Below are 57,671 nucleotides of genomic sequence, written 5' to 3'. Positions count from 1 at the left end.
TTGCAACTGGGTCTTCGCGCTCATTGGACGTCCTGCAGGTTCTTGGCTTCTTCGGATGATTTCAGCTGCCAGGGAACGCTCGCCACCATGACGCCTGGTTCAAAGTGCAGCCGGGTCTTGATGCGGAGGGCTGTCTGGTTGTGGACCAGTTGTTCCCACCATTTGCCCACCACGTATTCGGGGATGTACACAACGATCAGGTCCCGTGGCGAGTCCCGCCGCATCTGCTTGACGTACTCCATGATGGGCGTGACAGTCTCGCGGTAGGGGCTCGCCAGTACCGTCAGCGGCACGGGAATCTCCAGCTTTTCCCAGTCAGCCACGGTCTGTGCGGTCTCCTCGGTATCGATGTCCACCGTCACCGCATCGAGCCGGGAGGGCCGGGACGCCCTGGCGTAGGCCAGTGCCCGCAACACGGGCTTGCGGACATGGGACACCAGCAGGACAGCGTGCACCCGGGTGGGAAGGGCCCGCGGGGAGGAATCCTCATCCACTGCCAGTTCCCTGGCCACATTGTCGTAGTGGGCCCTGATGCTCCACATGATCAGGAACAGGATGACCATGGCGAGCAGGGCGATCCAGGCGCCCTGTTCGAACTTGGTCACCAGGACGATGACGAGGACCGTGGCGGTCATGCCGAAGCCAATACTGTTGATGATCCGTGACTTGAACATCCGGCGGCGGACGGCTTTGTCCCTGGCCAGCTTGAGCTGGCGTCCCCAGTGCCGGATCATTCCCAGCTGGCTGGCCGTGAAGGAGATGAACACGCCCACGATGTAAAGCTGGATGAGCTTGGTGACGTCCGCGTTGAACGCCAGGATGAGCACCAGCGCACCCGCGGCGAGGGCCAGGACACCGTTGCTGAAGGCCAGCCGGTCACCCCTGGTCCGCAGCTGGCGGGGAAGGTATCCGTCCTGGGCGAGGATCGAGCCGAGCACGGGGAAGCCGTTGAAGGCCGTGTTGGCCGCGAAGACAAGGATGACGCCTGTTGCGGCCACCACGATATAGAACGGTATGGATCCCGGTCCGAAGATGGTGTGGGCGATCTGGCTGATGGCCGGTGTCTGGATATACCCCTCGGGGAGTGGGCTGCCATTGAGCAGGAACTCCGTGGCGGGGTCTAGGACGATGTGTACCTTGGTGGCATTGGCCAGGTACATGATGCCCGCCAGCATGGTGGCGCCGATAACGCCCAGCAGCAGCAGGGTGGTGGCCGCGTTCTTGCTTTTCGGGGGCCGGAAGTTGGGCACGCCGTTACTGATGGCTTCGACGCCGGTCAGCGCCGCGGCGCCTGATGAGAACGCGCGCAGCAGCAGGAAGGCCCCGGCGAGCCCTACCAACCCTTCGTCGAACCCGGGGGCGGGGACGATCGTGAACGCGGCGGAGGGCGCCTCCCCCAGCTGTCCGGTGGCCGCCTGGAAGATGCCCACGGCCGTCATGCCCAGGATGGAAACCATGAAGAGGTAGGTGGGAAGGGCAAACATCGTGCCTGCCTCTTTCACTCCGCGCAGGTTCACCAGTGCGAGGACGGCGACGCCGACGGCGGCAATGGCCGCATGGTTGCCGTGCAGGGACGGGACGGCGGTGGTGAGGTACGTGGCGGCCGAGGAGATGGAGACTGCAACAGTCAGGACGTAGTCCACCAGCAGCGCTGAAGCAACGGTGAGGCCGGCGTACTTGCCAAGGTTTTCGCCGGCAATCTCGTAGTCGCCGCCGCCCGAGGGGTAGGCGTGGACGTTTTGCCGGTACGAAGCCACAACGGTGAGCAGGACCACCATGACCGCCAGGCCCACCCAGGGCGAGAACGCCACGGCGCTGACGCCCGCCAGCGCCAAGGTGAGCAGGATCTCGTCGGGTGCGTACGCCACGGACGAGAGGGCGTCGGAGGCGAAGACGGGAAGTGCGATCCGCTTGGGAAGCAGCGTGTGGGCCAGCCGGTCATTTCGGAATGGCCGGCCCACCAGCACACGCTTGGCGGCGTTCAATATTGTCAGCACCCCACAAAGCTAGTCTGATTCCCGGACTATGTCATGACGGGCGCCGGACGGCTGCAGCCCGGATGCTGGCGGTAGAGTTCTAGCAGCAGGACCTTGACAGGATTACAGAGGAGAAACACCGTGGCGCATTTCGTGATCATGGGATGTGGCCGGGTGGGGGCGACGCTGGCGCACACGCTGGAGGACGCCGGGCATTCTGTGGCCATCATCGACCAGGACGACCGCGCCTTCCGCCGGCTCCGGCAAGGGTTCACCGGCCGCAAGGTCACCGGCGTCGGCTTCGACCGTGACACCATGAAGCAGGCTGGGGTCTCTGAGGCGTACGCATTCGCGGCGGTGTCCAGCGGTGACAACTCCAACATCCTCGCCACCCGCGTGGCCCGGGAAACGTTCCACGTCCCCCATGTGGTGGCCCGGATCTACGATCCCGGCCGTGCGGAGATCTACCAGCGCCTGGGCATTCCCACTGTGGCGGCGGTCCGGTGGAGCGCGGACCAGGTGCTCCGGCGCATCCTGCCCGAACAGCACCTCGCCGGTGATTTCCGCGAACCCTCGGGCCGCCTGGTACTGGCCGAACTCGACCTCGACCCCGGATGGATCGGGCAACCGGTCAGCAGCATCGAAAAAGCCGCGGACATCCGGATCGCCTACCTCACCCGCTTCGGTGAGGGAATCCTGCCGGCCGCGGGCACCGCGTACCAGGACGGTGACACCGTGCACGCCATGCTCCAGGTGGACCGCAGCTCGCGGGTCGCCCAGATCCTGGCCAAAGCCCCTGCCAAGGAGTCCCAGTGAAAGTCGTGATCGTTGGCGCGGGAAGCGTCGGATCGTCCATCGCCAGGGAACTGCTGGCGCACAAACACGAGATCCTCCTGATCGACCTCAAACCGGAAGTGATCGGACGGAGCGGCCTCCGTGGGGCGCACTGGCTGGTGGGCGACGCCTGCGAACTGAGCACCCTCCAGGGAGCCAGGGTTGAAGACGCGGACGTCGTGGTGTCCGCCACCGGTGACGACAAGGTAAACCTGGTGGTCTCACTGCTGGCCAAGACCGAGTTTGGGGTGGGCCGCACAGTGGGGCGGGTCAACAACCCCAAGAATGACTGGATGTTCAACGATTCCTGGGGAGTGGACGTTGCGGTCAACACCCCGCAGCTCATGACCGCCCTGGTGGAGGAAGCCGTGGAGATCGGCGACCTTGTCCGGCTCCTCACGCTCCAGACCGGGGTGTCCTCACTGGTGGAGTTCACCGTTCCGCACGATTCCCACGTTATCGGCAGCACCGTGGGCGAGATCCGGTGGCCGGAGGACTCCACGCTGGTGGCCATCCTTCGGGACCACGCCCCCATCACGCCCAGCCGCGATGACGTGATCGACGGCGGGGACGAGCTGTTCTTCGTGACAACTATCGCCGCGGAGGACGACCTGCGCGCACTGCTCTCTCCAGACTCCTCGGAACCGCCGCAGCCCCGGCCCGCCGACGACGCCGGCCACCTGGAGCAGCAGGGCCCGGAGGACGACGGCTTCGACGGCTAGTTTCCGGCAGCCTTGGTGTGCTCCGGCCCGGACCCTGCCGGGGCCGGGCGGGTGACGAGCCAGGCGATCCAGACACCGAGGATGTAGAGCGGCGCACCCATGATGAGCCGGGTGGTGGCCAGGGCGGCCAGCCCGTCCGGACCCATGAGGTAAAGCGGAACCTGCACCACGAGCCGGAGGGCAAGGACTGCGACGATGATCCAGGTGCCCAGCTGGTACGCCTTGACCCGCGCCGGGTCCTTGCGCCAGTCGAGGCCCTCGTTCCGGATGAATCCGAAGAGCAGGCCCGCTACCGGCCACTTAAGGAAGATGGAGAGCACCATCGCCAGGATGTAACCGGCATTGGTGAAGAAGCCGGGCAGGTAGAAGTCCTCCGCTTTACCGGTGGTGTTGGCGAGCCAGGCGGAAATGCCCACGCCCACCACACCGGCGAGTGCCTGCGTCAGCGGCTTGCGCTGGACCAGCCGGACTACTGTGAAGACTGCTGCGGACGCAAGTGCCGCCACGAGGGACAACGTGAGTTCCCGGGTAACGGTGAACGCCACCAGGAAGACCAGCCCGGGGGCGATGCTCTCGGCAATGCCCTGGACCCCGCCGGCGCTTCGGAGGACGTCCACCCGGCCGTCGTGGGTGCGGTGCAGTCCGGCCTTGGCAGCATATTCCGCTGCAAGGCCCGCCATGGGAGACGGCTCCTGGCCAGGGGCCGGCTTGCCTGCGTGGCCTGGAGAATCCGGGCCCTGCGATCCGGCGGACGGGTCGGGCTGGGGCGAGGTCATTCGTCCTCCTGGCGGGACAGTATTTCGTAGCGTGGGTTGAACATGGTGGGCAGTCCGTTGTTCAGGGACAGCATTCCTTCCAGCCGGATCTGCGCGCCGGCTTCTATGCCCGGCACGCGCCGGCGTCCCAGCCACACAACCCGGAGCCTCCCGCGCCGTCCACCGGCCCGGGCGGCAAGCCTTCCCGGTTCGGCGTCGGACACCATGGCGCTGAAGGCGGCAGCCTGGTCCGCCGGGAGGAAAGTCACCGATTCGACGCGCCCCTGGCAGGTGACCCGGCCCTTGTCAGGAAGCTGGCTGATGGGAAGCGCGCCGCCGTGGCTTCGGGGCTCGCCCTCCGGTGCAGAATCAGCCAATCTGTGTGGTTTCCGGACCACGTTCCGGTTCCTGCAGCGAGGAGGCCGCCGGCGGGGTGGCGGAAGGCGGCGGGGTGGCGGCTGCGTCCTTGGGCAGGCGGAGCTGCAGCAGGTCCCGGGGCGGCATGGGACTGCCGCCGCGGATCACCACAACCTGCCTGAAAAGGGCTTCGAGCGGCTCGGCAGCCGATCGTTCCAGGGCTGCCGGACCGCCCAGCACGCCGCGGAGGAACCAGCGGGGGCCGTCGACGCCCACAAAGCGCGCCACCCGGTAGCCCTGGCTGCCGTCGGGCAGTCCGGCCGGGAGTTTCGCTACGAGTTCCGTCCCGAAGCCGCCGTCGACTTCCTCGACCTGGCCGCCCTGCGCCCCGACGGACTGGCCGATCTGCTCCCGGATTTCATCCCACAGCCCTTCGGTCTTGGGGGCGGCGAATGCCTGCAGCTGCAGGCTCGATCCGTTGAGGTCCAAGGTAACGGCCACTACGCGCTGGGTGGCTTCTTCCACCTCGAGCCGCAGCTGCAGGCCCTCGCTGGGTGCGATCAGCAGCGCGCCAAGGTCCACGTAGCCGTCGCGGCTGCTGATCTCGGATTCATCAAACGGTCCGTTGGCGCGGACGCCGGAGCCGGCCTCCACGTCCTCGGGGGACTCCGCGGTGGTCAGGGAACCATCCGGTGCGGATGCTTCTTCCTTCTTGGCTTTCCTGCCGAGCCCAAAGACCATGAGGGTGTCTCCTTAGTTATGAATTGTGCCGGTCCGGGCCTCAGGGGGTCCCGCCGTCGTGCTTTGCCGCTGCCGGCAGCAAGCTGCCGGAACGGAAAATGTTTTGCCTCAGGCCCCAGGCCGCTTGAAACCGCCGGTCGATCCGAATCCCCCGGTACCGCGCACGGATCCGCTCAAGTCGTTGACGGGGATGAACTGCGCGTATTCCACGCGCTGGATGACCATCTGGGCAATTCTATCGCCGCGGTGCAGCTCAATGGCCTCGGTGGTGTCGGTGTTCAGGAGCGTGACTGCTATTTCCCCACGGTACCCGGCGTCCACAGTTCCAGGGGCGTTGACGATGGTCAGCCCGTGTTTGGTGGCCAGCCCTGAGCGTGGGTGGATAAGGGCCACGAACCCTTCAGGCAGGGCGATTGCCACTCCGGTGGGCACGAGCTTGCGCTCCCCCGGCTGCAGGACAACGTCTTCCCTGGCGCGAAGGTCAGCGCCGGCGTCGCCCGGGTGCGCGTAGGACGGCGCTTCCAGGCCAGGGTCCAGCATCTTCAGCTGGACCTGCAGGGTAGGGGCTGAGGCAAGGGGCGCATCCCCGGCAGGGTGAGCCGCGGGAAAGGTGTCTACTGCTGCGGATTGATCAGTCACAGTCACTCACTCTAACCCGCGCCCGCGGATGGAGCCTAGGCCGCGTCCGACTGCCGACGGCGTGCAGTCGGCGCCGCCGGGATGAAATAGCCACGGAAAGGTGGAAAGCTTGGTCCATGCCCGAATCCAGCTCAGCCGCGCCCGTTCCCAGCACACCCTCCGCAGAGGCTGCCGTGATCTATCGCGAGAAGTTGTGGCCGAACGCGTGGATCTGGATCATCGCCGCAGGCGTTTCCGGCGCGGGAATCCTGGTATTCGCTCCCATCAGCGCGGCCGCCGGGTACACGGCTGCAGTGGTGCTCTTTGCCATCATCGCCGTACTCCTGGTCGTTTCCACCCCGAGCATCGTTGTTACCCACAAAACACTCACGGTGGGGCGGGCCACCATCGAGCGCCGCTACGTGGGCGCCGCCCAGCCGTTCCGCGGCCAGGAAGCGACGGCGGAACGCGGCACACGGCTGAACGGGCTGGCCTACCTCTGCATCCGGGGCTGGATCGATCCGGTGGTCAAGGTCGAGATCACGGATCCCTCAGACCCGACGCCGTACTGGCTGGCCTCCACCCGCCGCCCGGATGAGCTGACCGCAGCCCTCACGCGGCAGTAGCCTTTGGCGCCTCCATTCGGACGGATGTCCCGGAATATCGCGGCGCGCCCTGTCCCTTGAGCCAAAACACGGCCCCCGGATGGCAAAGTTTCGAGTGATAGTAATGCCAGGGTGGAGGATTTGTATGCAGGATCTACGGCTTGTAGGCGTACACGACGACGGGACTCACCTCCTGTTGAGCGGGGCCGGCGGCGAGATGTTCCAGCTGCCGATCGATGAAGCGCTGAGGACGGCAAGCAGGTCTGCGGTTAAGCCGCGGGTCGAGCGGCCTGCCATTCCCATGTCCCCGCGGGACATCCAGGCCCGGATCAGGGCAGGGGCCACGGCGGCGGACGTTGCCGAGGCTTCCGGGTTGCCGCTGGCCAAGGTTGAACGGTACGAGGGCCCGGTCCTTGCGGAACGGGAATACGTTGCCCAGCAGGCCCGCAAGGTGGAAGTGGCAGCCCCCTCGCCCGGACACGACATCTACCGCTCGGCATTTGGCGACAACCCGGCGACGCTGAACGACATGGTGGCCCACCGTCTTTCTGCGCATGGCATCGACCCCGCTTCCGTGGAGTGGGATTCCTGGCGCCGCCAGGACGGAACCTGGACCGTGTCTGCCATGTTCGAGACGAAGAACGGCGGCGCTCCGGGCATCGGCGAGGAGCCGCCGGCGCTGTGGACGTTCAACCCCGCCCGGAAGGCCCTGCACAATGCCACCCGCTGGGCACAGCAGCTCAGTGAGCTGGAGCCTTTGGACGGTCCGGTTCCGGCCCGCAGGTTGTCCGCCGTTTCGGACCGGCCCTTCGATTTTGAGACTGATGCCGACTCCGCTCCCGGGAACCAGGGCGGCACCCCCGGCCAGGCAGCCGCCAAGGACAAGGAATCCGACGGCCTCCTGGACATGCTGCGCTCGCGCCGGGGCCAGCGGCTTGGAGTGGATGAGGATTCCGACGACGCCCTGGCGCTGCTCCTGACGAACGGTGTGCCTGCCGCCCACCCCCGGCCCTCTGAGGTGACCCCCGAAGCGGAAGAACAGGCCGCTGGCACCGAGCCGGACCGCACCGACGCTCCTGCCGCCCAGGGCGATTCCTTCGTCCGGCGGCGGGATGCCCGGCCGTCCATGCTGTCCAGGCTCAGCCTCCTGCCTCCGCAGCACGAGCCCGCCGACGAAAACCTGCGGCTGCATAACGGTGTCAGCACCGATACCCGGGAGATCACCATTGTGGCCTCACCGCAGCGGGCCACCGGCCCGGCGGATGCGGCGCACGGCAACGGCAACGGCAACGGCACGTCGGGTGGTGCGGGACTGGACGAGTTGTTGGGCGGCACCCCGAAGCGCCCGGCCCGGAACGATGATTCCTCCCCCACCACCGGGCAGCTGCCTGAGGCTGGGGCTCCCGAGCGGCAGCCGGCCAGGCCTAAGCGCTCCAGCGTTCCGTCCTGGGACGAAATCGTCTTCGGTACCCGCGGAGACTGACTCCCCGGGACAGCGCCGGGGGCAGCCCGGAACCGGGCCTTAGGCGTCGGCGCCGTTACCGCCGGTGCCGCGCCAGAGGCAGGCGTCCACCTCGAACGGCAGCAGCTGGTCCTGTTCGGCCATAAGGTTGGCGCCGTGCGCCGTAACGCGGCGCATGAAGTGGCGGCGACACAGTGTCTCGTATCCCACAACGGGGATGTAACCTGCCGCCGTGGCAGCCGGTCCGTCAACTGCCATGTCCACGTCCCCCACCACAACCTGCGCACCCTCGGTAACCATCACGCCGTCCACCGTGCGCGCATTGTGCGTTGCCCGGCGGCCGCACCAGCACAGGGCCTCCACCTGCAGGACCTGCACCCGGTCCGCGAGTTCGATCAGGCGCTGGGAGCCGGGGAACAGCCGGGTCCGGAAGTCAGCGGTGATGCCAAAGGCAAAGACGTCCACATCGATTTCGTCCACGACCTTCGCCAGCTGCTCCACCTGCTCAGGCGTGTAGAACTGCGCTTCATCGCAGATCAGGTAGTCCACGCGCTGGCCCTGGGTGCGCCGCCGCATGACTTCCTCCCAGAAGTCCGTCCCGTCCACCACTTCCACGGCGTCAGTTTCCAGTCCAAGGCGGCTGGAGATACGGGACTCCCCTGCGCGGTCGTTGCGGCTGAAGCGGACGCCGCCCCGGCCCCGGACCCGGTGGTTGTGGTCCATTTGCAGCGCGAGCGTGGACTTTCCGCAGTCCATGGTGCCGGAGAAGAAAACGAGCTCAGCCACGGCGGCCGCTCCTGCCCTCAGCGGTGAAACACAGCAGCGGAACCTCCCGCTCAGCCTTGGTCAGCGATCCGTGCTGGCCCACGACTTCCATTGCGGCGGGCCGGACACGCCTCGTGTCGTAGAGGGCCAGCTCGTCCCGGGCCGCGATCATCACGTCTCCAATCCGCCCCTCGACAGCGGGCCGGACCGGACCGAAAAGGCCCCCGGCGATGGCCTCGCCCCTGGTGAAAGCCCAGATGCGGTTGCCGAAGCGGGCGCGCCAGGCCGCGAGGAGCCGGTCCCTGGCACCGGGATCGGCCGCGTTTTCCAGGTACAGATGCACCATCCGAGGTTCGCCCGCGGTGTGCCGGACTCCTTCCACCAGCTGCGGATCCGCCGAGAAGTCGATGCGCTGCTGCTCGGGCACGTCGAGCATGCCGTGGTCCGCCGTCAGCAGGATGCTGGTGCCCGCCGGCAGGGACGCATTCAGCCGCTTCATCACGGCGTCCAGCTCCTCCAGCTGGTGTTCCCACTCCTGCGACTGGCAGCCGTACCGGTGCCCGGCCTTATCCAGCTCGTTGAGGTAGAAGTACATCAGGCCGGGACCCGGCGCGGCCAGGGCCTCGGCGGCGGCAGCGGTCCGCGCGTGGGACGTGGTGGCGGGCAGGAACGTGCCTCCGCGGAGGGCGGCGCGGGTCATGGGCGAGTCCCCGAACTGGGGAAGGCTGACGGTGGTCACTGCGGCCTGGTCGGCGGCGCGCTCCAAAACTGTGGGGAACGGCTGCCAGGCCAGGGGGTCAACGCCAGGGTCCCAGTTGCCAAGGAGGTTGACCACCTTGTCCTGTTCCGGATCCAGCACGTCGTAGCCCACCATGCCGTGCTGGCCCGGGGGCAGTCCGGTGCCGAAACTGGCCAGGGCGGCGGCGGTGGTGGAGGGGAACGCCGAGTCAAGCCATACGGGCACAGCGCCCTGGCCGGCCTGGATGACGGACCGAAGGAACGGCGTGTGGGCCGATTTCTGCTTCAGGAGGTTCCGGCCAAGACCGTCTGCGACGACGACGCACACGCGGGACGCGGCGGGAAGGCCAAGGGTGTTGGTGAACCCGTCCAGGCCAAGGCTGGCTGCGGCGCTGGACAGCACGTCCGCCACGGACCGCCGTCCATAGGCGGGAGCGGGCGGCAGGTCAGGCGCCTGTCCTGGCTGGTTGGCGGAGGCGCCGGCAGGGACAGCCGCGTCGCTGGAAGGGGCTGGTGTGAGGCTGCCGGCAGGTGGGACGTTGCTGCTTGTTCGTCGTTCGTCCGGCATCTCAGCGCTGCTGGTGCCCGCGGCTGAGCCGGTTGCCGAACACGCCGGAACGCGGCCGGGCCGGGAGTGACTGGATGTGCGGCGCCGGAGCAGCGGAGCCCGTGTTAACGGCGCGCAGTGCGCGGGCAAAAAGCTTGGCGTCCTGGACAGCTTGCAGTCCGTCCGCTTCAGCGCTGATCCGCAGGACGATGTCTTCCTGGGCAATGGTGCCGGTGTACCCGTGGTCCGCCTCGCACTGAGGATCCCCGCAGCTGGCTGGGCCCATGTCCAGCCGCTGGCCGCCGGACCATGCTATGGACAGCGTCACTTCGCGGACCGGGTCTGAGGGCTTGTAGTCCTGCGGCTGGGCGTACATGTAGCTGAGGACCACGGAGCGGATCTGCGCCACGGGCACGGACTCGGTGGAGATCTGGGCCACGATCTGTTCTCCGGCCTCATCCAACTGCTGGTCGTCCACGTGGGTGATGACCAGCATGTCAGCGGTCAGCACCAGCACGGTGATGTGGCGGCGCACCTCGGCGCGGTCGAAGTGGGTTTCCAGGTGCACCAGGTGGGCGACGCACTCGCGGCCGTCCAGTGCGTCGTCCACCACGTCAGCCACCAGGCGGGGGTAGAAACCCGCTTTCTGGAGCGCACCGTCCAGGCTTTGGCCCTCGGCGCTGTGGCTGTGTGAGCTGTGGCGGACTGCCTGGTTTTCATTGCCGGGCGTTTCGGGCGCCGACGCGGGAGGCTGTGAGCTCATTACCCCATTTTCACAGATCGGCCCTCCACATTGCTAACCGCGTCAGCCCAGCATGGCCCGGCGGGCGCTGTCGGTGCGCTGGGCTGCGTTGCCGATCCGGACATCCGCGGCCAGGATCACCGCCCCGGACACGCCGCACAGCACCGGGTTGAATTCCACCAGCGCAATCTCAGGATGGCTGTCCTTGAGCCAGGCGAGCCTGCCGGCCAGGTCCTCAAGGGCGGCTACGTCCACTGCCGGCAGGCCCTGGTAGCCGAACAGCTTCCGGGCTGCCCGCGGCCCGCGGATGAAGTCGTGCACGTCTGCGGCGGACAGCGGCGGCACCCGGTGCGCCCAGTCGTCCAGCAGGTTGACCGCATCCCCGGCCAGGCCGAAAGAGATGACCGGCCCAAGGAGCGGGTCCTCAATGGCCCGGAAGGTACAGGCCTGCCCCACCGGCGCCATGCTCTGCACTTCCAGCGCCGGGTCACCGTAGCGGGACAGGGTCCGCCGCATCTGCAGCACGTTCAGGCGCAACGACTCGGCGTCCTGGATGTCCAGGCGGACTCCCCCGAGGTCCAGTCGGTGGCGCAGCGAGGGGTCGGTGGTTTTCAGCGCCACCGGCCAGCCCAGCATGTCCGCCGCTTCAACGGCCTGGTCCGGCGTATCGAAGCCAACGGAAGGCAGCACCGAGATGCCGTAGTGGCCCAGCAGGGAGCGCGTGGCCGCCGGGTCCAGCTGCTTGAGCTGCTCCCCTTTCACGTCACGGAGGAGGCCCTCCAGTTCAGCCCGCGCGCGCTGCGGATCGCAGCCTTCGGGCTCAACGAAGTGCCCGTGGTCGCGCGAGACCCACTCGGAGTACCGCACTACGGCCGCGAGCGCGGCCACAGCAGCGCCTGGGTTGGAGAAACAGGGAACGGTTTGCTCCGCGGACCCCACCATGCCCTCCACATAGATGGAGGGATCCAGGATTCCGGTGAAAGCGGCCACCACCGGCTTTCCGGACTTCACCGAACATTCGGCAAGCACTTCTGCAAGGTTGTCCACCGTGAGCCCGCGGGCCGGAAGCAGCGCGGCAACGGCCCCATGGACGGCATCGGACTCCAGGGCGGCGAGCAGGGACGAACGCAGGGCGGGAAGGGCGACTGACTGGCCGGCGTCGAGGTCCACTCCTGTCACCAGCCGGGCGACGCTGAGCCCATGCGACGAGGCGCTGTCTGCCACCACCTTCCCCAGGGCCTGGGAGTTGCTGAAGATGGCCAGCCCGGGCCCGGCGGGCAGCGGCTGGTTGGACACCACCTGCGCCACGTCCACAAGCTGCTCTATGGTCTCCACCCGGATGACGCCGGACTGGCGGAGCATCGCGTCAAGCGCTCCCGCAGGCGCCTGGGTGGTGCGCACGGCGTGGCCGGGCGGGAGCCGCAGCCCCATGGCATCGGACTTGGCCACAATGACCGGCTTGATGCGCGCCAGCCGCCGTGCCAGCCGGGAAAATTTACGCGGGTTGCCGATCGATTCCAGGTAGAGGCCCACGGCGGAGGTGTCGGCGTCGTCCTCCCAGTACTGCATCATGTCGTTGCCCGACACGTCCGCGCGGTTTCCGGCGGAGAGGAAGGTGGACAGGCCCAGCCGGCGCCGGCTGGAAGCGGCATAGAGGGAGACGCCGATGGCCGCTGACTGGGAGAACAACCCCAGCCCGCCGCGCAGCGGCAGTGCGGGCGCCATCGAGGCGTTGAGCGACACGGCGGGGTGCGTGTTCACGATCCCCAGGGACGCCGGTCCGATCACCCGCATCCCGTTGGCGCGTGCCTGCCGCACCAGGTCGCGCTGCCGCACCAGGCCGCGTTCGCCGTCGTCCGCGAAACCTGCCGAAGCGATCACCAGGCCCTTCACCCCTGCCGCTGCGCAGTCAGCCACGACGGCGGGCACTTCCTCGTAGGGAACGGCGACGACGGCCAGCTGCACGGGTTCCGGAACCTCCGAGAGCTTGCCGTAGGAGATCATGCCGGCCAGTTCCAATGCCTCGGGATTGATGGCATACACGGGCCCGTGGAAGCCGGCTTCGATAATGTGCTCCAGCAGCTGGTAGCCAACGGTCCCCCACTTGCGGCTCGCGCCGATCACGGCAATGGACGACGGCGTCAGCAGGTCCCGGACGCTCCTCGCCTCCGCGCGGTGTTCGCGGGATTCCATCACGGCCCGTGATTTCTCGGTGGGGTCGATGTTGAACTCCAGGCTGACCACGCCGTCGTCGAAATGCCGTTTTACGTCATAGCCGGCGTCTGAAAAGACCATCAGCATCTTGCGGTTTTCCGGCAGGACCTCGGCGCTGAAGCGGCGGATCCCGTTCTCATGGGCGGCAGCGGCAAGATGTTCGAGCAGGATGGAGCCGATTCCCCTCCCCTGGTGCGAATCGGCGATGTTGAACGCCACTTCGGCTTCCGTGGGGTCGTCCAGCCGGTCATACCGGCCAATTCCCACGATCTCACCGCCGATGGTGATGACGAACGCAACCCGGTCCCGGTAGTCCACCTCCGTGAACCGCTTGAGCTCCTTGCTGGAAAGCTTGGCCTTGAAGGCAAAGAAGCGCATGTAGATTGAATTCTGCGACTGCCCCATGTGGAATTTCTGGACGGCGTCCGCGTCCGCGGGGTGGATGGGCCGCAAATGGGCCGTTCCACCATCCCGCAGCACGACATCGGCTTCCCAATGTTCCGGATATTCGCCGTCCACGGGCTGTTCCACCATAGGCTTAGCCTAGCCAAAAACTCCCCCGGCACCGCCGCTTGCGCCCAACAAACCCATTGCACAGCTCTGCAGAAGGATTCACCAACCCCATGGCCCGCCGCCAAAGCTCAGCCCCGCCCGAAGACACCACCCCCTACACGGAAAACATCGTGGACATCGATGTCACTTCCGAAATGGAAGGTTCCTTCCTGGAGTACGCCTATTCGGTGATCTACTCCCGGGCGCTTCCGGACGCGCGCGACGGGCTCAAGCCGGTGCAGCGGCGCATCCTCTACATGATGAGCGACATGGGCCTGCGCCCGGACCGCGGCCACGTCAAAAGTGCCCGCGTGGTGGGCGAGGTCATGGGCAAGCTGCACCCGCACGGCGACACCGCCATCTACGACGCCATGGTGCGCATGGCGCAGGACTTCTCGCTGCGGCTGCCCCTGATTGACGGGCACGGCAACTTCGGATCGCTCGACGACGGCCCCGCGGCCCCCCGGTACACGGAAGCGCGGCTCGCGGCGGCCGCCCTGACGCTCACCAACCACCTCGACGAAGACGTGGTGGACTTCGTCCCCAACTATGACAACCAGCTCACCCAGCCGGACGTCCTTCCGGCCGCGTTCCCCAACCTGCTGGTCAACGGGGCCACCGGCATCGCCGTCGGCATGGCCACCAACATGGCCCCGCACAACCTGGTGGAAGTCATCTCCGCCGCGCGGCACCTGATTGCCCACCCGGACGCCACCCTGGATGACATCATGCGGTTCGTGCCGGGCCCGGACCTGCCCAGCGGGGGGCGGATCGTAGGGCTGGACGGCATCCGCGACGCCTACGCCACGGGACGTGGATCGTTCAAGACCCGGGCCAAGGTTGAGGTGGAACAGCTGTCCGCACGGCGGACCGGCCTGGTGGTCACCGAACTCCCCTACATGGTGGGCCCGGAGAAGGTCATCGAGAAGATCAAGGACGCCGTCAACTCCAAGAAGCTGACCGGCATCAGCGACATCGTGGACCTGACGGACCGCAAGCACGGCTTGCGGCTGGTCATTGAGCTCAAGAACGGTTTCAACCCGAACGCCGTCCTCCAGCAGCTGTACCGCTACTCGCCGATGGAGGACTCCTTCGGCATCAACAACGTCACCCTGGTGGACGGCCAGCCCCAGACCCTGGGCCTGGTGCAGCTGCTGTCTGTCTACGTCAACCACAGGATCGACGTTGTCCGCCGCCGGACGGTGTTCCGGCTGGGCAAGAAGAAGGACCGCCTCCACCTGGTGGAGGGCCTCCTCATCGCGATCGTGGATATCGACGAGGTCATCCAGATCATCCGCTCCTCCGATGAGGCGGCAGCGGCACGGGCCCGGCTGATGTCCATCTACGACCTCTCGGAAATCCAGGCGAACTACATCCTGGAACTCCGGCTGCGCCAGCTGACGAAGTATTCCCGGATCGAGCTGGAGAAGGAGCAGGACGAGCTGCGCCGCGAGATCGCGGAGCTCGAGGCGATCCTGGGCTCCGAGGAGCGGCTCCGGACCCTGGTGTCCGACGAACTGGGCGAGATTGCCGAGGAGCATGGAACTCCGCGGCGCACCGTCCTGCTGGAATCCGAAGCCGTGGCACCCACCGTGGCTGCCGATCTTGCCCTGGCGGCGGGGAAGAAGGGCAAGGCGGCGCCGCTCGCCCTGGAAATCGCCGACGATCCGTGCTGGGCCATCCTGACCACCTCGGGGCAGGTGGCCCGCACCAGCAACCAGGAGCCGCTGGCGGAGGCGGGCCCCCGGGCAAAACACGATGTGTTCACCTCCGTGGTCAAAACCTCGGCGCGCGGCGAGATCGCGGCGGTCACCTCGCTGGGGCGGATGCTGCGCCTTCAGGTAATGGACATGCCGGTGCTGCCGCCCATGTCCGGACTGCCCAACCTCGCAGGCGGGGTTCCGGCCAAGGACTTCCTTACCCTGCTCAAGGGGGAAACCCTGGTGGCGTTTGTGCCGCTTGACGAAGTGCTGGCCATCGGCACTTCCCAGGGTGTGGTGAAGCGGGTGCAGCCTGACTACCCCCTGAACCGGGAGGACTGGGAGGTCATAGCCCTCAAGGACAAGGACTTCGTGGTCAACGTGGTGCCGGCGGGAGCTGATGATGCCGAGCTGGTGTTCGTGACCAGCCAGGCCCAGCTGCTGAAGTACGGAGCGGCCAGCGTTCGCCCGCAGGGCCGTACGGCCGGCGGCATGGCGGGAATCAAGCTGGCGGCCGGTGACCGGGTGCTGTTCTTCGGCGCGGTCCAGCCCCAGGACGAGGCCGCAGTGGTGGTAACCATCGCCGGGACAACAGGCGCCCTTCCCGGGACTGCCCCGGGAACGGCGAAGGTCACGGCGTTCTCCGAGTACCCCGTCAAGGGACGCGCAACCGCCGGCGTGCGGGCACACCGCTTCCTGAAGGGCGAGGACACACTGCTGCTGGCCTGGGCGGGGCACGGCCCGGCCAAGGCAGCCTCAGCCGCCGGGGTTGCACGGTCCCTGCCGCAGGAGCATGGCCGGCGGGACGGCTCCGGCGTCCCGTTGTCGCAGCCGGTGGACGTGGTGGGTCCCGCCATGGCATGGCCCGATCCCGCGCAGAGCGACTGATCGGGCCCTAGACTGCTTGCATGCCTATCGTGCCTGATGAGAAGGACTGGACCTGGGTCCTGACCCGCCCCTGCCCGGAGTGCTCGTTCGACGCCGGAACGGTGACACCCTCCACCGTTCCGGGCAGCATCGAAAACATGCTGCCCCGCTGGCGTGCCGTGCTGCGCAGGCCGGACGTGGCGGAACGGCCCAACGAGGACACCTGGTCTCCGCTGGAGTATGCCTGCCATGTCCGGGATGTCTTCAGCCTTTTTGACCGGCGCCTGAACCTCATGCTCGATTCGGATGATGCAAGTTTCGAGAACTGGGACCAGGACCAGACGGCCATCGACAAGGACTACGCCAACGCGGATCCGGCGGTTGTCAGCGCGGAGCTGACGGCTGAGGGAAAGCAGGCGGCTGAATCCTTCGCCGGGGTCCGCGAATCAGAGTGGGGGCGGAAGGGGCTGCGCAGCAACGGTTCGGAGTTCACCGTCCTGACGCTGGCCCAGTACTTCCTGCACGACGTTGTCCACCACCTTCACGACGTGGACGGCTGACCACCTTCAGCCACCACGGCATACGCCGGTGCTTCGGCCCGTCCGGTGCCCGCGGCGTTCCCGGAACCGGCCAGCACCAGCCGCGCATCCTCCGGGAGGATGTCAGCCGGGTTGTGGGTCACCAGCACCACCGTCCGGCCGGCGAGCCCCGCGCGCAGGTCGGCCAGCATGGCCTCTGCCGATTCAGCATCCAGGTGCGCTGTCGGCTCATCCAGCAGGATCACCTCCGCGCCTGTCATCAACGTGCGCGCCACCGCCAGGCGCTGGCGCTCTCCCCCGCTCAGGAACGCTCCGCCCGGCCCGATCCTGGTGTCCAGGCCGGCCGGCAGGCGCTCCACCAGGCCTGCCAGTCCCACAGAAGCCAGCGCGTCCAGCAGTTCGCCGTCCCCCGCCGGGCCGTTCGCGGGGGGCCTGCCCAGCAGCAGGTTGCCGCGGATGGTCGAGTCGAAAAGGTGGGCTTCCTGCGGACACCATGCGGCCCGGCCGGTCACACGGGCGCTACCCTCCGCGGCAGGCAGGAAGCCCAGCAGCACCGAGAGCAGGGTGGACTTTCCGGAACCCGATGGCCCGGTGACAGCCAGCCACCGGCCGGGTTCCGCAACGGCGCTGAGCCCTGAAAACACCGGGGCACCGCCGGGCCAGGCCACGGCCAGGTCAACAAGTTCGACGCCGGGAGCACCGTTGCGCCGGGCCGGCACCTTGTGCAGGCCGTCATCCGGGGCGCCTTCCGCGGCGGCGTCCAGGGCGCCGGAGGCCGCCACGCGGCGCATGACTGTCCGAAGCGCCGGGAACTGGCGCACCGCCGTCGTCATGGCTGCGTAGGGTTCCACCAGCGCGAGGAGCAGCAGCACCACCACCGCAGCCGTCGCCGGGGCAATCCGGCCTTCGAGCACGGCGGGAGCAGCCAGCCAGGCGGCTGCGAACGCCGCCGCGCAGCAGGAGGCTGTGGTGACTGCGTGCCCCAGGCCGTCGGCCCAGGCTGACCGCTGGGACGCCCGGGTGGCGCTGCGGTCCTGGGAGCGCAGTCCGGCCAGCACCGGAGCCGCAACACCGTTGGCATGCAGTTCCGCGCGGGCATCCAGGGCTGCCGAAATCCGGTGCAGGACCCCGGACCTGAGGACCTGCTCGGCACTGGCGGATTTCCGGTCGGCCCGCAGCGCCACCGCAGGAGCCAGGAACAGGCTCACTGCCGCGGCGGCGAGCACGGCCGGGAATGCATCCGGCACCAGCAGCCAGGTGGTGGCCAGGGCCAGCGCGGACACCGCGAGCGCGGTGACCGGAGGCAGCACAACGCGGGGCAGGAGGTCGCGGACTGTATCGACGTCGTCAATGACCGTCCCCAGGACGTTGCCGCCCTGGAGCAGGCGGCGGAGCGCAAGGGCCCTGCGGCTCAAGGATTCCCAGAGGCGTCCCCGAAGGCGGGTGAGGGCGGCAAACACTGCGTCGTGGAGCAGGAGCCGCTCGCAGTAGCGCAGCACGGCCCGCCCGATCCCGAAGAACCGCACGCCGACAATGGCCGTCAGCAGGTACAGGATGGGCGGCTGCTCGCTGGCACGGATGATCAGCCAGCCGGACAGTCCGGACAGCGCGACGGCGAAGACGGCCGCCAGGGTGCCCACGGCGGCAGCGGCCGTGAACTTGCCGCGGACCGGCGCCAGGAGCGCTGCGAGGAGCCTGGCTGCCGGCTGCCGGTCTCCGGACGCGCCGGGGGCACCGGCAATGGTGCCGGCGGCCGAAGCAATACCGGAGGCCGAAGCAATACCGGAGGCTTGCCCGGCCTGCTTCGGGCCCGCAGCCGCGCCACCAAGGGACGCTTCAGCGCCGGGCGCAATCCCTGCGGCGGCAGCGTGCACCATGGCCCGCAGTCCTGGTTCCCCTGCCCGGACAGGCTCCGGGTGGACAGGCTCGGGGTGGACAGGTTCCGCGTGGGCAGCCACGGGCACCAGGTGGTCGGCCAGGTTGCGGGTGCGCCCGTTGTGCGCCACCAGGATGACGGTGACGCGTCCGCGAAGGTGGCGGATCGCGTCCTCAACCACCATGGCCGAGGCATCGTCCAGGTGGGCTGTGGGTTCATCGAGCAGCAGGACCGTGGCCCCGGCCTCGATCCTGGCAAGCCCCCTGGCGAGTGCCACCCTCCGCAGTTCGCCGGGGCTCAGCTCCGCGGGGTGCTGGTGGGCCAGGTGGCCGGCGGCGGCGCGGGCCAGGCATGCGCGCGCTGCGGCTTCCATCCCGGCGTGGCCGCGGGAGCCCTCGATATCCCCGGTAAGGTACAGCAGCACCTCGCCCAGGACGGTTTCCGCGAGCATCACCGGATGCTGCGGCACCCAGGCCAGTGCAGCGCGGTCTAGGCCCTGGATGGTGCCGGTGACGGTGGTGCCGGCTCCGTCCCCAATGGTTCCCGCGAGCACGCCCAGGACCGTGCTTTTTCCTGCGCCGCTGGCTCCGTCCAGGGCAGTGATCCTGCCTTGCGGCGCGGTGAAGGTAAGGGGGCCGACGGCGGGGCCGGACCGTCCGCTGTAGTCCACGGCCATGTTTGTGACGGTAACAGGGGCGCCGGGCCGTCCCGCCCTGGCAGCGGCTAGCGGCCGGGGTTCGGGGGCTTCGGTGACCGCGGTGGTTTCCGCGAGGGCCACCCGCCCGTCGTCGCTGGCGTGGTGGGCGGTGCCCAGTTCACGCAGCGGGAGATAGCAGTCCGGGGCCAGGATCAGTGCCAGCAGGCCTGCCTCGAGCGGTATGTCCCCGTGCACCAGCCGCACGCCGATGAATACTGCCACAACGGCGACGGAGATCGTGGCGATCAGTTCCAGTGCCAGCGCTGAGAGGAAAGCGGTGCGCAGGGTTCCCATGGTGCGGGTGCGGTATTCCTCGGAAATCTCCTCGAGGGCCTTCCGCTGGGCCGTGGCCCGTCCGAGCCCCACCAGGACCGGCAGGCCTTTTGCCAGCTCCAGCATGTGAGCAGACAGCCTACCCAGGGCAGCCTGGGCTTCACGGACGTTGTCCTCCGTGTAACGGCCGATGAGGACCATGAAGAGCGGCACCAGCGGCACCGTCAGGACAATCACCACCGCGCTGACCCAGTCCGCAAAGAGGATCCGTGCTCCCAGCAGCAGCGGGATGGCCGCGCAGTTCACCAGCGCGGGGAGGAACTGGGTGTAGTAGTTGTCCAGTGCGTCCAGCCCACGGGTTGCCAGGACGGCGAGCCCGCCGTCGGCAGGGCCGGTTCCCCTGGCGCCGTTGCGCAGCGCCCGTTCGAGCAGCCCGGCCCGCAGTTCCTCCTTGATGCCAAGGGCAGCCCGGCGGGCAGCCACGGCCTGGCCCCAGACGGCCAGGGACCGCAGGGCTGCGCCGGCCAGCCCCAAGGCAACCTGGCTTGCCCAGTCCGGATCCCCTGCCTCCAGTCCGGCCAGCGCCGAGGCCACTGCCTGGCCCATCAGGACCAGGGACAGGGCCTTCAGGGCTGCCAGCAGGCCGAGCAGGTAGATGGCGGAGCGGGTGGCCGGGCCGGGAGGGAAACTTGGCCGCATGTCAGCCCTTCGTGGTGAAAGCCCTGGCGGCGATGGCCGGCAGGAAGCTGTGGGCCTCCGGGATGTGCGCCGCACTGACGCGGCGGCGGAACACCCAGTAGGTCCAGGCCTGGTAGGCGATGACAAGGGGAAGCCCGAAGGCGGCCACTACGCTCATGAGCCCCAGGGTGTAGTCCGAGGAGGAGGCGTTGGAAATGGTGAGGTCAAAGGACTCATTGAGGGTGGACGGCAGAACCACCGGGAACACCGCGGCAAAAATCGACGCCGATCCCAGGGCCAGGAACGCTCCAAGGGCGGAGAAGGCCTTGCCTTCAGCTCCCCTGCGGGCCCAAGCCCAGGCTGCAGCCGCGGCAGCAACCGCCAGCAGGACAAGGGCCCAGGTCCAGGGCTTGCCGTCCAGGAACTGGATGCTGAGCGCCCAGGCCGCGAGGGGAACGAGCAGGACGGGGAGCAGGCGCACGAACCATGCCCGTGCCCGGTGCCGCACGTCGCCGTCGGTCTTCAGTGCCAGGAAAGCCAGGGCATGGAGCAGCGAGAAGCCCACGACGGCGAGGCCGCCGAGCACGGCGTATCCGCTGAACCAGGCGAGCGGGCCTCCCTCGCGGTCGCCATTGGCGTTCAAAGGCAGGCCTGTGGTGGTAAGCGCCAGCGCTGCCCCCACGCCGAAGGCCGCGAAGAAGGATCCCAGCGCAATGGCCCAGTCCCAGCGGGCACGCCACTGGTCGGTGTCCACCTTGCCACGGTACTCAAAGGCAACCGCCCGGAAAATCAGGGCGACAAGCACCACCAGCAGCGGCAGGTAGAGGGCCGAAAACAAGGAGGCGTACCAGAGCGGGAAGGCGGCGAACGTGGCACCGCCGGCCGTCAGGAGCCATACCTCGTTGCCGTCCCAGACGGGACCGATGGTGTTGAGCAGGACACGGCGCTCGGTGTTGTTGCGGGCGAAAAGCCTCATGAGCATTCCGACGCCGAGATCGAAGCCCTCCAGGAAGAGGTATCCGGTCCACAGCACCGCAATGGCAATGAACCAGACGGTTGGCAGCAGTTCCATTTCTTTGTTTCCTCTGCTTTATCGTGCGCGGCTTAGTAGGCGAAGGCCAGGACGTCGTCGCCGGGCTTGCCGCCGCCGGTGCCACCGGGTCCTGGGGTGGCGTCCTCGTTTTCATCGGCCGGCGCATGGACGAGTTCCGGCATGGCGGAGACCACTCCACCGCGGATGTACTTCACCAGCAGCTTGACCTCAACCACCAGCAGGACTGCGTAGACCGCCGTCAGGGTGACCAGCGACGCCAGCAGTTCCCCGGCGGAGACACCGGGAGATACCGCGGCTGCCGTGAACATGAACACCTGGTCGATGCCGCTGGGATCGGGGTTGGGAGCCACCACGAACGGCTGGCGGCCCATTTCGGTGAAGATCCAGCCGGCCGCGTTGGCCCCGAAAGGTGCCAGGATGCCGAACACGGCGAGGCGCATCAGCCAAGGGGATTCGGGAACGGTTCCCTTCCGGGTGATCCACAGCGCCACGAGGGCTGCCAGGGCGGCGAGTCCGCCGAAGCCGATCATCATCCGGAAGCCCCAGTAGGTGACCTCCATGACGGGAAGGTAGTCGATTTCCTGGCCGGCGCGTTCGCTATAGATGGGGTTGTCCGGCAGGTGGGTCCCGTAGGCCTCCTTGTACTGGGGCAGGAGGCTGTTGACGCCCTGGACCTCGGTGGTGAAGTCCCCCTTCGCCAGGTAGGAGAGGATGCCAGGTACTTCGATCAGGGCAACGATGTCATCGCAGTCCTGTGAACCGAGGTTGCCGATGCTCAGGACGGAGAAGCCGGTGCCGTCATGGCAGGCGGCTTCCGCCGCGGCCATCTTCATGGGCTGCTGTTCGAACATCAGTTTGCCCTGCAGGTCCCCGGTGAGGGCGGTGCCGGCGAAGGAGATCATGGCAACCACTGCGCCGATGCGCAGCGACCGGAGCCAGACCTTGTGGTCGTCGCGGTCGCGGCCGGGAATATCCGCCGCTTCCCCGGGGATCACCTTGCCGTCGGCATCTACCGTGTCGACGCCGTCGCGCCGCCTCCGCCAAAGGTGGTACCAGGCGATGCCCAGCAGGAAGCCGCCAGCGACAGCGAGGGCGCCGAAGAGGGTGTGCGGAACGGCGACGAGTGCGGTGTTGTTGGTGAAGACGGCCCACGCATCGGTCATGACCGGCCGGCCGTCGATCATCTCCACGCCCACAGGGTGCTGCATCCAGCTGTTGGCCACGATGATGAAGTACGCGGAAAAAACTGACCCGATCACGGCGATCCACAGGCACGCCAGGTGGATGCCGGGCTTGAGCTGCTTCCAGCCGAAGATCCACAGGCCCAGGAAGGTGGATTCGACGAAGAAGGCCAGCAGCGCTTCCAGGGCGAGGGGCGCACCGAAGACGTCGCCCACGAACCGGCTGTATTCGCTCCAGGCCATGCCGAACTGGAACTCCTGGACGATGCCGGTGGCCACGCCCATGATGAAGTTGATGAGGAACAGCTTTCCCCAGAACTTGGTCATCCGCAGGTATTCGGGGTTGCCCGTGCGGTGCCAGGCGGTCTGGATGACTGCGACAACCAGGCCAAGGCCAATGGTCAGCGGGACCATCATGAAGTGGTAAACGGTGGTGATACCGAATTGCCAGCGTGCGATTTCCAGCGCGTCCATAGCGTCCAAGGCGGTCCCTCGTGTCGGCGGATGCGGATCTTCTACGTTTTGTAGAACTCCAACTTCTACCGAGTGTAGAACAACGTCGGCAGCGGTGTAAAAACCAGCTTCCACTCCCCCGCGGCGCCAGGCAAGGGCAGCATCACGCCACCTGTTCTACCCAACGTAGAAAGTCGCGGGAAAACCGGGTAAATTGGAAGTTGTAGTTCAAACAATGCATGCAGCCACCGCCGCACGGGCGGCGGTGGCGCGGGGAACAAAGGAAAAGTGCAATGGCTAGTCTTGGTGAACTGGAACGGGCAGTGATGGATCTGCTCTGGGCGGGCCAGGAAGCAGCCACAGCCAACACCCTGCGCGACAGGCTCGCGCAGACCTCCGCAGGGCAGGGCGGAGCGGCCGGCCACGAGGGCAAGGAACTTGCTGTGACCACCGTGCTCACCGTGTTGTCCCGTCTGGAGAAGAAGGGCCTGGTGGAGCGCGAACGCGGCACCCGTCCGCACCGCTACCAGGCTGTTTCGAGCCGCGAGGACCACACCGCCGAGCTGATGCACGAAGTACTGGGCTCGGCTCCGGACCGCGAGGCAGTGCTGGCCCGCTTTATCGGGTCCGTGTCCGAGGGTGAAGCGGAAACTCTGCGCAAACTGCTTGGCCACCTCTAGCGGACCATGTTCTGGGCCTCGTACCTGCTGGCGGTCCTTGCGATAGTCCTGGCGTGGCCGGTGCCTGTCCTCCTCTCACGGGCGCAGTGGCCCGCCCGCTCACCGTTCACTGCCATGATTTTGTGGCAGGCGATAGCACTGGCCGGCGGGTTGTCCATGATCGGTGCGATGCTGGTGTACGGCCTGGAGCCGATCGGGGACAACCTGATCGCCGGGCTGCGGGCCCTCGCCGGCATGGTGCTGTACAACGCCCCCACCACAGCCTTGGGTTTCTGGCATATTTTTGCCCTGTCCGCGGCGGCGCTGCTGACTGCCCACCTGGTGTTCACGCTGCTGCTGACCTATTACAAGATTGAGCGCCAGCGGCGGCGGCACCGCGAACTGCTGTCCCTGCTGGCCTCGCCGTCCGCTGAGGGGACGGGAACCCTGGTCATCAGCCACAACTCCCCCGTGGCATACTGCCTTCCCGGCGGCGCCCGTTCCGTGACTGTCCTTTCGGATGGCCTGATGGCGGCCCTTGAGCCGGCGGAACTCCGTGCGGTCCTGATTCATGAGAACGCCCACCTGAGCCAGCGCCACCACCTGCTGCTGTGGGCCTTCGCCGCCTGGCGGCAGGCGTTGCCCTGGCTGCCCACCACCCGCCTCGCCCAGGAATCCGTGAACTCACTGATCGAGATGCTGGCCGACGACGTGGCGCTCAAGACCGAAAGCAAGGCCACGCTGATCAAGGCCATCGCCATTGTGGCCAGCGGCTCGGCCGGGAACACCGGCGGCGCGGAGCTCCGGCAGGAGGTTTCCAGCCTGGCGCTCTCCGGACTTGATGCCGCCGCCGGCACGTCCGGCGCGGACTCCGCCCGGACCACCGCCTCACGGGTCAGCAGGCTGCTCTCGCCCCGGCCCGAGCTGCCGGCGCCGGTCCGCAGCATGGTCATGGCGGGCTCCGTGCTGCTTCTGGCGCTGCCCACCGCCCTGCTCGTGGTGCCCGGCCTGCTGGGCTGAGTCCCGCCGTCGTCCTTCACCTGCGGCGCCGACACAACCGAGCCGACACCCGTCCCGGTACCTGTCCTGGCGCCTGCGGCCGTCAGGCGTCGATGCGCTCCCGGTCCAGGCTTGAAGCGCCGGCAATGATGAAGTCCTTGCGCGGGGAAACGTCCGATCCCATCAGGAGGTCGAAGATCTCCTCCGCCTGCTTGGCGTTCTCGATGCCCACCTTCCGCAGGGTCCGGTGGCGGGGGTCCATGGTGGTCTCTGCCAGCTGCTCCGCGTCCATTTCGCCCAGGCCCTTGTAGCGCTGGATGGGCTCTTTGTACCGCTTGCCCTCCTTGGCCAGCCGGCCCAGCAGGACGTGGAGTTCGGCCTCCGAATAGGTGTAGATCATTTCGTTGGCCCTTTGGCCCGCGTTGATCACCTCCACCCGGTGCAGCGGCGGGACCGCGGCGAAGACGCGGCCTTCTTCGATCATGGGGCGCATGTAGCGGAAGAAGAGGGTGAGCAGCAACGTGCGGATGTGCGCGCCGTCGACGTCGGCATCCGTCATCAGGATGACCTTACCGTAGCGGGCGGCGGAGAGATCGAAGCTGCGGCCCGAACCGGCCCCCACCACCTGGATCAGGGCCGCACACTCGGCGTTGGAGAGCATGTCCCCCACGGATGCCTTCTGGACATTGAGGATCTTTCCGCGGATGGGCAGCAGCGCCTGGAAGTCGGAGGACCTGGCCAGCTTGGCCGTTCCAAGCGCCGAGTCGCCTTCCACGATGAAGAGTTCGGAACGTCCGACGTCGTCCGTGCGGCAGTCTGCCAGCTTGGTGGGCATGGAGGAGGTTTCCAGCGCGTTCTTGCGCCGCTGGGTCTCTTTGTGCACGCGGGCTGAGATGCGGGACTTCATCTCGCTGACGATTTTTTCAAGCAACAGGGCGGACTGGGCCTTGTCGTTGCGGTTCGCGGAGCTGAGCTTGGCGCTGATCTCGCGCTCCACCACCTTGGCCACGATCGCGCGGACGGCCGACGTGCCCAGGATTTCCTTGGTCTGGCCTTCGAACTGCGGCTCGGCGAGCCGTACCGTCAGCACGGCGGTCAGGCCGGCGAAGATGTCGTCCTTTTCAATCTTGTCGTTGCCGGCCTTGAGCTTGCGGGCATTGGTTTCCACGGCTTTGCGGAAGGTCTTGACCAGGGCCTGCTCAAATCCGGACTGGTGGGTTCCGCCCTTGGGCGTGGAGATGATGTTGACGAAGCTGCGGACGGTGCTGTCGTAGCCGATCCCCCAGCGCAGCGCGACGTCCACCTCACAGTCCCGCTCCACCTCGGCAAGCTGGCTGTGCCCGCGCTCGTCCAAAACGGGAACCGTCTCCTTGAACTTTCCGGAGCCGTGCAGCCGCCAGACGTCGGTGACTGCCGGGTCGGCCGCGAGGAATTCGACGAATTCCGAGATCCCGCCGTCGTGGTGGAACACCTCTTCGTGGGTTCCCGCCTCGCCGGGGGTTCCCGGCACCCTCCGTTCGTCCCGCACCGTCAGCTTGAGGCCGGGAACCAGGAAGGAGGTCTGCCGGGCGCGGGCGGCCAGTTCCTCGTAGGAGAACTTCGCGTCCGGGGTGAAAATCTGCCGGTCGGCCCAGTAGCGGATCCGGGTACCCGTGACGCCGCGCTTGGCCTTGCCCACCACGTCGAGGACCGAGTCGTCAACGAACGGGGTGAATGGTGCGGCCGGATCCGTTTTGGAGCCGGTGTCCTTGAAGCGCCCGGGCTCACCGCGGCGGAAGGACATCTTGTAGGTCTTCCCGCCCCGGTCCACTTCGACGTCCAGGCGGGAGGACAGGGCGTTGACCACCGACGCGCCCACGCCGTGCAAACCGCCTGAAGCGGTGTAGGAGCCGCCGCCGAACTTGCCGCCGGCGTGCAACTTGGTGAAGACCACCTCGACGCCCGTCAGGCCTGTCTTGGGTTCCTTGTCGATGGGAATGCCGCGGCCGTCGTCGTAAATCTCCACGGAGTTGTCCGAGTGCAGGATGATCTTGATGTCGTGGCCGAATCCGGCCAGTGCCTCGTCGACGGAGTTGTCGATGATCTCCCAGAGGCAGTGCATGAGGCCCCGGGAGTCGGTGGAACCGATGTACATGCCCGGGCGCTTGCGGACGGCCTCCAGGCCCTCCAGTACAGAGAGGTGCCGGGCAGTGTAATCAGAACTTGGTGCCACTGGTGGTGAGCTCCTTCAGGGACGTAAACAGCGGGCTGGGGTCGCTTCCTCTAGGGTAGACGGCGCGGCGCCCGCGGTCCGGCTGCCACACCTGGAGGAGGGTGTGGACCGCGCCACGTCGGCGCCTCCCCACGCCGCTTGGACGTTCTTGAGCCAACATTGCGGATACGCGCACAGCGAACTTGCCCCATCCTTGCGATGGTTTTGTTACGAATGCTGGTTATATAGACGTACTGATCTACTAAGGAGGCCGACATGACAACAGCAGTGGCAGACCGCACACTCAATGCACTGGACCGGTGCGATCGTTGCGGAGCTCAGGCCTATGTCCGGGTTGTATTGGAGTCCTCCGGCGGTGAGCTGCTCTTCTGCGGCCACCACGCCCGTGCAGTCGAGGCGACTCTGAAGCCCTTGAGCTCCGACTGGCACGATGAAACGGGCAAGCTTCACGAGAAGGCAGCCGTAGAAATCGACTAGCTTCCCCAAGCTGTTGGGACCCCACCGGAAGGTGGGGTCCCAATTCGTTTAAGCCCATCTTTAGCAGGACGTGGCCAGGACCCCATCAGGGGCACCGTTCCCAGCTCCGCGTATCCTGCCGGTCACGCAAAAGCGGCCTGCCCGCTGCCACACCCGGGAAGGGCAGGCAGCCGGCAGGCCGCATTTCCAGACGTTCTGGTTCTTAGTCGAGGTAGTCCCGCAGAACCTGCGACCGCGAGGGGTGCCGGAGCTTGGACATCGTCTTCGATTCGATCTGGCGGATGCGCTCGCGCGTCACTCCGTAGACCTTGCCGATTTCGTCTAAAGTCTTCGGCTGTCCGTCGGTCAGGCCGAAGCGCATGGCCACAACCCCGGCTTCGCGTTCGGACAAGGTGTCCAGGACCGAGTGCAGCTGTTCCTGCAGGAGCGTGAAGCTCACGGCGTCCGCGGGCACGACGGCCTCGGAGTCCTCGATCAGGTCTCCGAATTCGGAGTCGCCGTCCTCGCCAAGGGGCGTGTGCAGCGAGATGGGCTCGCGGCCGTACTTCTGGACCTCGACAACCTTCTCGGGGGTCATGTCCAGTTCGAGCGCCAGCTCTTCGGGCGTGGGTTCGCGGCCCAGGTCCTGGAGCATCTGGCGCTGGACGCGGGCCAGCTTATTGATGACCTCCACCATGTGGACGGGAATACGGATAGTCCGGGCCTGGTCCGCCATGGCGCGGGTGATCGCCTGCCGGATCCACCAGGTGGCGTAGGTGGAGAACTTGAAGCCCTTGGTGTAGTCGAACTTCTCCACCGCACGGATGAGGCCCAGGTTGCCTTCCTGGATCAGGTCCAGGAACAGCATGCCGCGTCCGGTGTAGCGCTTGGCCAGTGAAACCACCAGGCGGAGGTTGGCTTCGAGGAGGTGGTTCTTGGCCCGCTTGCCGTCATGGATGATGAATTCAAGCTCGCGCTTGTACTTCGGATCCATGGAACCGTCGTCCGCGTTGATCTTCTCTTCGGCGAACAGCCCGGCTTCGATCCGGAGGGCAAGGTCCACTTCCTGCTCGGCGTTGAGCAGTGCCACCTTACCGATTTGCTTCAGGTAGTCCTTGACGGGGTCGGCCGTAGCTCCGGCGGACATGACCTGCTGGACAGGGGCGTCGTCGTCGTCAGCGTCCGAGTAGACAAAGCCCTTGCCTGAGCCGGCAACGGCCTTGGCGGGATCGGCCTCGGCGTCCTCCTCAATGACTTCGGGTCCTTCGAGGACGATGTCGTCGAGGTCTTCCTCGACTTCTTCTGCGTCGTCGGTGTCACCGGCAGCGGACTTCGCGGCTGCTGCCTTCGCACCGGGCTTGGGGCCGCGCTTTTTGGGCTCGGGCTTGCCGTCCGCTGCTGCCGCACCGGCCGACGCCTTGTTGGCTGCCCGCGTAGCCGCACGCTTGGCGTTGGTCGCAGCCTGCTTCTCCTCGGCGGACAGTTCGTCCTGGGCGGCGGGGTCCTTCTTCGTGGAAGACGGGGTCACAGAAAACCTTTCTAGCGGTGGTCTGTGGAATCACCATACGGGCAACACCACTATGACCCTGTCAAGTCCGTGGTGAAAACCAAGCGCCACCACGGCCTGCAGAGTCTGTTAAGACAACTGCCGGAACCGCTGTTATGTTCCCCGGAGGGTCCACGAATGTGCGCTCAATACACGGACCCAACCGGGTCTCGGCCTCCATTGTCTCATGTTTTCCCCGAATCGGGCCTCCCCGTCATTCGCCCGCCCGCGCCGGACCCGCCGGTCCTGCCCTGTTGGCAGCCGCCGGTATTCTTCCGGCAGAGCTCACGCCGCATCCGGGCCGAACTTCTGCCAGGCGGCTTCCCTCCGCGCCGCCCAGCCGCACAGTGTTCCACGCCGGACCAGTTCCAGCAGCAGTTCGGCGAGGCGGTACCCGGGTTCCGCTTCAAGGGCCTGCCGGAGGTAGACGGCGGCGTAGGAACCGCGTCCCCGGCACCAGGCAATCCAGCCCCTGCCCGTGAACGCTGCGGCCGCCGCCCGTCCGCCCGCTGCGGCAAGCTGCTCCAGGGCCAGGTCCAGGGCATCAAGCCCGCCCCAGTCCGGGGCGGCCGGGGCAACGCCCATCAGGACGTCGCCATAGGCGGGGATGTCCGCGCCGGGCAGTTCCTGCCCGCACAGTTCTTCCTGCCCCCACAGTTCTTCCTGCACCGCTCCGCCCTTCAGCCCGTCAGCAAATGCTCCGGCGCCCGGCAAGTGTTCCTGGGGCGTTACCGGGTCCAGGGGGCACCCGCCCCGGAAGAGCCCGCCCTGTCCGGCGCCGGCTTCGGCAGCCCGGACGCCTGCTGCCGCCATCATCAGCAGGGCATCCCGGTAGGCGGGGACCAGCAAGGTCGCCCGCAGGAATCCGTCGCGGTCCGCTTCAGGCACCCATGCTTCCCCGTGGGGGCGGTCCAGCAGCGCTGACCAGAGCCGAAGGACCGCATCGAACTGCGGCCTGCTTGCCCGGCGAAGGTCCAGTTGCGCGGACCACTCGGCTTCAGCTTCCCGGACGGCAGCGAGGTGGAGGCTTGAAACCGGAAGCACGGACTGCAGCTGCTGCTCCGGTTCCGGGCCAACGCTGCTTCCGCGGTACACCATCTCTGTGTTGAGCAGGCTGTCGCGGATTGCCTGGACGGGACGGCCTGGCACCGGACAGCAGGAAACATCCAGGCACCACGCCTCCCGCCAGAAATCCTCGCCGACGTACCAGGCTTCGCGGACCGGCATCCCGGCGTTTTCCAGCATGGAGTCCAGGCCGGCCAGCAGACCGTCATACCGGGACGGCGACGACGCGTTGCCGTTGCTGGTGAAGAACGCCAGCAATGTGCCGTCAGCCTCCTTGTCCGCCTCCAGGTAGCGCCGGACGGCCAGCAGGAATTTTGCCGGTGAGGCCAGCACCTCGCGTCCCGGCAGGTCCAGCCGCAGGGTAGCGCCAAGACTCTTGCCCTGCAGGGTCATGGCTACGAGGCTCTGCGCGGGCCAGTATCCCAGCGAGTGGGGAATAAAACCCAGGATGTCTTCCGGGCCGCGGACTGTGAGCCGTTCTGGAGGTGTCATGGCCCCAGCATTCGCGTGACCAGGGCCCGCTCGACAGTGCAGGCCGCTGCTATGTGGAAACCGGCGCCTGTAATGGCCTGTGGAGGACCAGTGTTATTCGTCCGGGAGGGATGACCCGCGCCGCCGGGCAAGGTTTTCGCGCCGCTGGCGGGCCAGCGCGCTGCGCAGCGGTGGAACCACTACGCCTTGGGCGGCCATCTGGCGCCGGACTTTCCGCCGGCAGACCAGCATGGCGCCCGCCCCGAACCCCAGCAGCAGGAATTGGACGCTCAGGGCGATCCGGAAAGGATCCAGGCCGTAGAGGACGCCCTGGGAGAAGCCGCTGGCAAACAGGATGTCCAGCACCAAACCGATCAGGAAGATGGCAATAAGGGCGGCGATGAACCCGCCCACGTTGACGATGCCCGTGGCCGTACCGATCCGGTGCGCAGGGTTGAAGGTCCGCGCGAAGTCGAACCCGATCATGGACCCCGGGCCGCCGACGGCGAGCACCACCACAAGGCCGGCCAGCAGCCACAGCGGTGCGCGGCCGGGGGTCAGCAGGACGGCAGCCCATGCGGCGGCGGTAGCGCCGGCGATGAGCAGGACCATGGTGGAGCGCCGCAGCGGGTGGCGGGAGACGAACCGGCCGATGAAGGGCCCCACCGCCATCGCGGCGGCGACGTAGAGGGCCATCAGGGCCGCAACCGTTCCGGCGTCCAGGCCCTGGCCGGAGAGCAGGAACGGGTAGCCCCAGGTCATGGCGAACACGGTGCCGCTGAACTGGATGGTGAAGTGGCTCCAGAGCCCGAGGCGCGTCCCCGGCTGGCGCCAGGCGCGGGCAAGCGAGGCTCCGGTGGCCCGCAGTCCCTGTTGGGCGTGCTGGCGCGCCGTTCCGGGTGGAACGTCCTGCAGCAGCACCAGGGTAAGGACGACGGCGAGGGCTGACATCCCGGCGAGCATAAGGAACGCCGGGGTCCAGCCGGCGAGATGCAGGACGAAGGCAAAGGGTATGACGCTGAACAGCTGGCCGAGCTGGCCGGACATGCCGGTCAGCTGGGTTACCAGGGGTACCCGGGCGGGAGCGAACCAGAGCGGGATCAGGCGGATCACGGAGATGAAAGTCATGGCGTCCCCGGCGCCCACCAGGACACGGCCGGCCACTCCCCCGGGGATGCTGTCGGCGAAGGCGAGCTGGAGCTGGCCCAGGCCCATCAGGACTGCGCCGCCGGCGATCATTGCACGGGAGCCGAACCTGTCCACCAGCAGCCCCACGGGAATCTGGAGCCCTGCGTAGACAAGGAGCTGAAGGACGGTGAAGAAGGAGATGGCTGACGCGCTGGCCTGGAAGCGCTCGGTGGCCTCCAGACCCACCACGCCGAAGGACGTCCGCTGCGCCACGGCCACCAGGTACCCGAAAATTCCGATGGTCCAGATGATCCAGGCGCGGGGTGCAGTCACCTCTTCATTATGCCCGGGCGGACGCCGCAGGCTTTTATCGGTCCACCCTTTACTGGCCCGGGTTCTCCCTGGCCAGGTAAGCCTCCACTGCAGCGCCGAGGTCGTCGGCGTTGGGCAGTTCATCGTTCTCGTCTGCCAGGAGCGACCGGCGGACGGTGCCCTCTGCCTTTTCGTCGTAGCGGGCCTCCAGCCGCGACACCACCTGCTGGACGTCCTCGGAAGCGTCGATCTGCTCCGCAATCTGCCGGCTTACCTCGCGGCCCGCTTCACGGAGCCTGTCCGATGGCAGCATCAGGGACGTGGCCGCACCCAGGTATTCAAGGCCTGCCACGGCTGCGGTGGGGTATTCCGCCTCTGCCAGGTAGTGCGGTACGTGAATGACATAGCCGGCCACGTTGCGTCCTGCCTCTACCAGCCGCAGTTCCAGGATGTGGCCCACCGCAGCGGGGACTTCAACTGTGGGCTTCCAGACGGAGATGCCCTCGATCAGCTCGGGCCGGTTGCCGTGCACCGTCACACCTACCGGCCGGGTGTGGGGAACGGGCATGGGAATCGAATGGATCCAGGTCACCAGGTTCACATCCAGCTTCTCCACGATGCCCACCACGGCGCGCGCGAACCTCTCCCACTGCAGGTCCGGTTCGAACCCTGCCAGCAGCAGGAAGGGCTTGCCCAGCCCGTCCACCAGCCGGTACAGGGCCAGCCGGGGTTCCTGGTAGTCCTGGAGGTGGTCCTCCACGAACGTCAGGTGCGGCCGGCGCGAGCGGTAGTCAATGAGCTGGTCCGCATCAAAGACGGCCACCGGCTCCGCGTCGAGGGAATCCAGCAGTTCGGCGTTGATCTGCTTCACCACGTGGCCGGCGTCTGCAAATCCGGTAAAGCCCATCACCAGGTTCAGCCCGCGGAGTTCAGGGCTGTGGAACAGCTCAATGTTGCTCGCATAGAGCGCATCGGGGTCCAGCAGGGAGCCGGAGATCCGTTCAAGCACGGCATGTTCCTTTCATGGGTGCGGGTGGACATTCTGTACAACGCCCCGGGACAGCCGGGCATTCCGGCGCCGGCTGTGGCGCACCTCTCACGAAATTCACCAGCTCAGACGCGGACGGGCTACGATCGGAACTGGCCTGCCAGGCGGGCCCGCAGACACCCGGACTGCGTTCCGAACGGCGGTACCCGGGCAACCATGGCAGAGCGCCGAACATGCACCCCTGCCCGAACATCTTTCGAGAATCGAGGACTGATCCGCGTGGTCAAGAATACTGAAATCAACCTTAGTACCCTCTCGCGGGACCTGAAGAAAAGCCCCAGTGACGCCGTCGTCATAGGTGTGGGGCAGGGTGCGGACGGACCCGTCCTCCTCGACAACCCGCTGACGGCGCGGTCCGCCGAGGCACTGGCTGAATCCCTCAAGGCCCTCGGCATCACGGGCGCCGCCGACCAGCTGGTGCGCCTCCCCGGCCTCCCCGAGACCGGCGCGGGCGTGCTGGTCCTGGCGGGCGTGGGCAAGGTGTCGGCCTCGGAGCCCCTGGCAGGGGAAGCCCTGCGGCGGGCAGCAGGTTCCGCTGTCCGCCAGCTCGCCGGCCTTGCCACCGTTGCCCTGGCATTTCCGACGGCGTCCCTCGCCGATGTCGAGGCCGTGGCTGAAGGTGCCGCGCTGGGGGCCTACTCCTTCAGCGAGTTCCGCTCCTCCAAGGACGGCCTGAAGGACCCCGTCCGCAACGCCGTGATCTTCACTGAACTGGCCGGCCAGAAGGAACTGGACGAAGTCCTCAAGCGGGCCACGCTGATCGGCAGGGCTGTCAACGCCACCCGGTCCCTGGTCAACCAGCCGCCCAGCCACCTTTACCCGGAGACCTTCGCCGAGGCCGCGAAGGACCTGGCCAAGGGGCTGCCCGTCAAAGTCACCGTCTGGGACGAGAAGCGCCTTGAGAAGGAAGGCTTCGGTGGCATCATGGGCGTGGGCAAGGGGTCCGCACGCCAGCCCCGCCTGGTGAAGGTGGAGTACTCCCCCGCGAGGGCAACGTCGAAGATCGCGCTTGTGGGCAAAGGCATCACGTTCGACACCGGCGGCATCTCCATCAAGCCAGCCCTCGGCATGGGCGACATGAAGAGCGACATGGCAGGGGCCGCCGTCGTCCTTAATACTGTCCTGGCCCTCGCGGGACTTGGCCTGCCGGTCAAGGCCACGGCGTGGCTCTGCATCGCCGAGAACATGCCCTCCGGCGCCGCCTCCCGCCCGGCGGACGTCCTCACGATGTTCGGCGGCAAGACCGTTGAGGTCCTGAACACCGATGCGGAGGGCCGGCTGGTGATGGCCGACGGCATCGTCGCCGCCAGCCGCGAATACCCGGATGCCATCATCGACGTAGCCACCCTCACCGGTGCGCAGCTGATCGCCCTGGGCAACCGGACCGCCGGCGTCATGGGATCAGACAGCGTGACGGGCCCCCTCAAGGCAGCAGCGGATCGGGCCGGTGAGCTGGTCTGGCCCATGCCCCTGCCCGAGGAACTGCGCCCCAGCCTCGATTCGCAGGTCGCCGACCTCGCCAACATCGGCGAACGCCACGGCGGCATGATGACCGCCGCCGTTTTCCTCCGCGAGTTCGTGGGTAAGGGCAAGGACGGGGAACAGATCCCCTGGGCCCACATCGACATCGCCGGGCCCTCCTTTAATAACGGGAGCCCCTATGGCTACACGCACAAGCAGGGAACGGGCTGCACGGTCCGTACCCTGGTGGCGTACGTGGAGGACATCCTGGCTGCCGCCTGACCCCTTTGGCCGGGACTCCGGCCTGCTGTCACGCGGCTTTGCGGGACCGGTGATCCCTGTGCCACAAAGCCGCGTGACACTCGACACAAGCGCTCCACAAACGTGGTGCCAGGGTGGAGCATGGATAAGTGGTTCGCTAAGGTGAACCACGGTAGTCACAAATGCAAGAGAATTGGCCTGCTGGCATAATCACGGCAGTGCAAGTTCCAAGACCAGATGATGCGCAGGACCGCGTCATCGTTCACGCGAGGGAGCGTTTTAGTGGCCGATCAGGCAACTGCGCAAGAATTCGACATCCTGGTACTCGGTGGCGGCAGCGGCGGATACGCCGCCGCGCTCCGGGCAGTACAGCTTGGCCTCACCGTCGGCCTCGTGGAGAAGGCAAAGCTGGGCGGCACCTGCCTCCACAACGGCTGCATCCCCACCAAGGCCCTCCTGCACTCAGCGGAGCTGGCCGACCACGCCCGCGACTCCGCCAAGTACGGCGTGAACGTCACCCTTGACAGCATCGACATCAACGCTGTCAACGCGTACAAGGACGGCATCATCGCCGGCAAGTACAAGGGCCTGCAGGGACTCATCAAGTCCAAGGGCATCACCGTCATCGAGGGTGAAGGCAAGCTCCAGGGCACGGACACCGTCGTAGTGAACGGCACCGCCTACAAGGGCAAGAACATCGTCCTGGCCACCGGTTCGTACTCGCGCACCCTCCCCGGGCTGGAGCTCGGCGGCAAGGTCATCACCTCCGACCAGGCCCTGACCATGGATTTCATCCCCAAGAGCGCCATCATCCTGGGCGGTGGCGTCATCGGCGTCGAGTTCGCCTCAGTGTGGAAGTCCTTCGGCGTGGACGTCACCATCGTGGAGGGCCTGCCCTCGCTGGTCCCGAACGAGGACGCCACCATCGTCAAGAACTTCGAGCGTGCCTTCAAGAAGCGCGGCATCAAGTTCTCCACCGGTGTGTTCTTCCAGGGCGTCGAGCAGAATGACGACGGCGTCAAGGTCACCCTGGTGGACGGCAAGACGTTCGAGGCCGACCTGTTGCTGGTCGCCGTGGGCCGCGGTCCCGTCACCGCCAACCTGGGCTACGAGGAAGCCGGCATCACCATTGACCGCGGCTTCGTCATCACCAACGAGCGCCTCCACACGGGCGTCGGCAACATCTACGCGGTGGGCGACATCGTCCCCGGCGTCCAGCTGGCGCACCGCGGCTACCAGCAGGGCATCTTCGTGGCCGAGGAAATCGCCGGCCTGAAGCCCGTGGTGGTCGAGGACATCAACATCCCCAAGGTCACCTACTCCGAGCCGGAGATCGCCACCGTGGGCTACACCGAAAAGGCCGCCAAGGAGAAGTTCGGCGAGGACCAGGTGCAGACCCAGGAATACAACCTGGCCGGCAACGGCAAGAGCTCCATCCTCGGCACGTCCGGCCTGGTCAAGCTGGTCCGGCAGAAGGACGGCCCCGTGGTGGGCGTCCACATGATCGGCGCCCGCATGGGCGAGCAGGTGGGCGAAGCCCAGCTGATCGTGAACTGGGAAGCGTACCCGGAGGATGTGGCCCAGCTGCTGCATGCCCACCCCACCCAGAACGAGTCCCTGGGCGAAGCCCACCTGGCACTCGCCGGCAAGCCCCTTCACGGCTAGTCTCCCCCAACACCCAAGGGCCTGGTGCGCCCGGCACGGAATGCCGGGTGCACTAGGCTGGCCAACAGGCAGCATTCATCCGCACTAAAGATCAATAAGGAGAACGGGGACGACATGTCTGAATCCGTTAACTTGCCCGCCCTCGGTGAGAGCGTCACCGAAGGAACCGTCACCCGCTGGCTCAAGCAGGTAGGTGACCGGGTAGAGGTGGACGAGCCGCTGCTCGAAGTCTCCACCGACAAAGTAGACACTGAAATCCCCTCTCCTGTAGCTGGCGTGATTGAGGAAATCCTCGTTGCCGAGGACGAGACCGCCGAGGTTGGCGCTCCCCTGGTCCGCATTGGAGACGGCTCCGGCGGCGGCGCACCCGCCGAAGGGACCCCCGCAGAAGAGGCACCGGCGGCCGAGGAGGCTCCGGCTCCCGCCGAAGCTCCCTCCACCGAGGCGCCAGCCGCCGCAGAAGCACCCGCGCCGGAAGCGTCCGCCCCTGAGGCACCGGCTGCCGGCGGCGAAAGCCACGAGGTCACCCTGCCGGCCCTCGGCGAGAGCGTCACCGAAGGCACCGTCACCCGCTGGCTCAAGGCCGTTGGCGACGCCGTGGAGGTGGACGAGCCCCTTCTGGAGGTTTCCACCGACAAGGTCGACACCGAAATTCCTTCCCCCGTGGCCGGTACCCTCCAGGAAATCCGCGTCAACGAGGACGAGACTGCAGAGGTGGGATCCGTCCTCGCCGTCATCGGCTCTGGTGCTGCAGCCGCCCCGGCAGAGGCCCCCTCCACCGAGGCACCGCCCAAGGAAGAGCCCAAGGCGGAAGCGCCGAAGGCTGAGGCACCCGCACCGCAGGCCGCCCCCGCCCAGGAAACCCCCAAGCAGGAAGCCCCCAAGGCTGCGCCCGCTCCCCAGGCCCCCGCAGCAGCGCCGGCTTCCGCCGAAGCCGCAGGCGGGTCCGAGTCGGGCTATGTGACTCCCCTGGTCCGTAAGCTGGCAAACCAGCACGGCGTGGACATCACCTCCCTCTCCGGCACCGGCGTCGGCGGCCGCATCCGCAAGCAGGACGTCATCGCCGCTGCGGAAGCAAAGGCAGCTCCCGCAGCCGCCGCCGCTCCGGCAGCGTCCGCCCCGGCAGCCTCCGCCGCCGCAGGCCAGGCTGCCTCTTCGCTGCGCGGCACCACCCAGAAGGCCCCGCGCATCCGCCAGGTCATCGCCCGCCGCATGCGCGAGTCCCTTGAGGTTTCCACCCAGCTGACCCAGGTCCACGAAGTGGACATGACCAAGGTCGCCAAGCTCCGCGCCCGTGCCAAGAACTCCTTCCAGGCACAGAACGGCGTCAAGCTGACCTTCCTGCCCTTCATCGCCAAGGCTGTCGCCGAGGCCCTCAAGCAGCACCCCAAGCTCAACGCTGCCTACGACGAGGACAAGCAGGAGATCACGTACCACAACGCCGAGCACCTGGCGATCGCCGTCGACACCGACAAGGGCCTCCTGGTCCCGGTCATCAACGACGCCGGCAGCCTGAACCTGGCCGGGTTGGCGGGCAAGATCGCCGACGTCGCCGGCCGCACCCGCGACGGCAAGATCGGCCCGGACGAGCTCTCTGGCGGCACGTTCAGCATCACCAACATCGGCTCGGTCGGGGCCCTGTTCGACACCCCGATCATCAACCAGCCGCAGGTGGGCATCCTCGGCACCGGCGCCATCGTCAAGCGCGCCGTGGTGGTTGCAGATGAGAACGGTGACGACTCGATCGCCATCCGCTCCATGATGTACCTGTCCCTCACGTACGACCACCGCCTGGTGGACGGCGCGGACGCCGGCCGTTTCCTCCAGACCCTGAAGGCACGCCTTGAAGAAGGCGCCTTCGAAGCGGACCTGGGGCTGTAACAGCCACAACGCGCACGACGGCGGTGCAGGCAACGGCGGGAAACCTGCCGGACGGCCTGCACCGCCGTCGTCGTTTAACCCATCCGGCTGCTGCCGGCGCCGGCCCGCGCAGCACGGCGGACGGAGGCACCCCCTAGGCCAGCTACTACGGCTGGTAGAAATGGCTACACTGGTCCCATGAACATCGTCTATAACATTGTGGTCTTCCTGCACATCGTCGGCGCAGCCATGATCGTGGGCATCTGGATCGGCCAGATGAAGAAGCCCACCGTCCATCCCCGCCAGTTCGACGGCGCCATGCTCCAGCTGCTGACCGGCGTCGCCCTGATGGGGCTTATCCCGGCCCTGGACATGGACGCCAACTACTTCAAGCTCGGCATCAAGTTCGCGGTGGCCCTTGCTGTTGGCGTGCTCGCCTTCATTGGCCGCCGCAAGTACAAGAAGGGCGAGGACATCAGCGCAGGCCTGGCGCACGGCGTAGGCGGACTCGCGCTGCTGAACATCGCCATCGCGACGCTCTGGCAGTAGCCGCTCCGCGCAATAAACAACCACGGCGACGCTCCCTCCTGCGGGGGCGTCGCCGTGGTTGTTTAATGCCCTGGTCATAATCCTCTGACAGCGGACAGCCAGTGCATGCCGCGGGCGTTGTCCCTAGGATGGGAGACGGCGGGGTCCAGGCAGCAGCCTGCCCCGGTACACATCGACCTGAGGAGTGAACATGGCAGCAACACGTTCAGCAAACGCAGTATGGAACGGCAACCTGACGGAAGGTTCCGGTACCACCAGCCTGGCCACCTCAGGCCTGGGCACGTTCGACGTCACCTGGAAGGCCCGCACCGAAGCGGCCAACGGCAAGACCAGCCCGGAGGAACTCATCGCCGCCGCGCACGCCGCTTGCTTCTCCATGGCCTTCAGCAACGAGCTCGATAAGGCGGGCCACAAGCCGGAGGAAGTCCGCACCAAGGCTGACGTGACGTTCGTCCCCGGCACTGGGATCACCGGCAGCCACCTCACCATGTCCGCAAGGGTCCCCGGCATTTCCGAGGAGGAATTCCAGAAGATCGCGGGCGAGGCCAAGGTGGGCTGCCCCGTCTCCGGCGCCCTGGCCAGCATCGACATCACCCTGGATGCGACCCTAGAGTCCTGATCCGGCAACAGTAAAAAGCCCTGCCTGGCCATTCCGGCCAGGCAGGGCTTTTTGCGCTGCTGCTCTTGCTGCCGGGACTACTTGCTGTGGCGGCGTGCGGGCAGCGGAGCGGGACGCAGCCGGCGGTACCCTTCGCGAGCCGGCGGACGGTCCGTGGGCAGTTCCTGGATCATCTCCTTCAGCGCACCAATGCCGTACTCCAGCTGGGGGTCCCGGCCCGCGGCGTAGGCATGGGGCGGGAACGTAACCTCGATGTCCGGGTCAACGCCGTAGTTCTCTACGCTCCAGCCCACCCCGCCGCCGAACCAGGTGGCGTACCGCGGCTGCGTCACGCCGGTGCCGTCAGCGAGGGCGTAGCGGTTGTCAATGCCCACCACACCGCCCCAGGTGCGCGTCCCGATGACCGGGCCGATCCCCCTGAGCTTGGACACCTGCGTGATGATGTCCCCGTCGGAGCCGGCAAACTCATCGGCCAGGATGATCACCGGTCCGCGCGGCGCGTGGTGGGGGTACGTCCGCGGCTTCTCCCCGCGCGGCATGCTCCACCCCGTGACCTTGCGTCCGATGAGCTCTGCCACCAGCTGCGAGGTGTGTCCGCCGCGGTTGCGCCGTACATCGACGATCAGTCCGTCCAGGGCGGTCTCCGTGTCAAGGTCGCGATGCAGCTGCGCCCAGCCGTTCGCCATCATGTCCGGGATGTGCAGGTAACCGAATTTGCCCGCTGACGCTTCGCGGACGGTGCGCCTGTTGGAGGCCACCCATTCCTGGTAACGCAGCCGCTCCTCATCCTTGACGGGCACGACGGCGACGCGGCGCTGGGTGCCTGCCGCGGCTCCGTGCGCGGCACCATTCAGGAGGGTCAGCTCCACGGCGCGGCCTGCAGCACCGACCAGCTGCATGGCGGGCGTGACGCTTCCAGACAGCGGTACGCCGTCGATGGCGAGCAGGATGTCCCCCGCCTTACCGCCGACGCCGGGCCGTGTCAGGGGCGAGGTGGCCAGCGGGTCGGAAGACTCGCCGGCAAGGATGCGGATGATTTCCCATCCGCCGGAGGTGTAGGCCAGGTCCGCACCCAGCCGGCCCTGGCCGTGGCTGCCGTTCTCGGTGACAAGGGCCGGCCGCACGTAGGCGTGCGAGGTTCCCAGTTCGCCGTGCAGCTCCCACAGGAGGTCCACCAAGTCATCATGCGAGCCCAGGCGCTCCACGAGGGGACGGTAGCGGCGGTGGATGGATTCCCAGTCCTGGCCGGCCATGTCCTCGGTCCAGAAGAAGTCTCGCTGCAGCCGCCAGGCCTCGTCGAACGCCTGGCCCCACACGCTGAGCGGGTCCATCATGACCCGGATCCGGCCCAGGTCCACCTTGACCAGCTTCCCGGATTCCTCATCTGCCTTGGCGTCGGCGGGGACCACCGTGACCTGCTTGTCGGAGACCAGCACCACCTTGCTGCGGTCTCCCGACAGCCGGTAGCTGTCCAGCGCGTCCACCAAGGTGGCCTGCTTGCGCCGTGCAAGGTCGAAGCGGACCAGGCTGGGGCGGGCATCCTTGTCGTCCTGGCTGGCCTTGCCGTCGCCGGTGACGCCGGCGAGGGCCCAGTCGAGCCAGAGCAGCGCTCCCTCAGTGGCTTTGAGGGAGGTGTAGTTCCCCTGCGGCACAGGAACGGTGATGACCCGGTGCGCCAGGCCATCGGCCTCCACCCGGACCTCCGGTACTGCCGGTTCGGCGTCGGGCCCCTGCCCGTCTCCCCCTGCCGCTGCCGCTTCCCACGCATCGGAGTCCACCGCGGGGCCAAAGGGCGACGGCGTGTCAGCAGAGAGTGCCACGAGGTACGGCTTGATGGGGCTGGGGAAGGAGAGGTCGAAGGAGTGCCCGTCATACACCGGGTCAAAGCTGCGGTTCGACAGGAACGCCAGGAACTTCCCGTCCGGGGTAAAGACCGGGGACTTGTCTCCGAAGCGGCCGTCCGTGACATCCACCGGGGCGGATCCCGGCACGGCCACGTTGGCCAGCCGCAGCCGGCTGCGGGAACCGAAGGAGGTGACCGGCTCTGACCATACAAGCCACTGCGAGTCCGCCGACCATGAGAGGTCGGACACCGTGCCCTCGCCGATGCTGGAGACCAGCGTCAGATCCCCAGTGCGGGTATCCGCCACGTACACCTCGCCGAAGGACGTGCCGAGGGCGAGCCGATTTCCGTCAGGGCTGGCTTCCAGGGCGCTGGCCCGCGAGGGGCGGGGAAAGTCAATACGGGTCTCAACCGGAAGCGCCTGCGCCTCCGCAGCTGAGGTACCCGCCTCGGGCGCAACATCAGCCTGCTCATCCGAGGCGTGGGCAGGAACCGCATTCCTGGCCTGCGCGGTGTTCCCGGCCAGCGCGGCAACACCGGCTGCCGGAACCGGTTGCGGCAGGATCACAGCTTGTTCCCGTCCTGCGGCCACGGGCGCGGGGATGTCCGCCGTGCTGCCGTCTGCCACCGCATCCTGCCCCCGGTTCGCGTCGGCACTGCCAATTCCGGCATGCGGCACAGGAGCCGCGATGTCCTTGATGTACAACGCCTCCACATTGCCGTGGTCGGCAAGGTAGGCAATCCGGCCGTCACCCAGGGGCCGCGGCAGGCGGGCACGGACGCCCGGCGTTGCCTCGATGATCCGGGACGGCCCGTCTTTGTGGCGGAGCCAATGGATGGTTCCGTGGGATTCGATTGCACTGGCGGAGCCTGTGCTGTCCGGCACCGCCGCACCAAGGTGCTTGGCGGTCTTGAGCAGTGCAGGACGCCTGGACTGGGAGGCGGAGCCAAGGGTGATGTCCACCCGAACGGCGTCGGAGCCGAGGTCGTGCAGTACCCACAGCTCGCCGGCCGATTCGAAAATGACACGTTTGCCGTCGGTGGCGGCGTGCCGGACGTAGAAGTCTTCGTGGTCCGTGTGCCGGCGCAGGTCCTTCCCGCCGGGAAGGACCGAATACAGGTTGCCGTAGCCCTCGTGGTCCGAAAGGAAGGCAATGCGTCCGTCCACCCACATGGGATCAGCGAGGTTGCCGTCAAGCTCCGGTACAAGGCGTTCAAACTCCCCGTTGCCGTCGGCGTCGATCCACAGCTTCCCGGCAGTGCCGCCGCGGTACCGCTTCCACCAGGCGGGTTCACGGGACAGCACGCTGCCCACCACCACAGGCCGTTCGTCGCCCACCTCCGGGCCAAAGGCCACGGACTCAACCGGGCCGAACGGGAGTTCCTCGGCCCACCCGCCCTCCAGCGGGACGCTGTAGGCGTGGGTGTGCCTGCTTTCGGCCTGGCGGAACGCGCTGGTGACCACCACTGAACCGTTGGCGGTGAAACCCTTAACCCGCGTCGTGCTGTGGCCGAAGAAGGTCAGCTGCCGGTACCCGCCGCCGTCGACCTCTGCCGACACTACTTCCGGCGCCGTTCCCTGGACCACGGACCACACCAGCCTCTTCCCGTCAGGGGTGAAGCGGGGGTTGCGGGCGGGCAGCTGGAGGGCCGAGACGCGCCAGGCGCGGCCGCCTCCAATGGGCGCAATCCACACGTCGTCCTCGGCCACGAAGGTGGCCAGATCGCCGTGCAGATGCGGGAAACGGAAGTAGCTCGAAAAGGTCATCGTTTGATCATAGTCAACCGTCCTGCGGCCTGTCGGGAGGTGCCGCCGGTGCTGCCGCGTGGTGAGATGGACCATGCGTATCGTCATGGCCGGCGCCTCCGGGCTCATCGGCACCTCCATGTCAGAAACCTTCACGAAGGCGGGCCACCACGTCGTGTCCCTGGTCCGGGGGAATCCGGCCTCCCCGTCGGAGGTCAGGTGGGATCCCGCGGCCGGGGAACTGGATCCGCAGGCGCTGGCCGGGGCGGACGCCGTGATCAACCTGTCCGGTGCCGGCATCGGGGACCGGCCCTGGACCCGCAAACGGGTGGAGGAGCTGTTCAGTTCGCGGATTGGTTCAACGCGCACACTTACGCACGCGATGCGCCAGTTGGATTCCCCGCCCCCCGCCTTCATCAGCCAGTCCGGCTCGAACTACTATGGCGACGCCGGCAACACGGTTCTTCGGGAATCGGCGCCACCGGGCGCAGGGACCTTGTCCAGGATCTGCGTCGAGTGGGAGGAAGCGGCCCGCTCGGCCCCGGAAGGGGTGCGGGTGGTGACCACGCGGACGGGCGTTGTCCTCAGCCGGTCGGGCGGAGCCCTTGGCAAGCTGCTTCCCCTGATCCGGCTGGGCGTGGGCGGGCCGCTGGGGAACGGCCGTCAGTACTGGCCGTGGGTCACACTGCCGGATGTCTCGGCGGCGTTCCTTTTCCTGGTGGAGTCCCGGGTGAGCGGGCCGGTGAACCTGTGCGCCCCCGAGCAGGCTGACGTGGACACCCTGGTGGGGGAAATTGCCCGTGCCCTGCACCGGCCCGCCGCTTTGCGGGTTCCCGGCACTGTGCTGCGGCTGTTGATGCGCGACCTGGCTGAGGAACTCCTGCTGTCCAGCCAGCGCATGGAACCTGCGGTGCTCCTGGAGGCCGGCTTCGTGTGGCAGCATCCAACGGTGGCCCGGGCCGCCCAGTGGGTTGCCGGCAAGGATTAACGGGGCCGAAAGAAGGGCTGGGGCTCCGCGGCGTTCCTTTCAGCGGTTGGCCTCTGCGGGCGGGGGCGGCACAGCGAACCGTGCCAGGGCAGGCCAGCACGCGAGGCTCAGCCGCCAGGAAGGATCTCGCTGATCCTCCAAGTACCGTCCACTGCCACGAGCACCAGCCGGAGCTGGCGGCTGGTGCCGGCCGGGCCCGCCCCAACGACGATGCCCCCTGCATCCCTCTCCTCATAGGCGGAAGAAGAAGAACGCACCCGCACCACGGCGCGCGCGGCGGTAACACCGTCCTCCGTGTGGAGGTCTTCAAGGCTGCTGGAAAACCCGGCGAGGACGTGCCCTGAGCTGCGAAGCCGTCCGGCTGTCCGCGCATCGGCGGCTGCTGCCGGCGAACCTTCTGCGTTTACCTCGTCCAGCAGCCCGAGGTCTCCGGTGCTGAAGGCCAGGTCCCGGAGGGCAGCGAGGCCTTGGACGGCCTGGCTGGGGTCCGACGCCCTCGCCTGATGCCTGGCAACTTCCGTGCGGCTGTCACCGCCGGCGCTTCCGGATCCAGCTCCACTTCCGCTGACGACCTGCGTCGTTTGATCGGCCTGCGCTGCTTGAGTCGCCGTGGTTCCAGCTGCTGCAGTGCCGATCCCCCGTTCCCGGCCGGGTTCCTGCGTGATGACGGATTCCTGCTCGGTGACTGGCTCGGGCGTGATGGCTGACTCGGGCGTGATGCCGGACGCCGGCGGAAAAGCCGGCCCCGCCGGCAGTCCCGCTGCGACTGCAACCCACCACGCCGCGGCTGCCCCCACCAAGGCGGCCGAGGCAAGGACGCCCCGCAACCGCCGTACGCGCAGCTGCGAGGGCGGGCGGCGCCGTTCCCTGACGGCTCGGGCCCTACCGGATCGGGGCCTGAGGGGTTTAGCCGTGCTTGGTTGAACTGTGCCGCGTTGAACCGTGCTTGATAGTGCTGCGCCGGGTTGAACCGTGCTTGATAGTGCTGCGCCGGATAGCGCGGTGACGGTTTGTGCTGCCCCGGCTTGTGCTGTGCCGGCATGCTTCCCCCCGCCTGACGGACGGCGCTCCTTGACGGGCTGCGGAAATGGCAGCCGCAGCCCGGGGGAAGGCGCACCGGGCCACTTGGCCGTGACGATCCACCTCCCTGCAGCCCTGCACTTCTCCGCAGCCGCCCGTGGCCGGGTCGTTGCCGCAACCTGGCGGCGGGTCAACAGCTCCGGAATCACGGTGGGATGGACAGAGGCGGCGAGGTCCAGCGGCCGGGGCGACGCGCTGCGGTAGATGGCCGTAGCCAGCGCGGCAGCGGTGGGCCGGCCCCTCCGGTCCTCCTTCAGGCCTGCTTCCAGGGCAGCCGCCAGCTCCCGCGGAACGTCCGGGACCAGAAGGGGCAGCGGCGGCCTGGCAGAGGTCCTGGGTGGAGCCTGGCCGGTCAGGCAGAACCAGCCGAGCGCCGCCGCCGAATAGACATCCCTTTCGGGCTGCAGGCCACGCACCGCGTCCACGGGGGACGGGTCCACGAAGCCGGGTGTTCCTGACGGGGCAGCAGAACCGGGGTCACCCAGCATGCGAGCTATGCCAACGTCGGACAGCAGGGGCTTTCCCTGGCCAGTGAACAGGATATTTCCCGGCGAGACGTCCGAATGGGTAAACCCCTTGCTGTGCAAATACCCAAGGGCATGGGCGATGGGTGTCAGCACCGTCACCGTTTCGCCAACACTGAGCTTCCCGCGGCTGGCCACGAGGGCGGCCAGTGAGCCGCCGGGCGCGTAGTCCATCACCAGAGCGGTCCCGCCGGCCGGCATTCCCGGAAGCCGGACGGCGTCGTGTGCCTTGATCAGATGCTCGTGGTCCAGGACGGACAGAATGCGGATCTCGCGCCTGACGGCGTCCTCCGTTGCCGGGCCACTGCCTGCTGGACCGTCCTGGACCGGGTGGAAGCACTTCACCGCGAAGTCCCGACCGGTCCGGTTTTCCCTGGCCAACCAGACCGTCGCGCTTCCTCCGCGGCCCAGGAGCCGTCCCAGGACAAAGCCGGGTACCTCCGGCGCCTCCGAAATCTCCATAGGACATGTCTAGTCGAATCCTTTTTCCCGTGCAGAAGTTATCCACAGGCCGGCCGCTGGCAGGCTGCATCCCCCTGCCCGCATGTGGCGTGCCCCTGGGAGGGGGTGAGCTTAAGCACTAAACCGGGCGAGGGACGCCACGGCGTCTAAGCTGGATGCCATGACTCTTGAGTTTTCACAGCTGGGTCTTGCTCCCGATTTTGTCGACTACACCCAGGGTTGGCAGATCCAGAGCGAACTCCACGACAAAGTGGTCGCGGGGGTGGCCCCCAGCACTGTCCTCCTCCTGGAACATGCAGCCGTCTACACGGCAGGCAAACGGACCGAGGACCATGAAAAGCCGTTCGACGGTACCCCGGTTGTCCCCGTGGACCGTGGCGGAAAACTGACGTGGCACGGCCCCGGCCAGCTGGTGGGATACCCCATCATCAAGCTGAAGAACCGGGCAGGGATCCGCGACTACGTTGAGCGCCTGGAAGCCGTCATCATCACGGTGCTGGCCGACTACGGGATCTCCGCAGTCCGGATCAAAGGCAGGGCCGGAGTGTGGATCACTGCGGACAGCAAAGGCCCTGACCGGAAGATCGCGGCCATCGGCATCCGGGTGCATGAGGGCGTGACCATGCACGGGTTCGCCATCAACTGCAACAACGACCTCGCACCCTATTCCCAGATCATCGCCTGCGGCATTACGGACGCCGGCGTGACTACCATCACCCAGGAAACCGGCCATGACGTTGCCCCGGCCGACCTGGTGGACCGCATTACCGAAGAACTGCGCAAGAATGAAGACGCCCTGGTCGCTACCCCCGAAGGAGCTCTACTGTGACATTGGCACCTGAAGGCCGGAAGCTTTTGCGCGTTGAACAGCGTAATTCTGCTGTTCCCGTGGAGCGTAAGCCGGAGTGGATCAAGGCGAAGGTCCAGATGGGCCCGGAGTTCGTCCAGCTCAAGAACCTGGTCAAAAAAGAGGGCCTGCACACGGTGTGCGAGGAGGCCGGCTGCCCCAACATCTTCGAGTGCTGGGAGGACAAGGAAGCCACGTTCCTGATCGGCGGGTCCGAATGTACCCGGCGCTGTGACTTCTGCCAGATCGATACCGGCAAGCCCTCCCCGGTGGACAGGTTCGAGCCCACCAAGGTGGCCCGCTCAGTCCAAGCGATGCAGCTGCGCTACGCCACCGTCACCGGTGTGGCCCGCGACGACCTTGCCGATGAGGGTGTGTGGCTGTACGCCGAGACGGTCCGGAAGATCCACGAGCTGAACCCGGGCACGGGCGTGGAACTTTTGATCCCGGACTTCTCCGGCAAACCCGAGCACATCGCCGCGATCTGCGATTCGAAGCCCGAGGTGTTCGCGCACAACGTCGAGACCGTGCCGCGGATCTTCAAGCGGATCCGGCCCGCGTTCAGGTACGAGCGGTCCCTGGATGTGATCACGCAGGGCCGGAACCTGGGCATGGTGACCAAGTCCAACCTGATCCTGGGCATGGGCGAGACCCGCGAGGAGATCTCCGAGGCCCTGCGGGACCTGCATGAGGCCGGCTGCGACCTGATCACCATCACCCAGTACCTGCGCCCGTCCGAGCGGCACCTGCCGGTGGACCGCTGGGTCAAGCCCCAGGAATTCGTGGACCTCCAGGACGAGGCCACCGAGATCGGCTTCCTGGGTGTCATGTCCGGGCCGCTGGTCCGTTCCTCCTACCGCGCCGGCCGGCTCTGGGCCACCGCGATGCGGAAGAAAGGCTGGGAAATCCCCGCCGAACTCGCCCACATCGAATCCTCCGGCAGCACCCGCCAGGAAGCCAGCTCGCTCATCGCAGCACACCACTGATCTGCAGTTCAGAACAAAACACACCGTCCCCGAAGGGCCGGCACCTGAATAATCCGGTGCCGGTCCTTCGGCTTTGGTCACGTAGAATTAAGGCACTATGGCGAAATCCCCTGATTCCAGCAACTCCACTCCGTCTGGCTCCAGCGCAGTCAAGCGTGGCCTCTTCTCCCGCAAGCCGAAAGAAGCGAAGGCCAAGAAGCCCAGCCGGCTCAAGCAGATCCGCGAAGTCTTCACCATGACCCGCCGTCACGACCCCATGGTCCCGTGGCTCATGCTGCTGGTTTTCCTTGGCGTCGTGGCTGTCAGCTTCCTGGTGGGCTTCTGGCTGGATAACTGGATCACCGGCCTGATCATCGGCATCCCCCTGGGCCTGCTCGGTGCCACGTTCATCCTCTCCCGCCGGGCAGAACGCGCCGCCTTCGCGCAGATCGAGAACCAGCCCGGCGCTTCCGGGGCCGCACTGGGAACGCTTCGCCGCGGCTGGATCACCGAGGAACAGCCTGTTGCCGTCAACCCGCGGACGCAGGACGCTGTGTTCCGCGCCATCGGCCGTCCCGGCGTCGTCCTGGTCAGTGAAGGCCCCACGCACCGCGTGAAGCCGCTGCTGGACGCGGAACGCAAACGCCTTGCGCGCATCCTTCCCAACGTCACCGTGCACGTCATCGAAAGCGGCCGGGGCGAGGGCCAGGTGCCCATCAGCGAGGTGGCCAAGAAGATGGGCAAGCTCAAGAAGGAACTGACCAAGCTTGAGGTGAACGCTGTGTCCAAGCGCATCGCCTCACTGGGCAACCGCCTCCCGATCCCCAAGGGCATCGACCCCTACAAGGCGCGTCCCAACCGCGGACGCTAAATTCTGAACCTGCCCCGGTTCCGGCTCCGGCCGGCAGCCGGGGCGTTTCTTTGCGGCCCTCGCGGCAGGAGAGGACATTATTGTGACCTTCAAGAAAACAGCGGTGATCCGCGCATTCCGGATCCTGGCAGTCGCCGAAGCCTTCAGCTGGGCAGCGCTCCTCATCGGCATGTACTTCAAATGGATCGCCGGCACCACTGAATTAGGCGTCCAGGTTGCAGGCCCCATCCACGGCGCACTGTTCGTGGGCTATGGCGTTGCCGCCCTGGCACTCTGGAGGCTGCAGCGCTGGCCGTTCGTCGTGGCGCTGTTCGCAGGCGTCTCCGCCGTCTTCCCGTTCGCCACTGTCCTTTTCGAGCGCTGGGCGGACAAGCGTAACTACCTGGACGGCACGCCGGCATCGCGTGGCGCCGGGGAAGTCCGGGAACGCAGCTCCGTCTAGCGGCGCACCAGCAGCGTGTCCATAGCCTTGTCGTGGAGGCCCCTGTGGTCGGGGTCGAAGATGACCGCAGGGATGACAAGGCAGAGCAGCAGGGACCTCACCAGCGCGGCCAGCGGGCCCGCCGGGCCGCCGCCGGCCTTCACCACGTGGATGCCCATGGCCCGGTGTCCGATGCTGTAGCCAAGGGTTCCGATCAGGAGGGTCTGCTCGACGGCGAAGATCGCCAGGGTTGCCCACGGATCGCCCCCGAAAGCAAAGTTGCTGATCAGGAGCGCGATGCCCCAGTCGATCATGATGGCGGCGATCCTGCGGCCGGCGCGCGCAATGGAGCCCGGCCCCGATTCCGGCAGTCCCAGCCGCTCCCCCGGATATTTCGAAATGCCCGAAGTGTCGGGGCCGGAGAGCCACGAGCCGATGTCTTTACGATCTACCACGGTCCAAGCTTAGCGACTTCCCGCCGACCACACTGTGGATGGGGTTAGACCACAGAGTGGACGGAAGATAGCGTTGCCATATCAGGGCATTATGTAACCTGCCCGAAACAATGCGGACACGGACGGGAAATGCCGCGTCCATAGGCTGTTACCAGTTTCAAGCAATCCGCCGCCACGCAGTACGGGGCAGGGTTTACACAGCAGGTACTCACAGCAGGGAAACTGCGTTTCCCTGCCCGTCGGATTGCGCTGGATCAGCTGGCTTGCCAGCCAGATATTTACATATGCGTTAGGAGCATAGATGTTCAAGACTGCGGACGAAGTCCTCAAGTTCATCAAGGACGAAGATATTAAATTCGTCGATATCCGCTTCACCGACCTCCCGGGCGTCCAGCAGCACTTCAACGTGCCGGCCAAGAGCGTTGACGCGGACTTCTTCGTCAACGGCCAACTCTTCGACGGGTCTTCCATCCGCGGCTTCCAAGGCATTGCCGAGTCTGACATGCAGCTGATCCCGGACGTCACCACCGCGTTCCTGGACACCTTCCGCATGGAGAAGACGCTGGCGCTGAACTTCTCCATCGTCAACCCGCGTACGGGCGATCCCTACCACCGCGACCCCCGCGGCGTTGCCGAGAAGGCTGAAGCCTACCTGGCCTCCACGGGCATTGCCGACACCGCGTTCTTCGCTCCCGAAGCTGAGTTCTTCGTGTTCGACAACGTGCAGTACCAGTCCTCCCCGCAGGGCAGCTTCTACAAGATCGACTCCGAAGAAGCCCACTGGAACACGGGCCGCGAGGAAGAAGGCGGAAACCTCGGCTACAAGACCCCCGTCAAGGGCGGCTACTTCCCGGTTTCCCCCACCGACAAGCAGGCTGACCTGCGCGACGCCATGTGTGTCGCCCTGGATGAGGCCGGCCTCGAGGTCGAGCGCAGCCACCACGAAGTCGGATCCGCCGGCCAGGCTGAAATCAACTACAAGTTCACCACGTTGACCCACGCTGCCGATGACCTGCAGAAGTTCAAGTACGTCATCAAGAACACCGCAGACGCGTGGGGCAAGTCAGTGACCTTCATGCCCAAGCCTGTCTTCGGTGACAATGGCTCCGGCATGCACTGCCACCAGTCCCTGTGGAGCAACGGCGAGCCGCTGTTCTACGACGAGAAGGGCTACGCCGGCCTGTCCGACACCGCCCGCTGGTACATCGGCGGCCTGCTGAAGCACGCTGACGCTGTCTTGGCCTTCACCAACCCGACGGTGAACTCCTACCGCCGCCTGGTCAAGGGCTTCGAAGCTCCGGTCAACATGGTCTACTCGCAGGGCAACCGCTCCGCCGGTATCCGTATCCCCATCACGGGCTCCAACCCCAAGGCCAAGCGCATCGAGTTCCGCGCTCCGGACCCCTCCTCCAACCCGTACCTGGCGTTCGCTGCCCAGCTGATGGCCGGCATCGACGGCATCCGCAACCGCATTGAGCCCCCGGCCCCGATCGACAAGGACCTCTACGAGCTCCCCGCCGAAGAGGCCAAGGACATCCCGAAGGCTCCGGGCACGCTCGAGGAAGCGCTGGAGGCCCTGCGCGAGGACAACGAGTTCCTGCAGGCCGGCGGCGTGTTCACCCAGGACCTGATCGACACCTGGATCGAGTACAAGTACGAGAACGAGATCCGCCCGCTGTCCCTGCGCCCGAACCCCTACGAGTTCGAGCTCTACTACGGCGTCTAGCATCACCGTCTCCTGAGACACCAAAGGCGGCCACCGGTTATCCGGTGGCCGCCTTTTGCGTGCGGCCCGAAGGTGGGAGCCCGGCTCCAGACGTGCTGAGACCGGGAGCCGGACCCCCTGACGAATGCCCCCCGGGACGAAGACCAGTTTCAGCCCTCCCCCCAACAAGGTTGAAGAACACCGCCATTCCACATAATCGGGCAATCGCTTTCTCAGCGCAATGCGGCCCGCCGCCTGTTATGTCATTGTGGTCTAAAACTGCGGAACATGATCCGCTGGGGACCTGATTGCCCGCCGGTGTACCGGCCCCGGTCCACGAACCCGGCACTGCGGTAGGCGGACAGGCCCGCCGCATTCACTTCATTGACGGAAAGAACGACGCCGGCCTCACCCGTATGGTCCCTGGCCGTAAGTTTTTCCGCGGCGGACACAGCGGCGGCCGCCGCTAGCCGACCCAGCCCCCTCCCCTGTTCACGCCTGTCGATCAGGAAGCCCCTCAGGAGCCACGCGGAGTGGTCGTCCGGCCAGCCTGCCAGGCGCGCCGCCCCGGCCTGCAAGGTGAGTACACCCACGGCCCGGCCGGCGGACTCGATCACATAGGGCCGGCGTGATTCCTCAGCCAGCCCGGCGAGGGCCATGCGGAGCGGATCGCCAACAAACCTGTCCTGCCCGGGCCCTGTTTCGAGTCCCGCCACCGCCTCGAGGTGGATGGCGCGGGCATCGTCGTCGAGGTCCTGGAGTGAAATAAGCCAGATGCTCTGGTTCATGCCGCTGTTATTGGCCATGGGCTACTGGCCGTAGAAGACCCGCTCGAAGACCGCCCGGGCCCGGCGGCTGACCCGAAGGTAGTCCTCCTCCAGCGCCGCTGCCTGTCCCGGTTCATATCCGCACCAGCGGGCAACGGCTTCCAGGTCGCGCCGGGATGAGGGCAGAAGGTCCGAGGCCTTGCCGCTCCAGATGACGTTCGCAGACCGGATCCGGCTCGCAAGGCGCCAGGCAGCAGCCAGCAGGCCGGCGTCGTCCTGCGTGAGCAGGCCGAGCCGGGCGGACGCGTCCAGCGCTTCCAGCGTGGACGTGGTGCGCAACTCCGGGTGGCTGCCGGCGTGCTGGAGCTGCAGGAGCTGGACGAGCCATTCGACGTCGCTCAGTCCGCCGCGGCCCAGCTTGAGGTGGCGTGCGGGGTCGGCTCCGCGGGGCAGTCGTTCAGACTCCACGCGTGCCTTGATCCGCCTGATCTCCCGGACGTCGGTTTCCGCCACAGATTCCGGGTACCTGATGGGGTCGATGAGTTCCAGGAAATCCTTGGCCAGGTCGTCGTTTCCGGCCATGGGCCGGGCCCTGAGCAGCGCCTGCGCCTCCCAGATCAGCGACCAGCGCCGGTAGTATTCGGCAAAGGAGTCGAGGGAACGGACCATGGCACCGTTCTTCCCCTCGGGGCGCAGGTCGGCGTCCATCTGGAGCACCCGCTCAGCCATGATGGCCGGCTTCAAGGGCTGGGTCAGCAGGGTGGAGACCTTGTTGACGATCCGGGCGGCCTGCTCCTGCGCTTCCTCGGGACTGAAACCCGGCAGGGCCCTGTGCACGTACATGACGTCCGCGTCCGAACCGTAGCCGATCTCGCGGCCGCCCTGGCGCCCCATGGCAACCACCAGCACGGACGTCTTCAGCGGTCCGTTGGCGGAGACGATGCCTTCAGCCACGCGCAGGGCCCCCAATACCGCTGCCCTGTCCGTGTCCGCCAGGGCCCTTCCCACCCGGTCCTGGTCCAGCAGGCCGGCTGAATCGGCAATGGCGATCCGGAGGATCTCCCGGCGCCGGATCAGGCGGATGAGGCGCATGGCGCTTTCCGGATCAGCGTGCCGCGACATCTTGGAGGTGATTTCCTGCCATTGGGCATCGAAACCCACGGGCGCCAGGTCCTTGTCCTGTCCCAGCCAGGCCACCGACTCAGGCGAGACCTCCAGCAGATCCGCGATCAGCCGTGAATTGGAGAGCATGTGGCACAGCCGCTCTGCGGCCGCGTTGGAGTCCCGGAGCATCCCCAGGTACCAGTGCGTGGTTCCCAGGGCCTCGCTGACGCGCCGGAACGCGAGCAGCCCGGCGTCCGCGTCCACGCCTTCGGCCAGCCAGTCGAGCAGGATGGGCAGCAGCTGCCGCTGGAGGGCAGCGCGGCGGCTGACCCCCGCCGTCAGTGCCTCGATATGGCGCATGGCGCCCTTCGGGTCCCGGTACCCGAGGGCAGCCAGCCGCCCCTCTGCCGCTTCCGGGGTCAGCTTGGCGTCTTCACTGCTGAGTTTGGCAGCTGTGTTGAGCAGCGGCCGGTAGAAAATGCGCTCATGCAGTTCCCGGACGGAGCGCTTTGTTTTCTGCCAGGTGGAGAGCAGCGCGTCGGGATGGGGCCGCTCGCTGGAGAAGGGACCCAGAACGGCCTTCGCCAGCGACCTGAGCGCCGGTTCGGCAACGGGCATCAGGTGGGTCCTGCGCAGCTGGAAGAGCTGGATGCGGTGTTCCAGCAGCCGCAGGTAACGGTAGGCGTTGTCGAAGGCGGCGGCGTCGGAGCGGCCGATATAGCCGCCCGCGGACAGGGCTGCGATTGCGGAGGTGGTGTCCCGCCGCCGGAGCGTTTCGTCTGCTTTCCCGTGGACCAGTTGGAGCAGCTGGACGGTGAACTCCACATCACGGAGCCCGCCGCGGCCAAGCTTGATCTGCCGCTGCTCTTCCGCGGCCGGAATGTGTTCGGTCACCCGCCGGCGCATGGCCTGCACCGATTCCACGAATCCGTCCCGGCTTGCCGAACTCCAGATCAGCGGCGCCACGGCTTCCTCGTAGCGGCGGCCAAGATCCGCGTCGCCGGCGATGGTCCGCGCCTTGAGCAGCGCCTGGAACTCCCAGCTCTCAGCCCAGCGGGCATAGTAGGTCTGGTGCGAGGCAAGGGTCCGGACCAGTGGCCCGGACTTTCCTTCCGGCCGAAGGTTCGCGTCCACCTCCCACAAGCCAGGCTCACGGGCAACGGAGGAGATGGCGCGGGAAATTCCACTCGCCAGGGCGGTCCCTATGGTGTTCGCTTTCGCATCATCCAGGGCGCCGGGATCCACCACGTAAATGACGTCCACGTCGGAGATGTAATTCAGTTCGCGCGCGCCGCACTTGCCCATCCCGATCACGGCAAGGCCGACGTCGGCAACGTCCCCGGTGCCGTACTGCTCACCTGCCTCGGCACGCGAAACCGCAAGGGCCGCTTCGATGGCTGCCCCGGCAAGGTCTGCGAGCTCGGCGCCCACCGACGGAAGGAAGTCCAGGGGATCGGCCGCGCACAGGTCCTTTACGGCGAGGTCCACCACGCCCCTGCGGTACGCCGTGCGAAGCGCCGCGTAGGCGTCATTTCCGGTGGCGGCTGCCACCGGCCGGGCGGCCCGGGGGTCGGCGCCCACGGACTCCAGGAGGACCCCCCGCAGGGCCGCAGCATCGGCCTGCAGCGGCTCAGGGCTGGCGCGGACGTGGAAGGCCTCAAGGTGTTCAGGATGGCGGATCAGGAACTCCCCGAGGGCTTCGGACGCCCCCAGCACCCGGTACATCGGTTCGCTGGTATCGGGGTCCGCGGCGGCCAGGTCCCGGAGGTCCGGATGCTTTTCGATCAGGCGGACCAGGGACTGCAGCGCCGTGTCCGGGCTGGCTGCCATCTGCAGGCCCGCAAACAGCCTGTCCTCCTCCAGCCCTTCCAGTTCCGGCGCAGCAAGGAACCGCTCCCCCTTTTCGAGGTCGCTGAATCCAGCCGCGATGAGGCGGCGAGCCAGGCTCACGCCCGCAGCCTAGAGGATGCCGAGGTTGCGCTGCAGCTCGTAGGGCGTCACCTGCAGCCGGTAGTCCTGCCACTCGGCGCGCTTGTTGCGCAGGAAGTGCTCAAACACCTGCTCGCCCAGGATCTGCGGCATGAGCTCTGAATCTTCCATGGTCCGGATGGCGTCGTGGAGGCTGGCGGGCAGCGGATCGTGGCCCATGGCGCGGCGTTCAGCCGAGCTCAGCGACCACACATCGTCCTCGGCAGCGGCCGGGAGGTCGTAGCCCTCCTCGATGCCTTTCAGGCCCGCTCCAAGCAGGACGGCGTAGGCCAGGTAGGGGTTCGCCGCGGAGTCGATGCCGCGGTACTCGATGCGCGCGGACTGGCCCTTGCCCGGCTTGTACAGCGGGACCCGTACCAGGGCGGAGCGGTTGTTGTGGCCCCAGCTCAGGTAGCTGGGAGCCTCTCCGCCGCCCCAGAGCCGCTTGTAGGAGTTGACGAACTGGTTGGTCACTGCGGTGAACTCGGGCGCGTGCTTGAGGATGCCGGCGATGAACTGGCGCGCGGTCTTTGAGAGCTGGAATTCGGCCCCGGCCTCATAGAAGGCGTTCGTGTCGCCCTCGAACAGCGAGAAGTGCGTATGCATGCCGGAGCCCGGGTGGGCGGTGAAGGGCTTGGGCATGAAGGTGGCGTAGGTGCCCTGCTGCAGCGCAACTTCCTTGATGACCGTGCGGAAGGTCATGATGTTGTCCGCGGTCTGCAGGGCGTCGGCGTAGCGAAGGTCGATTTCGTTCTGGCCGGGGCCGGCTTCGTGGTGGCTGAATTCCACGGAAATGCCTACGGATTCGAGCATGGTGACCGCTGTCCGGCGGAAGTCCTGGGCCACGCCGCCGGGGACATGGTCGAAGTAGCCGCCTTCGTCCACAGGCACCGGCGCGCCGTCCGGCCCGGGTTCCTGCGACTTGAGGAGGTAGAACTCGATTTCGGGGTGGGTGTAGCAGGTGAACCCCATGTCGGCAGCTTTGGCGAGGGTCCGCTTCAGGACGTTGCGGGGGTCCGCGGCGGACGGTTCACCGTCCGGGGTGAGGATGTCGCAGAACATGCGGGAGGTCTGTTCCGTCTCCCCACGCCAGGGCAGGATCTGGAAGGTGGAGGGATCGGGCTGGGCCAGCATGTCGGACTCGAACACCCGGGCCAGGCCCTCAATGGCGGAGCCGTCGAAGCCCAGTCCTTCCTCGAAGGCACCCTCAACCTCGGCGGGGGCAAGTGCCACGGACTTGAGCGAACCCACGACGTCGGTGAACCACAGGCGCACGAAACGTACGTCGCGCTCTTCGATTGTGCGCAGGACAAACTCTTGCTGGCGGTCCATGATGGCCTCTTCTCCGGTCAACGTCCATGCTCCGGGCCCGCAGTAAAGGGAAGCCGGCAGCAGTTCACCAACACTGTACTAAGCATTCGGCGCCGATGCTGAAGCCTGCGCCGCGCGTAACACAGCGTTAACGCCCCGCCGCCGGATTTCAGCTGCGCAACCGGTGTCCGCGCCGTCCGGACCCGCCTGGAGGGAAGCCCGTATGACCCTTATCACCAGTTGAGCCTTTGGCCGGCGGTAGCTAGGACAGCGGCTCCCGCACTACGCTCATGCCATGGCCTCAAGCAACAGCTCCGATTCCAGCATGTCCGCCGACGTCCCCGCTCCCTACGGCAGCGGGCCGGGCCAGGCAGCTGCGCCTGCTGCTGGGCCGCAGCGGAAGCCGGCCAAGGTGCGCATCCACCACCTGCAGCAGGCCAAGAGGGACGGGACGAAGTTCGCCATGCTGACTGCCTACGAGCAGTACACAGCCGAAATTTTCGATGAAGCCGGAATTGAGGTCCTCCTCGTCGGTGATTCGGCCTCGAACAACGTCTTCGGCAACGAGACCAGCCTTCCGGTCACGGTGGACGAGCTGCTGCCACTGTGCCGTGCCGTGGCCCGCAGCGCCAAGCGGGCGCTCATTGTGGCCGACCTGCCCTTCGGCAGCTATGAGGTCTCCCCCGAGCAGGCAGTCGGCGCCGGCGTCCGGTTCCTCAAGGAAGGCCTGGCCCACGCTGTCAAGATCGAGGGCGGCGCCTACTATGCCCCCACGGTCAAGGCCATGGTCCAGGCCGGCATCCCCGTCATGGCGCACATCGGTTTCACCCCGCAGAGCGAGCACGCCCTCGGCGGCTACCGTGTCCAAGGCCGCGGCGACGACGCACAGCGGCTTATCGAAGACGCGGTGGCCCTCGCCGGGGCGGGGGCGTTCTGCGTGCTGATGGAGATGGTTCCCGCAGAGACCGCAGCCGCAGTGGATGCGGCTGTTCCCGTCCCCACGGTGGGCATCGGCGCCGGCAAGGAAACGACCGGACAGGTACTCGTCTGGCAGGACATGGCCGGAATGCGGGGCGGACGGATGGCCAAGTTCGTCAAGCAGTACGCAGACCTGCGCAGCACCCTCCTGGACGCCGCCACCCACTATGGCAACGACGTCAGGTCAGGGCAGTTCCCCGGGCCGGAACACTCTTTCTAGCAGCGGTTCCCACGGGGCGTGGGGGGCGGCCCCCCGCCCGCCCCCCCCCCCCCCGCCCCCCCCCCCGCCCCCCCCCCCCCCGCCCCGGTTCCTGCCCCCCCCAATTAAAACGCGGGTTGAGCCACCACCCCCCGCTTTTAAAGCCCCCACACCAGGCG

Annotated in this window: 45 protein-coding genes (1 of these 45 running past the window's edge); 21 read left to right on the top strand and 24 right to left on the bottom strand. The window is 67.0% G+C overall.

The genetic code is table 11. The features are described 5' to 3' along the window. Both ACIQF4_RS16135 and ACIQF4_RS16130 read right to left on the bottom strand, forming a co-directional pair. A protein-coding gene (locus ACIQF4_RS16135; protein ID WP_400516852.1) for a class I SAM-dependent RNA methyltransferase crosses the window boundary here: on the bottom strand, positions 1 to 24 show its 5' end (the start). 1,362 nt of this gene lie to the left of the window's left edge; 24 of the gene's 1,386 nt are visible here — the first part of the coding sequence; it begins with the start codon at positions 22 to 24; its stop codon lies off the left edge, out of view. Next, a complete protein-coding gene (locus ACIQF4_RS16130) occupies positions 21 to 1,997 on the bottom strand; it encodes an APC family permease (protein WP_400516851.1) in 1,977 nt (658 codons plus the stop codon). The genes ACIQF4_RS16135 and ACIQF4_RS16130 overlap by 4 nt, the downstream gene beginning before the upstream one ends. Positions 1,998 to 2,117: 120 nt before the next feature. Between ACIQF4_RS16130 and ACIQF4_RS16125 the strand changes: the two genes are divergently transcribed. Then, the gene (locus ACIQF4_RS16125; protein WP_350002247.1) at positions 2,118 to 2,792 is read left to right on the top strand and encodes a TrkA family potassium uptake protein; all 675 of its coding nucleotides are present in this window, start codon (positions 2,118 to 2,120) and stop codon (positions 2,790 to 2,792) included. Continuing rightward, entirely contained in the window at positions 2,789 to 3,532 is a 744-nt protein-coding gene (locus tag ACIQF4_RS16120; RefSeq protein ID WP_350002246.1) for a TrkA family potassium uptake protein, read from the top strand. The genes ACIQF4_RS16125 and ACIQF4_RS16120 overlap by 4 nt, the downstream gene beginning before the upstream one ends. On the opposite strand, the gene ACIQF4_RS16115 is transcribed toward ACIQF4_RS16120, so the two are convergent. From ACIQF4_RS16115 to dut, 4 genes are all read right to left on the bottom strand, one after another. Beyond that, positions 3,529 to 4,308 (bottom strand): DUF3159 domain-containing protein, encoded by a 780-nt coding sequence (locus ACIQF4_RS16115; RefSeq protein WP_350002245.1) that lies wholly within the window; start codon positions 4,306 to 4,308, stop codon positions 3,529 to 3,531. The genes ACIQF4_RS16120 and ACIQF4_RS16115 overlap by 4 nt on opposite strands. Next, positions 4,305 to 4,664: a hypothetical protein gene (locus ACIQF4_RS16110; RefSeq protein ID WP_350002244.1), complete on the bottom strand. Its 360-nt coding sequence runs from the start codon at positions 4,662 to 4,664 to the stop codon at positions 4,305 to 4,307. Before ACIQF4_RS16110 ends, ACIQF4_RS16115 begins: the two co-directional genes overlap by 4 nt. Further along, positions 4,657 to 5,385 (bottom strand): DUF3710 domain-containing protein, encoded by a 729-nt coding sequence (locus tag ACIQF4_RS16105; protein ID WP_350002243.1) that lies wholly within the window; start codon positions 5,383 to 5,385, stop codon positions 4,657 to 4,659. The genes ACIQF4_RS16110 and ACIQF4_RS16105 overlap by 8 nt, the downstream gene beginning before the upstream one ends. Positions 5,386 to 5,493: 108 nt before the next feature. Further along, the gene (gene dut / locus ACIQF4_RS16100) at positions 5,494 to 6,024 is read right to left on the bottom strand and encodes a dUTP diphosphatase (protein WP_350002242.1); all 531 of its coding nucleotides are present in this window, start codon (positions 6,022 to 6,024) and stop codon (positions 5,494 to 5,496) included. Between the two features lie 116 nt (positions 6,025 to 6,140). On the opposite strand from dut, the gene ACIQF4_RS16095 reads away from it, so the two are divergent. Further along, on the top strand, positions 6,141 to 6,629 hold the full coding sequence (locus tag ACIQF4_RS16095) for a DUF3093 domain-containing protein (RefSeq protein ID WP_350002241.1): 489 nt from the start codon (positions 6,141 to 6,143) through the stop codon (positions 6,627 to 6,629). Positions 6,630 to 6,753: 124 nt separating this feature from the next. Next, positions 6,754 to 8,091 (top strand): septation protein SepH, encoded by a 1,338-nt coding sequence (gene sepH, locus ACIQF4_RS16090; protein ID WP_350002240.1) that lies wholly within the window; start codon positions 6,754 to 6,756, stop codon positions 8,089 to 8,091. 39 nt (positions 8,092 to 8,130) lie between these two features. On the opposite strand, the gene ACIQF4_RS16085 is transcribed toward sepH, so the two are convergent. From ACIQF4_RS16085 to ACIQF4_RS16070, 4 genes are read right to left on the bottom strand one after another with little or no spacing between them, the layout of a single operon-like run. After that, positions 8,131 to 8,856 carry a thymidine kinase gene (locus tag ACIQF4_RS16085; RefSeq protein WP_350002239.1) on the bottom strand — a complete coding sequence of 242 codons (726 nt, stop codon included), beginning with the start codon at positions 8,854 to 8,856 and terminating at the stop codon, positions 8,131 to 8,133. Next, the gene (locus ACIQF4_RS16080) at positions 8,849 to 10,141 is read right to left on the bottom strand and encodes a nucleotide pyrophosphatase/phosphodiesterase family protein (RefSeq protein WP_350002238.1); all 1,293 of its coding nucleotides are present in this window, start codon (positions 10,139 to 10,141) and stop codon (positions 8,849 to 8,851) included. Before ACIQF4_RS16080 ends, ACIQF4_RS16085 begins: the two co-directional genes overlap by 8 nt. Before the next feature lies 1 nt (position 10,142). After that, the gene (locus ACIQF4_RS16075) at positions 10,143 to 10,883 is read right to left on the bottom strand and encodes a DUF5998 family protein (RefSeq protein ID WP_400516846.1); all 741 of its coding nucleotides are present in this window, start codon (positions 10,881 to 10,883) and stop codon (positions 10,143 to 10,145) included. A 42-nt stretch (positions 10,884 to 10,925) separates the two neighbouring features. Continuing rightward, complete coding sequence (locus tag ACIQF4_RS16070; protein ID WP_350002236.1) at positions 10,926 to 13,610, bottom strand: GNAT family N-acetyltransferase; 2,685 nt, start codon at positions 13,608 to 13,610, stop codon at positions 10,926 to 10,928. An 89-nt stretch (positions 13,611 to 13,699) separates the two neighbouring features. Between ACIQF4_RS16070 and ACIQF4_RS16065 the strand changes: the two genes are divergently transcribed. Beyond that, a complete protein-coding gene (locus ACIQF4_RS16065) occupies positions 13,700 to 16,216 on the top strand; it encodes a DNA topoisomerase (ATP-hydrolyzing) subunit A (protein ID WP_400516844.1) in 2,517 nt (838 codons plus the stop codon). A 20-nt stretch (positions 16,217 to 16,236) separates the two neighbouring features. Next, positions 16,237 to 16,755, top strand: coding sequence for a DinB family protein (locus ACIQF4_RS16060; RefSeq protein ID WP_400516843.1), 519 nt, complete (start codon positions 16,237 to 16,239; stop codon positions 16,753 to 16,755). Here ACIQF4_RS16060 and cydD read toward each other — a convergent pair. Genes cydD through ACIQF4_RS16045 form a run of 3 tightly spaced genes read right to left on the bottom strand, consistent with a single transcriptional unit; the run spans position 16,737 to position 22,967 of the window. Further along, positions 16,737 to 20,279, bottom strand: a complete 3,543-nt coding sequence (cydD, locus tag ACIQF4_RS16055; protein WP_400516841.1) for a thiol reductant ABC exporter subunit CydD — start codon at positions 20,277 to 20,279, stop codon at positions 16,737 to 16,739. The genes ACIQF4_RS16060 and cydD overlap by 19 nt on opposite strands. A gap of 1 nt (position 20,280) precedes the next feature. Beyond that, positions 20,281 to 21,330, bottom strand: a complete 1,050-nt coding sequence (gene cydB / locus ACIQF4_RS16050; protein ID WP_400516840.1) for a cytochrome d ubiquinol oxidase subunit II — start codon at positions 21,328 to 21,330, stop codon at positions 20,281 to 20,283. A gap of 32 nt (positions 21,331 to 21,362) precedes the next feature. Next, the gene (locus ACIQF4_RS16045) at positions 21,363 to 22,967 is read right to left on the bottom strand and encodes a cytochrome ubiquinol oxidase subunit I (protein WP_400516871.1); all 1,605 of its coding nucleotides are present in this window, start codon (positions 22,965 to 22,967) and stop codon (positions 21,363 to 21,365) included. A 272-nt stretch (positions 22,968 to 23,239) separates the two neighbouring features. Between ACIQF4_RS16045 and ACIQF4_RS16040 the strand changes: the two genes are divergently transcribed. Beyond that, positions 23,240 to 23,626: a BlaI/MecI/CopY family transcriptional regulator gene (locus ACIQF4_RS16040; RefSeq protein WP_013600699.1), complete on the top strand. Its 387-nt coding sequence runs from the start codon at positions 23,240 to 23,242 to the stop codon at positions 23,624 to 23,626. Positions 23,627 to 23,632: 6 nt separating this feature from the next. Continuing rightward, on the top strand, positions 23,633 to 24,625 hold the full coding sequence (locus tag ACIQF4_RS16035) for a M56 family metallopeptidase (RefSeq protein ID WP_350002231.1): 993 nt from the start codon (positions 23,633 to 23,635) through the stop codon (positions 24,623 to 24,625). A gap of 82 nt (positions 24,626 to 24,707) precedes the next feature. On the opposite strand, the gene ACIQF4_RS16030 is transcribed toward ACIQF4_RS16035, so the two are convergent. Continuing rightward, on the bottom strand, positions 24,708 to 26,816 hold the full coding sequence (locus ACIQF4_RS16030; protein ID WP_400516839.1) for a type IIA DNA topoisomerase subunit B: 2,109 nt from the start codon (positions 26,814 to 26,816) through the stop codon (positions 24,708 to 24,710). Positions 26,817 to 27,071: 255 nt separating this feature from the next. On the opposite strand from ACIQF4_RS16030, the gene ACIQF4_RS16025 reads away from it, so the two are divergent. Further along, complete coding sequence (locus ACIQF4_RS16025; protein ID WP_013600696.1) at positions 27,072 to 27,293, top strand: hypothetical protein; 222 nt, start codon at positions 27,072 to 27,074, stop codon at positions 27,291 to 27,293. Between the two features lie 202 nt (positions 27,294 to 27,495). Here the strand turns inward: ACIQF4_RS16025 and ACIQF4_RS16020 are convergent, their stop codons facing one another. The 4 genes from ACIQF4_RS16020 to ACIQF4_RS16005 all read right to left on the bottom strand — a co-directional run bounded on the left by ACIQF4_RS16020 (position 27,496) and on the right by ACIQF4_RS16005 (position 32,803). Continuing rightward, positions 27,496 to 28,800 (bottom strand): RNA polymerase sigma factor, encoded by a 1,305-nt coding sequence (locus ACIQF4_RS16020; RefSeq protein WP_066275225.1) that lies wholly within the window; start codon positions 28,798 to 28,800, stop codon positions 27,496 to 27,498. Between the two features lie 303 nt (positions 28,801 to 29,103). Further along, complete coding sequence (locus ACIQF4_RS16015) at positions 29,104 to 30,375, bottom strand: DUF4192 family protein (RefSeq protein ID WP_400516837.1); 1,272 nt, start codon at positions 30,373 to 30,375, stop codon at positions 29,104 to 29,106. 93 nt (positions 30,376 to 30,468) lie between these two features. Beyond that, positions 30,469 to 31,815, bottom strand: a complete 1,347-nt coding sequence (locus tag ACIQF4_RS16010) for a nitrate/nitrite transporter (RefSeq protein ID WP_400516835.1) — start codon at positions 31,813 to 31,815, stop codon at positions 30,469 to 30,471. A 49-nt stretch (positions 31,816 to 31,864) separates the two neighbouring features. Next, positions 31,865 to 32,803, bottom strand: a complete 939-nt coding sequence (locus ACIQF4_RS16005; protein WP_350002226.1) for a PAC2 family protein — start codon at positions 32,801 to 32,803, stop codon at positions 31,865 to 31,867. A 258-nt stretch (positions 32,804 to 33,061) separates the two neighbouring features. Here ACIQF4_RS16005 and ACIQF4_RS16000 point away from each other — a divergent pair, with 258 nt between their 5' ends. The 5 genes from ACIQF4_RS16000 to ACIQF4_RS15980 all read left to right on the top strand — a co-directional run bounded on the left by ACIQF4_RS16000 (position 33,062) and on the right by ACIQF4_RS15980 (position 39,257). Continuing rightward, complete coding sequence (locus tag ACIQF4_RS16000) at positions 33,062 to 34,585, top strand: leucyl aminopeptidase (protein ID WP_400516833.1); 1,524 nt, start codon at positions 33,062 to 33,064, stop codon at positions 34,583 to 34,585. Positions 34,586 to 34,846: 261 nt separating this feature from the next. After that, positions 34,847 to 36,229: a dihydrolipoyl dehydrogenase gene (lpdA, locus tag ACIQF4_RS15995; protein ID WP_066275209.1), complete on the top strand. Its 1,383-nt coding sequence runs from the start codon at positions 34,847 to 34,849 to the stop codon at positions 36,227 to 36,229. A gap of 114 nt (positions 36,230 to 36,343) precedes the next feature. Further along, positions 36,344 to 38,110 carry a 2-oxoglutarate dehydrogenase, E2 component, dihydrolipoamide succinyltransferase gene (gene sucB, locus ACIQF4_RS15990; protein WP_400516832.1) on the top strand — a complete coding sequence of 589 codons (1,767 nt, stop codon included), beginning with the start codon at positions 36,344 to 36,346 and terminating at the stop codon, positions 38,108 to 38,110. 177 nt (positions 38,111 to 38,287) lie between these two features. Then, positions 38,288 to 38,638 carry a hypothetical protein gene (locus tag ACIQF4_RS15985; protein ID WP_066275205.1) on the top strand — a complete coding sequence of 117 codons (351 nt, stop codon included), beginning with the start codon at positions 38,288 to 38,290 and terminating at the stop codon, positions 38,636 to 38,638. 190 nt (positions 38,639 to 38,828) lie between these two features. Beyond that, a complete protein-coding gene (locus ACIQF4_RS15980; RefSeq protein ID WP_350002222.1) occupies positions 38,829 to 39,257 on the top strand; it encodes an OsmC family protein in 429 nt (142 codons plus the stop codon). A gap of 77 nt (positions 39,258 to 39,334) precedes the next feature. Here the strand turns inward: ACIQF4_RS15980 and ACIQF4_RS15975 are convergent, their stop codons facing one another. After that, positions 39,335 to 42,868, bottom strand: coding sequence for a S41 family peptidase (locus ACIQF4_RS15975; RefSeq protein WP_400516831.1), 3,534 nt, complete (start codon positions 42,866 to 42,868; stop codon positions 39,335 to 39,337). 73 nt (positions 42,869 to 42,941) lie between these two features. Between ACIQF4_RS15975 and ACIQF4_RS15970 the strand changes: the two genes are divergently transcribed. Further along, entirely contained in the window at positions 42,942 to 43,835 is an 894-nt protein-coding gene (locus ACIQF4_RS15970) for a TIGR01777 family oxidoreductase (protein ID WP_400516830.1), read from the top strand. 107 nt (positions 43,836 to 43,942) lie between these two features. Here the strand turns inward: ACIQF4_RS15970 and ACIQF4_RS15965 are convergent, their stop codons facing one another. After that, positions 43,943 to 45,901, bottom strand: a complete 1,959-nt coding sequence (locus ACIQF4_RS15965; protein WP_400516828.1) for a serine/threonine-protein kinase — start codon at positions 45,899 to 45,901, stop codon at positions 43,943 to 43,945. Positions 45,902 to 46,061: 160 nt separating this feature from the next. Between ACIQF4_RS15965 and lipB the strand changes: the two genes are divergently transcribed. The 4 genes from lipB (at position 46,062) to ACIQF4_RS15945 (ending at position 49,026) form a co-directional block, all read left to right on the top strand. Beyond that, on the top strand, positions 46,062 to 46,730 hold the full coding sequence (gene lipB / locus ACIQF4_RS15960; protein ID WP_374152918.1) for a lipoyl(octanoyl) transferase LipB: 669 nt from the start codon (positions 46,062 to 46,064) through the stop codon (positions 46,728 to 46,730). Beyond that, complete coding sequence (gene lipA, locus ACIQF4_RS15955) at positions 46,727 to 47,734, top strand: lipoyl synthase (RefSeq protein ID WP_400516826.1); 1,008 nt, start codon at positions 46,727 to 46,729, stop codon at positions 47,732 to 47,734. The genes lipB and lipA overlap by 4 nt, the downstream gene beginning before the upstream one ends. Positions 47,735 to 47,831: 97 nt before the next feature. Then, the gene (locus ACIQF4_RS15950) at positions 47,832 to 48,584 is read left to right on the top strand and encodes a DUF4191 domain-containing protein (RefSeq protein ID WP_188813212.1); all 753 of its coding nucleotides are present in this window, start codon (positions 47,832 to 47,834) and stop codon (positions 48,582 to 48,584) included. Positions 48,585 to 48,666: 82 nt separating this feature from the next. Continuing rightward, positions 48,667 to 49,026 (top strand): DUF3817 domain-containing protein, encoded by a 360-nt coding sequence (locus tag ACIQF4_RS15945; RefSeq protein WP_350002217.1) that lies wholly within the window; start codon positions 48,667 to 48,669, stop codon positions 49,024 to 49,026. On the opposite strand, the gene ACIQF4_RS15940 is transcribed toward ACIQF4_RS15945, so the two are convergent. Continuing rightward, positions 49,023 to 49,460 carry an RDD family protein gene (locus ACIQF4_RS15940; RefSeq protein WP_104188642.1) on the bottom strand — a complete coding sequence of 146 codons (438 nt, stop codon included), beginning with the start codon at positions 49,458 to 49,460 and terminating at the stop codon, positions 49,023 to 49,025. The two genes, ACIQF4_RS15945 and ACIQF4_RS15940, sit on opposite strands and share 4 nt — an antisense overlap. Before the next feature lie 301 nt (positions 49,461 to 49,761). Here ACIQF4_RS15940 and glnA (ACIQF4_RS15935) point away from each other — a divergent pair, with 301 nt between their 5' ends. Next, the gene (gene glnA, locus ACIQF4_RS15935) at positions 49,762 to 51,186 is read left to right on the top strand and encodes a type I glutamate--ammonia ligase (RefSeq protein ID WP_350002216.1); all 1,425 of its coding nucleotides are present in this window, start codon (positions 49,762 to 49,764) and stop codon (positions 51,184 to 51,186) included. A 242-nt stretch (positions 51,187 to 51,428) separates the two neighbouring features. Here the strand turns inward: glnA (ACIQF4_RS15935) and ACIQF4_RS15930 are convergent, their stop codons facing one another. The 3 genes from ACIQF4_RS15930 to glnA (ACIQF4_RS15920) are packed head-to-tail and all read right to left on the bottom strand — an operon-like array spanning position 51,429 to position 56,336. After that, complete coding sequence (locus ACIQF4_RS15930) at positions 51,429 to 51,953, bottom strand: GNAT family N-acetyltransferase (protein WP_400516823.1); 525 nt, start codon at positions 51,951 to 51,953, stop codon at positions 51,429 to 51,431. A gap of 21 nt (positions 51,954 to 51,974) precedes the next feature. Beyond that, the gene (locus tag ACIQF4_RS15925) at positions 51,975 to 54,986 is read right to left on the bottom strand and encodes a bifunctional [glutamine synthetase] adenylyltransferase/[glutamine synthetase]-adenylyl-L-tyrosine phosphorylase (RefSeq protein WP_400516822.1); all 3,012 of its coding nucleotides are present in this window, start codon (positions 54,984 to 54,986) and stop codon (positions 51,975 to 51,977) included. 9 nt (positions 54,987 to 54,995) lie between these two features. Then, positions 54,996 to 56,336: a type I glutamate--ammonia ligase gene (gene glnA, locus ACIQF4_RS15920; protein ID WP_066280551.1), complete on the bottom strand. Its 1,341-nt coding sequence runs from the start codon at positions 56,334 to 56,336 to the stop codon at positions 54,996 to 54,998. 274 nt (positions 56,337 to 56,610) lie between these two features. Here glnA (ACIQF4_RS15920) and panB point away from each other — a divergent pair, with 274 nt between their 5' ends. Continuing rightward, the gene (gene panB / locus ACIQF4_RS15915) at positions 56,611 to 57,513 is read left to right on the top strand and encodes a 3-methyl-2-oxobutanoate hydroxymethyltransferase (RefSeq protein WP_400516821.1); all 903 of its coding nucleotides are present in this window, start codon (positions 56,611 to 56,613) and stop codon (positions 57,511 to 57,513) included. The last annotated feature ends 158 nt before the right edge of the window (positions 57,514 to 57,671 follow it).

The organism is Pseudarthrobacter sp. NPDC092202 (genome assembly GCF_044755505.1).
In the GTDB taxonomy this organism is placed as follows: Bacteria; Actinomycetota; Actinomycetes; order Actinomycetales; family Micrococcaceae; genus Arthrobacter.
The sequence above is the reverse complement of the archived record's forward strand: the minus strand, read 5'-3'. Positions and strand labels throughout refer to the sequence as shown.

Coding starts and splice junctions, on each gene's coding strand:
- ACIQF4_RS16115 (WP_350002245.1), bottom strand. CDS start 4,308: ATGACCTCGCCCCAGCCCGACCCGTCCGCCGGATCGCAGGGCCCGGAT.
- ACIQF4_RS16105 (WP_350002243.1), bottom strand. CDS start 5,385: ATGGTCTTTGGGCTCGGCAGGAAAGCCAAGAAGGAAGAAGCATCCGCA.
- ACIQF4_RS16095 (WP_350002241.1), top strand. CDS start 6,141: ATGCCCGAATCCAGCTCAGCCGCGCCCGTTCCCAGCACACCCTCCGCA.
- sepH (WP_350002240.1), top strand. CDS start 6,754: ATGCAGGATCTACGGCTTGTAGGCGTACACGACGACGGGACTCACCTC.
- ACIQF4_RS16080 (WP_350002238.1), bottom strand. CDS start 10,141: ATGCCGGACGAACGACGAACAAGCAGCAACGTCCCACCTGCCGGCAGC.
- ACIQF4_RS16075 (WP_400516846.1), bottom strand. CDS start 10,883: ATGAGCTCACAGCCTCCCGCGTCGGCGCCCGAAACGCCCGGCAATGAA.
- ACIQF4_RS16070 (WP_350002236.1), bottom strand. CDS start 13,610: ATGGTGGAACAGCCCGTGGACGGCGAATATCCGGAACATTGGGAAGCC.
- ACIQF4_RS16065 (WP_400516844.1), top strand. CDS start 13,700: ATGGCCCGCCGCCAAAGCTCAGCCCCGCCCGAAGACACCACCCCCTAC.
- ACIQF4_RS16060 (WP_400516843.1), top strand. CDS start 16,237: ATGCCTATCGTGCCTGATGAGAAGGACTGGACCTGGGTCCTGACCCGC.
- cydD (WP_400516841.1), bottom strand. CDS start 20,279: ATGCGGCCAAGTTTCCCTCCCGGCCCGGCCACCCGCTCCGCCATCTAC.
- cydB (WP_400516840.1), bottom strand. CDS start 21,330: ATGGAACTGCTGCCAACCGTCTGGTTCATTGCCATTGCGGTGCTGTGG.
- ACIQF4_RS16045 (WP_400516871.1), bottom strand. CDS start 22,967: ATGGACGCGCTGGAAATCGCACGCTGGCAATTCGGTATCACCACCGTT.
- ACIQF4_RS16040 (WP_013600699.1), top strand. CDS start 23,240: ATGGCTAGTCTTGGTGAACTGGAACGGGCAGTGATGGATCTGCTCTGG.
- ACIQF4_RS16035 (WP_350002231.1), top strand. CDS start 23,633: ATGTTCTGGGCCTCGTACCTGCTGGCGGTCCTTGCGATAGTCCTGGCG.
- ACIQF4_RS16025 (WP_013600696.1), top strand. CDS start 27,072: ATGACAACAGCAGTGGCAGACCGCACACTCAATGCACTGGACCGGTGC.
- ACIQF4_RS16015 (WP_400516837.1), bottom strand. CDS start 30,375: ATGACACCTCCAGAACGGCTCACAGTCCGCGGCCCGGAAGACATCCTG.
- sucB (WP_400516832.1), top strand. CDS start 36,344: ATGTCTGAATCCGTTAACTTGCCCGCCCTCGGTGAGAGCGTCACCGAA.
- ACIQF4_RS15985 (WP_066275205.1), top strand. CDS start 38,288: ATGAACATCGTCTATAACATTGTGGTCTTCCTGCACATCGTCGGCGCA.
- ACIQF4_RS15980 (WP_350002222.1), top strand. CDS start 38,829: ATGGCAGCAACACGTTCAGCAAACGCAGTATGGAACGGCAACCTGACG.
- ACIQF4_RS15975 (WP_400516831.1), bottom strand. CDS start 42,868: ATGACCTTTTCGAGCTACTTCCGTTTCCCGCATCTGCACGGCGATCTG.
- ACIQF4_RS15970 (WP_400516830.1), top strand. CDS start 42,942: ATGCGTATCGTCATGGCCGGCGCCTCCGGGCTCATCGGCACCTCCATG.
- ACIQF4_RS15965 (WP_400516828.1), bottom strand. CDS start 45,901: ATGGAGATTTCGGAGGCGCCGGAGGTACCCGGCTTTGTCCTGGGACGG.
- lipB (WP_374152918.1), top strand. CDS start 46,062: ATGACTCTTGAGTTTTCACAGCTGGGTCTTGCTCCCGATTTTGTCGAC.
- ACIQF4_RS15950 (WP_188813212.1), top strand. CDS start 47,832: ATGGCGAAATCCCCTGATTCCAGCAACTCCACTCCGTCTGGCTCCAGC.
- glnA (WP_350002216.1), top strand. CDS start 49,762: ATGTTCAAGACTGCGGACGAAGTCCTCAAGTTCATCAAGGACGAAGAT.
- ACIQF4_RS15930 (WP_400516823.1), bottom strand. CDS start 51,953: ATGAACCAGAGCATCTGGCTTATTTCACTCCAGGACCTCGACGACGAT.
- glnA (WP_066280551.1), bottom strand. CDS start 56,336: ATGGACCGCCAGCAAGAGTTTGTCCTGCGCACAATCGAAGAGCGCGAC.
- panB (WP_400516821.1), top strand. CDS start 56,611: ATGGCCTCAAGCAACAGCTCCGATTCCAGCATGTCCGCCGACGTCCCC.